The organism is Clostridium disporicum (assembly GCF_001405015.1).
Classification (GTDB): domain Bacteria; phylum Bacillota; class Clostridia; order Clostridiales; family Clostridiaceae; genus Clostridium; species Clostridium disporicum_B.
This window is the reverse complement of sequence record NZ_CYZX01000024.1, coordinates 1-57671: the sequence shown is the minus strand read 5'-3', so window position 1 is coordinate 57671 and position 57671 is coordinate 1. Positions and strand designations below refer to the sequence as shown.

General features: G+C 29.1%; 53 protein-coding genes, 1 tRNA gene, 1 pseudogene and 1 riboswitch (1 of these 56 running past the window's edge). Of the genes and pseudogenes, 13 read left to right on the top strand and 42 right to left on the bottom strand.

The annotated features are described in order from the left end of the window. The 5 genes from ARA56_RS14095 to ARA56_RS14075 all read right to left on the bottom strand — a co-directional run. Positions 1–988 carry the 5' portion of an ABC transporter ATP-binding protein gene (locus ARA56_RS14095; protein ID WP_055267778.1) on the bottom strand. Its footprint begins 95 nt before the window's first position, so the window shows 988 of its 1083 coding nt (coding positions 1–988); it begins with the start codon at positions 986–988; its stop codon lies off the left edge, out of view. Between the two features lie 17 nt (positions 989–1005). After that, entirely contained in the window at positions 1006–1932 is a 927-nt protein-coding gene (locus tag ARA56_RS14090; protein ID WP_055267776.1) for a sugar ABC transporter permease, read from the bottom strand. A gap of 12 nt (positions 1933–1944) precedes the next feature. Beyond that, a complete protein-coding gene (locus tag ARA56_RS14085) occupies positions 1945–4032 on the bottom strand; it encodes an ABC transporter permease subunit (protein ID WP_207642911.1) in 2088 nt (695 codons plus the stop codon). 43 nt (positions 4033–4075) lie between these two features. Then, complete coding sequence (locus ARA56_RS14080) at positions 4076–4537, bottom strand: hypothetical protein (RefSeq protein WP_055267774.1); 462 nt, start codon at positions 4535–4537, stop codon at positions 4076–4078. 222 nt (positions 4538–4759) lie between these two features. After that, positions 4760–6085: a sugar ABC transporter substrate-binding protein gene (locus ARA56_RS14075; protein WP_055267772.1), complete on the bottom strand. Its 1326-nt coding sequence runs from the start codon at positions 6083–6085 to the stop codon at positions 4760–4762. 446 nt (positions 6086–6531) lie between these two features. On the opposite strand from ARA56_RS14075, the gene ARA56_RS14070 reads away from it, so the two are divergent. Continuing rightward, positions 6532–7761: a helix-turn-helix transcriptional regulator gene (locus ARA56_RS14070; protein ID WP_055267770.1), complete on the top strand. Its 1230-nt coding sequence runs from the start codon at positions 6532–6534 to the stop codon at positions 7759–7761. Positions 7762–7887: 126 nt separating this feature from the next. Continuing rightward, positions 7888–8331 (top strand): pyridoxamine 5'-phosphate oxidase family protein, encoded by a 444-nt coding sequence (locus ARA56_RS14065; RefSeq protein WP_055267767.1) that lies wholly within the window; start codon positions 7888–7890, stop codon positions 8329–8331. Positions 8332–8441: 110 nt separating this feature from the next. On the opposite strand, the gene ARA56_RS14060 is transcribed toward ARA56_RS14065, so the two are convergent. Then, positions 8442–9227: a CAP domain-containing protein gene (locus tag ARA56_RS14060; RefSeq protein WP_055267765.1), complete on the bottom strand. Its 786-nt coding sequence runs from the start codon at positions 9225–9227 to the stop codon at positions 8442–8444. 365 nt (positions 9228–9592) lie between these two features. Here ARA56_RS14060 and ARA56_RS14055 point away from each other — a divergent pair. Both ARA56_RS14055 and ARA56_RS14050 read left to right on the top strand, forming a co-directional pair. Continuing rightward, positions 9593–9668: transfer RNA gene (locus ARA56_RS14055), tRNA-Met, on the top strand. 748 nt (positions 9669–10416) lie between these two features. Then, positions 10417–11013 (top strand): hypothetical protein, encoded by a 597-nt coding sequence (locus tag ARA56_RS14050; RefSeq protein WP_055267762.1) that lies wholly within the window; start codon positions 10417–10419, stop codon positions 11011–11013. Positions 11014–11190: 177 nt separating this feature from the next. On the opposite strand, the gene ARA56_RS14045 is transcribed toward ARA56_RS14050, so the two are convergent. The 4 genes from ARA56_RS14045 to ARA56_RS14030 all read right to left on the bottom strand — a co-directional run bounded on the left by ARA56_RS14045 (position 11191) and on the right by ARA56_RS14030 (position 16224). Further along, positions 11191–12471 (bottom strand): HAD hydrolase family protein, encoded by a 1281-nt coding sequence (locus ARA56_RS14045; RefSeq protein ID WP_055267760.1) that lies wholly within the window; start codon positions 12469–12471, stop codon positions 11191–11193. Positions 12472–12869: 398 nt separating this feature from the next. Beyond that, the gene (locus ARA56_RS14040) at positions 12870–14243 is read right to left on the bottom strand and encodes an MATE family efflux transporter (protein WP_055267758.1); all 1374 of its coding nucleotides are present in this window, start codon (positions 14241–14243) and stop codon (positions 12870–12872) included. Positions 14244–14457: 214 nt separating this feature from the next. Beyond that, positions 14458–15354, bottom strand: a complete 897-nt coding sequence (locus tag ARA56_RS14035; RefSeq protein ID WP_055267756.1) for a multicopper oxidase domain-containing protein — start codon at positions 15352–15354, stop codon at positions 14458–14460. Positions 15355–15429: 75 nt separating this feature from the next. Then, positions 15430–16224 (bottom strand): J domain-containing protein, encoded by a 795-nt coding sequence (locus ARA56_RS14030; RefSeq protein WP_055267754.1) that lies wholly within the window; start codon positions 16222–16224, stop codon positions 15430–15432. A gap of 298 nt (positions 16225–16522) precedes the next feature. Here ARA56_RS14030 and ARA56_RS17055 point away from each other — a divergent pair, with 298 nt between their 5' ends. Continuing rightward, the gene (locus ARA56_RS17055) at positions 16523–16651 is read left to right on the top strand and encodes a hypothetical protein (protein WP_269144370.1); all 129 of its coding nucleotides are present in this window, start codon (positions 16523–16525) and stop codon (positions 16649–16651) included. A 128-nt stretch (positions 16652–16779) separates the two neighbouring features. Here the strand turns inward: ARA56_RS17055 and ARA56_RS14025 are convergent. The 6 genes and pseudogenes from ARA56_RS14025 to ARA56_RS14000 form a co-directional block, all read right to left on the bottom strand. Then, a pseudogene (locus ARA56_RS14025) lies at positions 16780–17699 on the bottom strand (DUF2935 domain-containing protein). A gap of 142 nt (positions 17700–17841) precedes the next feature. Continuing rightward, positions 17842–19398: an ABC-F family ATP-binding cassette domain-containing protein gene (locus ARA56_RS14020; RefSeq protein WP_055267753.1), complete on the bottom strand. Its 1557-nt coding sequence runs from the start codon at positions 19396–19398 to the stop codon at positions 17842–17844. A 122-nt stretch (positions 19399–19520) separates the two neighbouring features. Then, positions 19521–20075, bottom strand: a complete 555-nt coding sequence (locus ARA56_RS14015) for a DUF3867 domain-containing protein (protein WP_055267751.1) — start codon at positions 20073–20075, stop codon at positions 19521–19523. 142 nt (positions 20076–20217) lie between these two features. Next, a complete protein-coding gene (locus ARA56_RS14010) occupies positions 20218–21273 on the bottom strand; it encodes an ABC transporter substrate-binding protein (protein ID WP_055267748.1) in 1056 nt (351 codons plus the stop codon). A 112-nt stretch (positions 21274–21385) separates the two neighbouring features. Further along, a complete protein-coding gene (locus ARA56_RS14005; RefSeq protein WP_055267746.1) occupies positions 21386–21913 on the bottom strand; it encodes a hypothetical protein in 528 nt (175 codons plus the stop codon). A gap of 95 nt (positions 21914–22008) precedes the next feature. Beyond that, entirely contained in the window at positions 22009–22386 is a 378-nt protein-coding gene (locus ARA56_RS14000) for a RidA family protein (RefSeq protein WP_055267743.1), read from the bottom strand. 257 nt (positions 22387–22643) lie between these two features. Between ARA56_RS14000 and ARA56_RS13995 the strand changes: the two genes are divergently transcribed. Further along, entirely contained in the window at positions 22644–23666 is a 1023-nt protein-coding gene (locus ARA56_RS13995) for a branched-chain amino acid aminotransferase (RefSeq protein ID WP_055267741.1), read from the top strand. Positions 23667–23708: 42 nt separating this feature from the next. Here ARA56_RS13995 and ARA56_RS13990 read toward each other — a convergent pair whose 3' ends face one another. From ARA56_RS13990 to ARA56_RS13975, 4 genes are all read right to left on the bottom strand, one after another. After that, a complete protein-coding gene (locus tag ARA56_RS13990; RefSeq protein WP_055267739.1) occupies positions 23709–26957 on the bottom strand; it encodes an ABC transporter permease in 3249 nt (1082 codons plus the stop codon). Positions 26958–26959: 2 nt separating this feature from the next. Next, positions 26960–27664 carry an ABC transporter ATP-binding protein gene (locus ARA56_RS13985; RefSeq protein ID WP_055267737.1) on the bottom strand — a complete coding sequence of 235 codons (705 nt, stop codon included), beginning with the start codon at positions 27662–27664 and terminating at the stop codon, positions 26960–26962. A 220-nt stretch (positions 27665–27884) separates the two neighbouring features. Next, complete coding sequence (locus ARA56_RS13980; RefSeq protein WP_055267735.1) at positions 27885–28058, bottom strand: (2Fe-2S)-binding protein; 174 nt, start codon at positions 28056–28058, stop codon at positions 27885–27887. 18 nt (positions 28059–28076) lie between these two features. Continuing rightward, positions 28077–28265 carry a ferredoxin gene (locus tag ARA56_RS13975; protein ID WP_055267734.1) on the bottom strand — a complete coding sequence of 63 codons (189 nt, stop codon included), beginning with the start codon at positions 28263–28265 and terminating at the stop codon, positions 28077–28079. 212 nt (positions 28266–28477) lie between these two features. Between ARA56_RS13975 and ARA56_RS13970 the strand changes: the two genes are divergently transcribed. Beyond that, positions 28478–29149, top strand: a complete 672-nt coding sequence (locus ARA56_RS13970; RefSeq protein WP_055267732.1) for a manganese catalase family protein — start codon at positions 28478–28480, stop codon at positions 29147–29149. 59 nt (positions 29150–29208) lie between these two features. On the opposite strand, the gene ARA56_RS13965 is transcribed toward ARA56_RS13970, so the two are convergent. Beyond that, complete coding sequence (locus ARA56_RS13965; protein WP_055267730.1) at positions 29209–29994, bottom strand: formate/nitrite transporter family protein; 786 nt, start codon at positions 29992–29994, stop codon at positions 29209–29211. A gap of 245 nt (positions 29995–30239) precedes the next feature. Further along, a riboswitch (purine riboswitch) is annotated at positions 30240–30341 on the top strand. 30 nt (positions 30342–30371) lie between these two features. Here ARA56_RS13965 and ade point away from each other — a divergent pair. Beyond that, positions 30372–32111: an adenine deaminase gene (gene ade, locus ARA56_RS13960; RefSeq protein WP_055267728.1), complete on the top strand. Its 1740-nt coding sequence runs from the start codon at positions 30372–30374 to the stop codon at positions 32109–32111. Positions 32112–32325: 214 nt separating this feature from the next. On the opposite strand, the gene ARA56_RS13955 is transcribed toward ade, so the two are convergent. Then, on the bottom strand, positions 32326–32727 hold the full coding sequence (locus tag ARA56_RS13955; protein WP_055267726.1) for a C-GCAxxG-C-C family protein: 402 nt from the start codon (positions 32725–32727) through the stop codon (positions 32326–32328). A 195-nt stretch (positions 32728–32922) separates the two neighbouring features. Between ARA56_RS13955 and dusA the strand changes: the two genes are divergently transcribed. Both dusA and ARA56_RS13945 read left to right on the top strand, forming a co-directional pair. Further along, complete coding sequence (gene dusA / locus ARA56_RS13950; RefSeq protein ID WP_055267724.1) at positions 32923–33957, top strand: tRNA dihydrouridine(20/20a) synthase DusA; 1035 nt, start codon at positions 32923–32925, stop codon at positions 33955–33957. A gap of 174 nt (positions 33958–34131) precedes the next feature. Continuing rightward, complete coding sequence (locus tag ARA56_RS13945; protein ID WP_055267722.1) at positions 34132–34599, top strand: LURP-one-related family protein; 468 nt, start codon at positions 34132–34134, stop codon at positions 34597–34599. Positions 34600–34711: 112 nt separating this feature from the next. Here the strand turns inward: ARA56_RS13945 and ARA56_RS13940 are convergent, their stop codons facing one another. The 12 genes from ARA56_RS13940 to ARA56_RS13885 all read right to left on the bottom strand — a co-directional run bounded on the left by ARA56_RS13940 (position 34712) and on the right by ARA56_RS13885 (position 47733). Continuing rightward, positions 34712–35719, bottom strand: a complete 1008-nt coding sequence (locus ARA56_RS13940; protein WP_055267720.1) for a DUF4179 domain-containing protein — start codon at positions 35717–35719, stop codon at positions 34712–34714. A gap of 3 nt (positions 35720–35722) precedes the next feature. After that, the gene (locus tag ARA56_RS13935) at positions 35723–36235 is read right to left on the bottom strand and encodes a sigma-70 family RNA polymerase sigma factor (RefSeq protein WP_055267719.1); all 513 of its coding nucleotides are present in this window, start codon (positions 36233–36235) and stop codon (positions 35723–35725) included. Positions 36236–36446: 211 nt separating this feature from the next. Beyond that, positions 36447–39656, bottom strand: coding sequence for a carbamoyl-phosphate synthase large subunit (carB, locus tag ARA56_RS13930; RefSeq protein WP_055267717.1), 3210 nt, complete (start codon positions 39654–39656; stop codon positions 36447–36449). Between the two features lie 13 nt (positions 39657–39669). After that, on the bottom strand, positions 39670–40719 hold the full coding sequence (locus tag ARA56_RS13925; protein WP_055267785.1) for a carbamoyl phosphate synthase small subunit: 1050 nt from the start codon (positions 40717–40719) through the stop codon (positions 39670–39672). Positions 40720–40974: 255 nt separating this feature from the next. Continuing rightward, a complete protein-coding gene (locus ARA56_RS13920; RefSeq protein ID WP_055267714.1) occupies positions 40975–41871 on the bottom strand; it encodes a dihydroorotate dehydrogenase in 897 nt (298 codons plus the stop codon). Positions 41872–41890: 19 nt separating this feature from the next. Beyond that, positions 41891–42628 (bottom strand): dihydroorotate dehydrogenase electron transfer subunit, encoded by a 738-nt coding sequence (locus ARA56_RS13915; RefSeq protein ID WP_055267712.1) that lies wholly within the window; start codon positions 42626–42628, stop codon positions 41891–41893. 14 nt (positions 42629–42642) lie between these two features. Further along, positions 42643–43515 carry an orotidine-5'-phosphate decarboxylase gene (gene pyrF, locus ARA56_RS13910; protein WP_055267710.1) on the bottom strand — a complete coding sequence of 291 codons (873 nt, stop codon included), beginning with the start codon at positions 43513–43515 and terminating at the stop codon, positions 42643–42645. Positions 43516–43531: 16 nt separating this feature from the next. Beyond that, a complete protein-coding gene (locus ARA56_RS13905; protein ID WP_055267708.1) occupies positions 43532–44731 on the bottom strand; it encodes a dihydroorotase in 1200 nt (399 codons plus the stop codon). A 2-nt stretch (positions 44732–44733) separates the two neighbouring features. After that, the gene (locus tag ARA56_RS13900; protein WP_055267706.1) at positions 44734–45165 is read right to left on the bottom strand and encodes an aspartate carbamoyltransferase regulatory subunit; all 432 of its coding nucleotides are present in this window, start codon (positions 45163–45165) and stop codon (positions 44734–44736) included. Continuing rightward, positions 45165–46085: an aspartate carbamoyltransferase gene (pyrB, locus tag ARA56_RS13895; protein ID WP_055267704.1), complete on the bottom strand. Its 921-nt coding sequence runs from the start codon at positions 46083–46085 to the stop codon at positions 45165–45167. Before pyrB ends, ARA56_RS13900 begins: the two co-directional genes overlap by 1 nt. 223 nt (positions 46086–46308) lie before the next feature. After that, the gene (gene pyrE, locus ARA56_RS13890; protein ID WP_055267702.1) at positions 46309–46980 is read right to left on the bottom strand and encodes an orotate phosphoribosyltransferase; all 672 of its coding nucleotides are present in this window, start codon (positions 46978–46980) and stop codon (positions 46309–46311) included. A 102-nt stretch (positions 46981–47082) separates the two neighbouring features. After that, positions 47083–47733 (bottom strand): TVP38/TMEM64 family protein, encoded by a 651-nt coding sequence (locus ARA56_RS13885; protein WP_055267700.1) that lies wholly within the window; start codon positions 47731–47733, stop codon positions 47083–47085. 589 nt (positions 47734–48322) lie between these two features. Between ARA56_RS13885 and ARA56_RS13880 the strand changes: the two genes are divergently transcribed. Then, positions 48323–48823: a DedA family protein gene (locus ARA56_RS13880; protein ID WP_055267698.1), complete on the top strand. Its 501-nt coding sequence runs from the start codon at positions 48323–48325 to the stop codon at positions 48821–48823. Between the two features lie 140 nt (positions 48824–48963). Here ARA56_RS13880 and ARA56_RS13875 read toward each other — a convergent pair whose 3' ends face one another. The 5 genes from ARA56_RS13875 to ARA56_RS13855 all read right to left on the bottom strand — a co-directional run bounded on the left by ARA56_RS13875 (position 48964) and on the right by ARA56_RS13855 (position 53675). Then, positions 48964–49620 carry a nitrite/sulfite reductase domain-containing protein gene (locus ARA56_RS13875; RefSeq protein WP_055267696.1) on the bottom strand — a complete coding sequence of 219 codons (657 nt, stop codon included), beginning with the start codon at positions 49618–49620 and terminating at the stop codon, positions 48964–48966. Positions 49621–49636: 16 nt separating this feature from the next. Beyond that, the gene (yidA, locus tag ARA56_RS13870; RefSeq protein ID WP_055267693.1) at positions 49637–50443 is read right to left on the bottom strand and encodes a sugar-phosphatase; all 807 of its coding nucleotides are present in this window, start codon (positions 50441–50443) and stop codon (positions 49637–49639) included. A gap of 176 nt (positions 50444–50619) precedes the next feature. Continuing rightward, positions 50620–50889, bottom strand: a complete 270-nt coding sequence (locus tag ARA56_RS13865) for an ATP cone domain-containing protein (RefSeq protein ID WP_055267691.1) — start codon at positions 50887–50889, stop codon at positions 50620–50622. Positions 50890–51364: 475 nt separating this feature from the next. Continuing rightward, entirely contained in the window at positions 51365–52969 is a 1605-nt protein-coding gene (locus tag ARA56_RS13860; RefSeq protein ID WP_055267689.1) for a putative ABC transporter permease subunit, read from the bottom strand. Then, the gene (locus ARA56_RS13855) at positions 52962–53675 is read right to left on the bottom strand and encodes an ABC transporter ATP-binding protein (protein ID WP_055267687.1); all 714 of its coding nucleotides are present in this window, start codon (positions 53673–53675) and stop codon (positions 52962–52964) included. Before ARA56_RS13855 ends, ARA56_RS13860 begins: the two co-directional genes overlap by 8 nt. Positions 53676–53815: 140 nt before the next feature. On the opposite strand from ARA56_RS13855, the gene ARA56_RS13850 reads away from it, so the two are divergent. Together ARA56_RS13850 and ARA56_RS13845 are read left to right on the top strand one after the other, a co-directional pair. Beyond that, positions 53816–54328 carry a L,D-transpeptidase gene (locus tag ARA56_RS13850; RefSeq protein WP_055267685.1) on the top strand — a complete coding sequence of 171 codons (513 nt, stop codon included), beginning with the start codon at positions 53816–53818 and terminating at the stop codon, positions 54326–54328. A gap of 38 nt (positions 54329–54366) precedes the next feature. Continuing rightward, positions 54367–54873 (top strand): L,D-transpeptidase, encoded by a 507-nt coding sequence (locus ARA56_RS13845; RefSeq protein ID WP_084759042.1) that lies wholly within the window; start codon positions 54367–54369, stop codon positions 54871–54873. Positions 54874–54925: 52 nt separating this feature from the next. On the opposite strand, the gene ARA56_RS13840 is transcribed toward ARA56_RS13845, so the two are convergent. The 3 genes from ARA56_RS13840 to ARA56_RS13830 all read right to left on the bottom strand — a co-directional run bounded on the left by ARA56_RS13840 (position 54926) and on the right by ARA56_RS13830 (position 57362). Then, complete coding sequence (locus ARA56_RS13840) at positions 54926–55228, bottom strand: PTS sugar transporter subunit IIB (RefSeq protein ID WP_055267683.1); 303 nt, start codon at positions 55226–55228, stop codon at positions 54926–54928. 331 nt (positions 55229–55559) lie between these two features. Then, positions 55560–56912 carry an MATE family efflux transporter gene (locus tag ARA56_RS13835; protein WP_055267681.1) on the bottom strand — a complete coding sequence of 451 codons (1353 nt, stop codon included), beginning with the start codon at positions 56910–56912 and terminating at the stop codon, positions 55560–55562. After that, the gene (locus tag ARA56_RS13830) at positions 56913–57362 is read right to left on the bottom strand and encodes a MarR family winged helix-turn-helix transcriptional regulator (RefSeq protein WP_055267679.1); all 450 of its coding nucleotides are present in this window, start codon (positions 57360–57362) and stop codon (positions 56913–56915) included. Between the last annotated feature and the right edge of the window lie 309 nt (positions 57363–57671).

Below are 57671 nucleotides of genomic sequence, written 5' to 3'. Positions count from 1 at the left end.
GTCCTGGAACTGTTATAACCATATCTTTTCCACTCTTTAATTTAACAAATAAAGTCTTTTCTTTTCCTAATACTTCTATTACATCTATTGTTCCTTCAAATTTATCTTTAGTCTCTCCGCTTACAAATCTTTCTGAACGAATTCCTAAATAAACTTCTTTACCTATATGGTTAGCTAAAGCTTTTAAATCCTTTTCTGATGGAGTTACAGATATAAGACCATCTTCTGAAATAAATTTCTTACCATCCATCTTACCTTTTATCATATTTATTGTTGGAGAACCAATAAATCTAGCTACAAACATATTTTGTGGCTTTTCATAGAATTCATATGGCTTACCAACTTGTTGAATCTTACCATCATTCATAAGAACTATCTTAGTTGCCATTGTCATAGCTTCAACTTGGTCATGAGTAACGTAGATACTTGTAGTTCCTAATTGCTTGTGAATTCTAACAAGCTCAATTCTCATATGCTCTCTTAACTTAGCATCTAAGTTAGAAAGAGGCTCGTCCATTAAGAATACGCTTGGTTTTCTAACTATAGCTCTTCCTAATGCAACTCTTTGTCTTTGACCACCAGATATATCGGAAGGCTTTGAATATAAATAATTTTCTATTTGTAATAATTTTGCCGCTTCCATAACACGTTCATTTATTACATTTTTTCTTTCTTTTCTCATTGATAAAGAAAATGCCATATTATCATAAACAGTCATGTGAGGATATAATGCATAGCTTTGGAAAACCATTGCTATATCTCTATCTTTAGATGCTAATTTATTAACTCTTTTTTCTCCAAATAAAAGATCTCCTTCTGTAATAGAGTTAAGTCCTGCAATCATTCTTAATAATGTAGTCTTACCACATCCTGATGGTCCTAAGATTACACAGAAATCCTTATCTTCAATTTCTAAATTTATATTTCTTAAAGTAAAATCTTCTCTACTTTCGTATTTTTTACCTATATTATTTAATGTTACCTTCATATCTACTCACTCCTATCCTATCCTTTTGTAGCACCATTTGAAAGACCTGATACTAGTTGTTTTTGTAATGCAATAAACAGTATTACTATTGGCACAGCCGCTAAAAGAGCTCCTGCTGCAAAGGCTGGTTGGTTAATTGTACGCTCATCGTTTACTAACGTATATAATCCTACTGACAATGTATAATCTGCAGGTGTAGTTAATAAAACTTTTGATAGTAGAACATCCATAAATGGTCCTATAAATGACCATAATGCAATAATTGCTAACATTGGTCTTGCTATAGGCATTATTATAAGTCTATATATTTTCATACTAGAACATCCATCAATTTTTGCTGCGTCATCTAATTCAGTTGAAATAGAATCTAGATATCCCTTTAAGATAATTGTATTCCCTGCAATCCCTGTACCTGCATATATAAGTATAAGCATCATCTGTCTAGTAAAGGCTGGAACCATATCAGATGCGATTGAGTACATAGTAAAATATGCCGTTATACCAACGAATTGTGGTATTGTTTGTATAAGCATTATTGTCATAAGAGATACTTTCTTACCCTTAAATCTATATCTTGAATAAGCGTATCCTGTAAATGAAACAATTAATACTACTAATATAGCAGTTACAACACTTATAAATATTGTATTACCCATCCATTTTAAATACATTGTATTTTCAAATAGATGTTGGAAGTGTTTTAGAGAAAAACTAAATCCAGCATTAAGATTTAACCTTTTTCCTTGCTCACCATTAAATGAAGATATTATAATTTGCAATATTGGCCATATTACAGCTAATGCCCAACCTATTAAGAATACGTAAGATATTCCTAGAGCAATTTTCCCTCCTAAAGTAAGAGGTTGTTTATCTGAAAGATAAAGATTGCTTTTCTTTTTCTTCTTTAATGAACTTTTCTGTTTAACATTGTTTGTTTCTAACATACCGTTACCCCCTTACTCCTTTTTAAATACTTCCGTATTTCTATATCCAATATAAGCTATTATTATAAGAGCTATAGAAACTATCATAGTTATAGCAGCACCTAAAGCTTGATATTGATTTTCTAAAGTCAGCTTATAGATGTATGAAATTAGAAGGTCTGTAGAACCTGCTAAGTTTCCATATACCGATGGATTAAATGGTCCACCATTATTAAATAACCATATGATTGAGAAGTTGTTAAAGTTAAATGTATATTGCCCAACTAAAAGTGGAGCTGTTTGGAATAATACTAATGGTATCGTAATCTTTGATAATTTCTTAAAGCTTGTAGCTCCATCTATATCAGCAGCCTCATAAAGTTCTTTATTTATAGATTGAAGAACTCCTGTTGATAATAAGAAAACATAAGCACTTCCAAGCCATGCTTGTATACAAATAAGTACTGACCTAGCTACAAATGTGTTATTTTTTATTGATAATCCTTCTCCAAAAATACTTTGTAGAGCCTGTGTTAATGCTCCATTTGGAGATGATAATATACTAAAGAATGTTATTGTTATAAATGCTGGTACAGCCCAAGGTAGTAGATATATTGTTCTAAATAATGTTTTACCTTTTATTCTATCATTGTTAAGAACTATAGCTAGAATAAATCCTAAAGCTATTGCTAATGTAGTAGCAACTAAAGTCCAAATTATTGTCCATCCAAGAATCTTCCAGAATACTGATCCTGCTAGTCCTTGTCCTAAAGCAATCATCTTATAGTTACTTAGACCTTCCCATCCAAATTTAGCTTGATGCTTTGGATCCATTCCTGTAAATGATAAAAGTATTGTAGTTGCTACTGGTATAAATACCATAAATATTGTAACAACTAATGCCGGTGCTGATACCATATATGGGAATCCATCTTCAAGTAAACTTTGCTTAGTTTCTATCCAAGTCCTTGTTCTTATTCCCCTTATTTCTTCTTTTTCAACTTTATTAACATCTTTAAAAGACAATAATAGTAATACTAATGCTAATACGATTAAAGTTATTGCAAGTATACCTTCAATCATAAAGATTATTGATCTATCAAGCTTTCCTGCACCTTCAGCTAATGTTATTAATCCTGCAATTCCCTCTCCTTTATAGTTACCATAACCTAATGCATATGGAATAGCCATTGTGTATATATAAATGCTACCTAAGAACATTATTATCGATTTTATATACTGCTTATTAAGTAATTGTCCCAATCCTGGGAATAAAATAGTTACATATGATTTCCATGGAATCTTCTTTTCTATCTCTATTGGATAAACTCTTCTAAGATCAGATACATTCACATTTACAGTATTAATTTTTTGTTTTAATGTTTTACTAAGTTCATATCTTTTATTTTTTATAACTTCTTCATTATAAGTTTTTTCACATTCAAAAGATTTTACCATAACAGATTCTCTATATTTTCTTTTAAGTTCCTTTATAGTATTTTCTTTTGCTTGTTTTGATATTAAACCTTCTTTTTGTTTTGCTTTTACCTCACTAATTCTATCATGTAAGTTTTTCTTTTCTTCAATTTTGAAATTCTTAAATTCTTTTTGAAATTTAGAATCTTTTTCTGAATTTATATTAGCTTTCTTAGCCTGAGCTTCAACTAACTCTTTATAAGTTTCTTTTGCAAAATCTAATATATGAGGTATTTGTGCAATCTCCATTTTATTTTGTTCGTATAAAAGTTCAGCATCATATGTTAAATCTACATACTTTTCATAAAAAGTAACCAATTGTTTAGCTTTAAATAATCTTACCTCTAAATTTTGTACTTTTTTTGGTAGAGAGCTATCTACCTTTCCTCTATATTCAGCAACTTTCTTATTAGTTTCTTCTAAGAAAGATTTTTCTCTACTTTTATATTCATTTAATTTTTTAATATATGGATGCTCCGCTTTTCCTTTTACTAACTCATTCAATTTCTTTTTTAATTCTTCTTTTTCATTACCCTTCGCACCTTCTATCTCATATTGAAGAGATGCAACTTCGTACAAGTATAAGTTTTTTCTATCATATTCACGGTCTAAATGATCATATAAATACATATCAAACTTTTTCAAGCTTTTTCCCCCTCCTTTAATGATTTCTCAATTACCTCTAATTTTAGAGTCTTCTTACGTTATAAATACATTTGCCTAAATAAATCATCATTAAAATTAAAGCAATATAGCCTATGCTACTTACTATAAAAAACATTGAATACCAAGATTCACCTATAATTGAGAATCCAAAGGATCCTATTAATAATACGGTCCATATTACTACATATAACTTATTTACCCTTAACTTTGTCAGTGTAATGTAACTATGTATAGCTAGTCCTATTGGAGTTATTATCTTAACAAAAAACGAAGACATACACATAGTTAAATATGTTTGATATAACTCTTCACTAGTTTCTCCTATCATAGCCGTATTTAAGTTTGGATTCGATAACCACATATCAAAAAATGCTGTGTCTTTTACTTTAAATATTGCTTCTAATGAGATTGAAAATATAATTAGTGCACATATTCCCACTAATGAATAAAATACACCCCTCGTCATCTCTATTTGATCTCTCATGTGGCCTCCTTTTTACAAGAAAAGGGGACTATGTCCCCTACACTTCTAGTTATTATTTATAATTATAAAATTTGATATCGCAAACTCCTTCTCATTTACGTTCGAATGAATGAGGTTCATGCTGGTAAATCACAGATTTAAAGACTTTCTTAAGGAAACTCCTCCTCACATCTGTTCGAATGAGTAAGTTCGATTAACTAAATCATAGATTTAGAATCTCACTTAGAAGCTTGACATCATTGCTTCGAATGAAGCTTTAACTTCGTTATATGCTGCTTCAGCATCTTTTGGTTGAGTTGATGACCATGATAATAAAGCATTTTGCCAAGAATCCCATACGCTACCCCATTCAGTGAATAGAGGTCTGTTTTCAGCTTTTTCATATCCAGCATAAGTTGCATCAATAACTTTCTTTTCTAATTCATCGATTCCTTCATAAGCAGAAGGTTCAACATTTTCTAATATCTTACCAGTATACTTGAATAATTCTTGAGCATTTGCAGGGTTAACTATTTCTTCAATAAATGCTTGAGCTACTGCCATCTTATCAGCATCTTCTTCAACTCTTGCATTTACACCAAGTCCCCATCCACCTTTCCAGTGAGTTAATGGATTTCCGTTAACAGTTATATTTGTTAGAGGAATAACTTCTAAGTTTGAAGCATCTCCAACTAAATCTTTAACACTTGTAGTTGCCCAAGGTCCATCGATTTTTATAACGTCAGTTCCACCAGTTTTGAATTGTTCTTCAATATATCCACCAGCTGCTTCTTTATCCCAAAGGTCAGTTTTATTTGTATCATGGAATTTCCAATAATCATATAAAGCTGTGAATAATTTTTGTTGATCTTCAGTTAATTCAGACCATTCTTTAGTAGCATCTGAATATAACTCACCAGCATCATTATGTCCTAATAATTCTAATTCAGCTGAGTTAGCAAAAGCAACTCCAAACCAGCAGTCATGTACAGTTGTTAATATTTGATCAGCTTCTACAGAAGTTAATTCTATAGATTTGCTAAAATCTATTCCAGCTGCTTCTGCATTGGCAACATTTACATATCCTATCAATGTTTCTATGTTATAAGGGAAAGCTAAATATTCTCCATCAACGTTGAAGTTTCCACCTAGTCCACCTTTGAAATCTTTAAATCCACCTACATTGTTAGCCATAGTTTCAGCATCTATAGCAGCTAAAGCGTTGTTGTTAGCTAGTCCATATAATCTATCTGCTGGTAAAGCAAATACGTCAGCAACGTCTGGGTTTGTTGGATCTGATTGGTCTAATACATCTAAGTGATCAAAAGATCCTGTTGTTATAAACTTAATATCAGCATTTGGATATTTTCCTATAACCGTTTCTTTAACTTGTTCATAGTAAGGTACCCATCCTTCTTCTACTTGAACAGTTAATTCAACTTTGGCATCGTTACCAGTAGTTTCGTTAGTTCCACCTTCTGATGTTTGTCCACCTTTATTACTTGAACCACATGCTACTAAATTTAATGTAGTAGCTGCTACAAGTAAAGTAACTAATAATTTCTTCATAATTAATTCTCCTCCACTTTTAATTACTAATTTATTTAAAGTTGTAAAACTTAAATACTTTTTTAACATTTACTAAATCGTTTTTAGAAATTAATACAAACGGCCTGTCCTATATTTAGTACCGTTAAAATTCACCCTAAAAATTTTACGGTACCGTTTCCATTTTTGTCGAAAAATAATATGTAACCTCAATGTAAACTTTATCATGTTTTTGGTTACACTTTTATTATATCAGCCTGGCAATTTTAGTCAATAGATTGTACAGATAATAATTGTGTAAAATTGTGGTTATTTTTTTTAGTTTAAGCAAACTTTTTCAACGTCAAATTTCACACTTTTTATGAAAATATATACTTTTTTTACATTTTAAACTCCTCTCTTCGCTTTAAATTTTTACCATTTTAATTTATAATTATTATACGACAACATATTAAAGGAGTTTTACTATGGACTTTTACAAATATAAAGATAATAAAAAAATAATTGGCTCTATAATTAAGCTTAATAGACTAAATCAAAATATAAGTCAAAAAACTTTATCAAAAGGAGTTTGTGTTGCTTCTTATTTAAGTCGTATAGAAAATGGTGATTTAATTCCAAGTGAAGAAGTAATATCTATTATATTTAATAGGCTTGGATTAACATTTAATGATTCCAAAGAATTTCTGGAAAAAGGGATTAATCGTTTAAAACTTTTTTTTGAAAGTCTTCATTTTAATGAATTTGATTTGACAAATGAGATTTTTAACGAATTAGAGTCTCAGGAAAATGATTATATTACATCCCCTCTTGTTATAGATTATTTTTTAGCTAAGCTTGCAAGATACTGTTCCACTCCAAATAGAGAAAAATTTGAAAGTTCAAAAGAGTTACTTCATTCATCCTTTGAATTACTGTCTCCACAACAAAAGTTTCTATATAACTTTTACGTAGGTGTAGATACTTTAAATCTTTCAGATAATAAATCTATTGGAAAAGAATTTATAGAAGAAGCTTTAACTTATAAAGATAATGGTCATTGTTATTACTGGCTATCTTATGCTTACAGAATAGAAAATAATCCAATAAAGTCATACGATTGCATAAAGAAAGCTTTAGACTTTTATGTAACAGAAGGAAACATTATAAGTATTATGTCTTGCTATGAAAAAATTGCTGAAGTTCATTTTATGCTAGATAACTATAGTGATGCCATTACTTACTTAAAAATATCATTAAGTATCGCTGAAAAGCTTAAGAATAGATATTTTATTGAACATTTAAATTCAATAATTTCATGGGCATACTATAGATTAAAAGAATACTCTACTTCATTAAATTATTTAAAAAATAATACTGGACTTGTTGACCATAGAATGTTAGTTCCTGATAGTATAACTAAATCTTTAATATATTTTTCATTAAATAATAAAACTTTATTAAAAGAATCAATCAATGAACTTCAAAATGCCCAATCCTTAGAACATATAAATAAGGATTTAGCTAATATAATATATAAATTATTCACTATATATATAGATGATGATAATTATTTAAAAAATCCTATGTGGGAAAATCTATTAATTTATATAATTGATAGTATGCATAAATTATTAGAACTAAAGAAAGTTTTTATTACCTTACTTAAGGAGTACTATATCTATAATAGAAAATATAAAGATGCTTTATTTTTATAATTTTAAAAGCAAGTAGTATAAAATTTCTTATATTACTTGCTTTTATTTACATAATTATTATACAATTTCAGCATTTCTTTCATATACTATAGCATATTATCTTAATAAAAAAGGAGCATTCCATGTATGGATATTTGTAATTATAAAAATCTTTCAACTAAAGATATTATTGCAATTTTAAACGAAGAGAAAATGTGCTATTTAGCTACAACTGATACAACAAATATCTCATCTGTACCTATGTGGTATGTTTTTGACTATTCAGATGATAATTTAATATTCTACTTTATAAGTAACAATACTAGTCAAAAAATTGATAATATTTATTATACTGGCATTGCAGGTATCACTTTATTACAACATCATCGCTGTAGAAAAGTAGAAAGTTATAAAACCATAATAGCAAATGGAACTACAACTGTTATTAATGATATTAAAGAAAAAATATCTATAATTGAAAAATTCAAAAATAAATATAATTGCATAACAAATTTTTCATGTATAGATACTTCTAATATAAAATTCTTTAAAGTTACCGTTTCTGAAATTACTGGTAGGTATTATTCTTAAAAAATATACTTTCTTAAAACAAAAAAATAGAGCCTATACTTAATATAGGCTCTATTTAAAAGTACATTTATGTTAAATTGGTATCTAGAACGCTTAATTAATTTAAAATATTATCTATAAAACTCTTGAGTTGCATAGACTTTATTTCCAATTTGATATACTCCTACTCCAATGCTTGTAAAGTCTGTAGATAGTATATTCTTTCTATGACCTGATGAATTCATCCAGTTAGTCATAAATTGGTTAGCTAATACTGTTGGATCAGTACCATCCCCCCCTAGGTATGCTATATTTTCACCCCATGAATTATATGAGACCCCATCAGCTTTCATTTGATCTGTTATATAATTACCATTTAAATCAGTATGACTGAAGTAATTATTATCTCCCATATCCTGAGATTTAATTCTTGCATATTTTTCCATTGTAGTGTTATAACTCAATGGTGCTACACCAGCCTTCACTCTTTCTTCATTAACTTTATTAAAGATAGCTTGTTCGACTTGTGCCATAAATTTATCAGATGCATTTGTATCATCTGTTACTGCATCTCCTTCATTTGTTGGAGGTGTAACTGTTGTATCATCTCCTGTTGTAGGTGGAGTAACTTCTGTATTCTCCTCTCCTGCTGGTGGTGTTACAACTGTATTGTCATCTGATGTTGGTGGCGTAACTGTAGTATCATCTCCTACTGTTGGTGGTGTTACTACATTATCATCTCCTGTTGATGGTTTTTCATCTTGCCTTGGCTTACAAGGTCTTTGATATTTATGCTTACAATGATGTCTATATGCTCCACCATTATTTGAGTCATAATATCTTGTAGCAGCACTTGCTGATACAGTTCCTAACATTGTAGCTCCAGCTATTACTAGCGCGATTATTTTAGATTTCATTTCCATTCCTCCTATAATTTGAACTATTATGTATAGTTCATTTTTAGTTCTAATGTACTTTTACGTCTTTACCAACTTGTCCACTTCATAATAACACATAAATTCTAAAATTATTATAGTGGACTACTTGTAATTAAGATTAAATTACCCTTGTAAATGAATCATTATCATATATGGAATATAGTGTGATGCAAACTTATATTTTCATAATAATATTATATTCTACCATTCTATCGTATTTTAGACTCTAAGGTATCTCTTGTCATCTTAAGGCTTAATACGCCATAATATCACTTTGACTTTAGTGCTTTGCTACATTATACTTAGGTCATAAGTTAATCAATGAAATGCATACAATTTAATATCGCGGGGTGGAGCAGTTGGCAGCTCGTTGGGCTCATAACCCAAAGGTCGTAGGTTCAAGTCCTGCCCCCGCAACCAAAAACAACCCTTATTCTTACTATAAGGGTTGTTTTATTTTTAGTTGATATAACTTATAAGCTTATATTAAATTGTAAAACCATTCTTTAGCAAATTACTTTTCCTAAATAACCATAATTATTATTCTTATTTTAAACTTATATAGACTATGGTTATTTATAGTATTATTATATGATTTACTATCATCATTACAAATATTAAAAATTACAAATATTAAAACGTTAATTTTTTATATAATTAAAAAGTGCGAAGCAAATTTGCAGCTTCGCATTTTCCCAATCGTTACTTTAACTTTTAATTAGCTAATTTTTGCTAAACCTGTCCTTTTATAAACTCAAATATAAGTTTTTTTAAAAAAACTTTTAATTTTATCTAATCATTTTTCTTGACTTTTTTATTATGTTTACATCCACAATTATTGGCTTTCTTTTCTTTTTCTTGTTGGCTTGCACATGAACAATCGTGTTTTTCACTCATATTAATTCCCTCCTAAAACCTGATGCCCTCTTGGTACAGTACTATTATCTACAAAGTCTAAGTATTAATACCATGAAAATAAATCCTTTTTTATGATTTTATTGAGATAATTATATTAATCCTAATTCTTAATATTTGATTATTACCTCTTTTTTATATGAACTTCAAAAGCTTGTTAATTGGTTACAATAAAATTCAAGGTATCATTTTTCTTGTTTAACACATAATAATAATAGATATTTTATCTAATACTATTTTTTAGGAGGTTAATATGAAAAAGCATAAGAGTGAAAAGATACACCAAGTAGTTCATGATAATGATAGAAAACTTAATTTACATGAAATAAAAGCTGAAACCGGAGCTGGTAATGGATTCAAATCTTCAGGCGAACAATCTAAAGTTCCTATACAAGATACTTATGAAGCAAGTAGTAAAAGCGAAAAAATTCAAGAAGCAATGTCTAATTCTGAAGGGAAAATTAATTTACATACTATAAAGGCTCAAACTGGTGCTGGTAATGGTTATAATAATACTGAACGTGCTTCTGAAATTTCACCAATTAAAGACACATTTGTTAACACTAATAAGTTTCATAAGATTCACCATGTTGTAAGTAATATCGAAGGTAAAGCAAACTTACATAAAATAAAGGCTCAAACTGGTGCTGGTAATGGTTATATTACCCAAGAAGATTTAAAAGATAATATAAATACTCCATCTTGCGATTCTAAAAATCCTGAACCCATTTACGGAACTACTCACAAGAGTAACCATATTCATGCAGTTATCCATGCTAATGATAGAAAATTAAATCTTCATCAAATCAAACAAAAAACTGGTGCTGGAAGTGGTTATAAGCATCAATAATTAATATTTTTAAGTAGGCATTCCTATGACAAAACATAAAAGCGAAAAGATTCATGAAGTAGTCCATAAACATGATAAGAAATTAAATCTTCATGAAATAAAAGAAGAAACTGGTGCAGGTAACGGTTATAAAAAATAATTATATAATTAATGGAGGCATAAATTTGCCTCCTTCTTTTAATACTTGTGCCAAAAATAAGGTCTATAAATTTTTCTTAGCTTTTTAACTACTTCATTAGGATCATTTTTACTTATATAATTTTGAAAAACTTCATTATCTTTTTCAAAGACTAGTGTACTTTTTGCATCTGTTAAGCTTTGAACATACTTAATCATATTTTCCTTAATAGCTTTTTTATTATAAATCTTAATATAAGTATATCCTGGATAATCATCAGAATCATATTTTAAAACTTTAAACTCTTTTGTATATCCTAACCTTTCTAATTCTTCATATAAAGATTCTATTTTTTCAGTCTCATCAATAAGCATTAAATAAACCGCTCCATATCTATCTGGTAATTCCTCTTTTATATAATTACGGTAAGGAGACGACCTTAAGTTATTATATATATCACTTTCCACCGGATTTTTAAAATCCCCATAATAAATCATAACAGAATCTTCTACTACTGTATTTATAAAGCAATGCATATTTCTAGCCTGAATTAAATCTACAAGTTTCTTAGTTTCTTCATGAGTCATTTCATACACTTTTAAGTATTTATTTTCTTTCATATCAAATAATATAGCTCCATCCATAGCTATAACAGGTAAATTTAATCTTATATCTTGTAATGATGTAACTAATGCTCCAGGAGTTTTCATAGTTGCAATTGTTAATTTAACTCCATCATCAAGCATTTTATTTAACTCAATCTTACTATATGAAGTTAAAGTTTCTTTCATATTTAATAATACTTTATCTAATTCGGCTACAAAAAGTAAATCATTCCTTCTTTTCCTCGGTAGCTCAAATGTATTTATGATAAGTGCTAAACCAATACCAATCATAGTATCCATCATTCTATTAAATACAAATAAATATGGATTTTTATCTTTAAGATGGTTAACTACTATACTTAAAAATACGACACAGGAAAAATACGAAGCATTTTTCTTATTAAATATAACTGTGGTATAAATAATTGGAATTATTAGTAATGATATTGTTATATATCTAAAAAGCTCATTATCAAATGGTATAACATATAACTCAACTAATATCATTATCAATCCATAAGCAGCTCCTATAAAAGTTCCTATAGTTCTTTGTATAGCGTTAGCCTTTGCATTGCTACTATAAGGTTGCATACACCACAATACAGACAATGCTGTATAAAAAGGTGTCCCTTGCTTCCCTCTTAAAAAATAAATAATGAATCCTAGCAATACTCCTATCGAAGATTTAATAATTCGCATTCCTATCGGAGGAAGTGCTATTTTTCTTTTGTTCATTTAAATATCCTCCATATATCTATTAGTTTTAACTTTTGTTTAAATATATTATAATTATATAAAAATTCTCTAAAAACCATAATAATTATAATTATAAAGTTAAAAAATTACTAGTTAATTTATTCCAAATATACAGAGATAATATTCATATTTAATAGCTTCTTATTAATATTACTCTTCTCTTTCGCATCCTTCTTACCTATAAATACTAAACTCATTAGGCATATAAATTATTAGTTCTAAGTGCTTATCTTTTATCAGTTAATTAGATTTTAAAATTAACATATCAATAAAATTATAAATTTGTGCATTTATCTCTCTTTTATTTAATTCTCTGTAATCAACAAAAAAGTGTAGATATCTCTATCTACACCTTATATTCTTAATTCTATAATTATTTATCTAACCTGTTCTAATGTATTTAATCCATTTTTATAACCTTGTATTAATGGATTCTTATAAAATGAATATGATAATTGTAATAACATAAAACACCAAATAATTGGTTCACAAATAATAACTCCAAGATATTTTAGGCTTGGTATAAATAATGCTACAAATAAACATTTTCCTAAAAACTCAATTATGCTAGATGCTAAAGGAACAACTTTTTTTCCTAATCCTTGAAGAGAATTTCTTAAATTTAAAAGCATACCTAATATCGCATAAAATGGTGCATTAATTATCAAGTATAAAGCTCCATTATTAATTACAGTTGGTTCAGTTGATCCTGATAACACTTTTACTAAAGTAGATGCACTAAATAATAAAGCTACAGTTATTATTGCACCCCAACAAATAGCCATTATATTTGCAACTTTTACACCTTTACGAATTCTTTCATATTTTTCTGCTCCTTTATTTTGAGAAACAAAAGTAGATAATGCTAAACTCATAGTCGCAACAGGCATAGTACAGAAGCTATTAAGCTTTCTTGCAGCAGTATGCCCTGCTATAGTTAAATATCCTAAACCATTAATTGCAGTTTGTAATATAACTGTTCCTGTTGATACAATAGATAACATTAATCCCATTGATAAACCTTGACCTGCTAACTCTTTATATAAATCTTTTTCAACTTTGAAACATTCTTTACTAGGAATAAGTATTGGACATTTCTTTATTATATAAATCAAACAAAGAATTGCTGATATACCTTGAGCAATAACTGTAGCCACTGCTGCTCCAGCAATCCCCATATTAAATTGAGTAATAAATATTAAATCTAAAACTACATTTATCACTGATGAAATAATTAAAAATACTAATGGCATTACGCTATTACCTATAGCTCTTAATAAACCTGCAAATAAGTTATATGCAAACATTACTCCAACAAATAAAGTAATAACTGAAATATATGAATATGATTCATTTATAATATTGGCTGGTGTATTCAATAACTCTAATAACGGATATAAAAATAATCCTGATATAATCATGATAACTACTGTTACAATAGCTCCAATAACTAAAGATCCTGCAACTGATTTTTTAAGTAACCTCTCATCCTTAGATCCATAAGATCTAGCGACTACTATACTTAATCCATTTCCAATTCCTAAAGCAAACCCTATAAGCAACTCATAAACTGCTCCACAAGCACCTATAGCTGCTAATGAAGTATCACCTAATACATTACCTATTATCATCGTATCCATTGTGTTATACATCTGTTGGAATACGTTAGAAATAAATATTGGAACTGCAAATAATACTAAAGCTTTCAATATATTTTTATCTCTAATTAAATCTACTTTAAATTTAAACATTAACCTCTCATCCCCCTCTTCATATACTCTTAATTACTTCTAATCAACCTTTCAAATTCTTCTATTCTTATCCATATTACTACTTAGGCTATACTCTAAGTCAATAGATTTTTAATTTTTGAAAATTAATCTTTAATACTCCTTAATAACATTAAACAATTAAATTTACATATAAAAATAGCTAGCCAATAAGCTAGCCATTATATTAAAAAATTTATTTTACATAGTTAACTGTGGTAAACATTCCTCCAACTCCTGGTGCTCCATTATTAGTAACGTGATGTGGCATATGGCAATGCATTGGCCATATACCAGGATTCTTAGCTATAAACTCAATATCCCATGTTTCACCTGATGCTACCAATATTGTATTTTTATAAATTTGTGTTTCTTTTCTTATAGGAAATCCATCTGCTCCTACTACTTTAAACTGATGTCCATGCAAATGTATCGGATGATGATGCATTTGTATATTTCCAAATCTGACTTTTACCGTATCTCCAAAATTTACAGGAAGAGGTTCGGTTAAAGGATAACACTTACCATTCATGGTAAAGAAATTAAATTCAGGCGCTTTAAAAGTTAAATTGTAAGTTCCTGGGTCAATATCAGCCCAAGGCAATTTATCCACCGCCCACTCCTGTAACAAAATTAAATAATCCTTATAATGCTTCTTTTTTAAATCTTTTGGATCATTAACAATAATTCCACCTAATAATCCTGCATTATCTTGAACCATTACATTAACATGAGAATGATACATATATGTTCCTGGTGGATTTGTAATCTTAAAATTATAATCAAAATATTCGTTAGGCTCAATAAAAGGTGATGGCTCTATTGGAGGTACTCCATCCATATCATTAGGTACATCTAATCCATGCCAATGTACGCTTGTCCTTTCTGGTAATTTATTTATTACCCTTATACATACATTATCTCCTTGATTTACTATTATAGTAGGACCTGGCACAGATCCATTATATCCCCATGCTTTTACATATAACCCTTTAATAAGTTCAAGTGTAACTTCTTCAGCAATTAAAGTAAAATGTTTAACTCCATCTACATACTCATAATCTAAGTTCTTAATCCCAGGTGTAATGACCATATTAACTCCAATTTTAAATTAATTCTTTCACTTTATTATATTAAACATCCAAATACATTATTAGTTATATTCTACCTAAAAAACAAACCTTTTTAATCTATTGTTTATTCCTTCTAAAACTCTTGGAAGAACTCTTAATATAGAAGGTAAAAATAAAGAAACTATAAAACCTATAGCACATAAAATAAATATCTTATACTGCACAGCATATCCAATGTAAATTTGATATCCATGAATAGAAGCACCTGCTATTGAAGCTATTATTATAGCCTTAGATGCAATCCAAGATATTAAGTTTAATATTTTACATAAGAATAAAATTATTGTTAATACAACTATTACTGGTATTGCTAATAGTTTAAATGGTAATTTAATTTCTTTAGCTATCGTAGACGATTCTTTTCTATTCTTAACTACTACCTTCTTATTAGCTTTTTTCATAGTTTTCTCATTCTCTACATCTTTAGTCTTTGACGACTTCTTATTATTACTTTTCCCCTTTTTTGCTGATGATATTTTTGAGTTTGATTTCCTTTTTTCTTTAGTTACTATACTTCTTTCTTCACTCTCATCAAATTCCTCCCCCTCAATACTACACTGAAAATTTTCTTCACTTTTATCTAAATCATCTTTTAACTCCTGTATTGAATCAGCCTCTTTAAAATCTATAATCATAGTTTGTTGATTCTGAATTTTTTCTCTTTCTAATTTTATTTCTTCATAAGCTTTATCAAATACTTCTATAAATTTCTTTGCTCTTCTTTCATCTTTAATCTCTTCTTTAAATTGCTTTACCTTATTATCATATGCCTCTTTTATTTCTTCCATAGTGGCATTTTCATCAACGCCTAAAATCTTATAATGTTCCATATTACCATCTCCATACTATAATTTATAATGTATCTTTTCAAATAGAAACAACTTATATCCTATCTTTTGTTTAGACATTATTATAACAACTTTTATAAATCATGTTAAAGGTAATTATCCCCTGTATTATTTACCCCTAATTTATATAACTATATAAAATTCAAATAGCTATTTTTCTCATAAATTAATTTATTTTATTTAATTATTATTTTTTATATTAAATAATCATATTTTCTTTCTAATAAACATAACTATAGATATATAAATAAAATGCTTAATTGTAAAGGAGAGTTTTTAAATGAGTATATATATTTTAGGTGATTTCATAAAAGTATGTAAAGCATTAGGGGTAGAGCCAACATGGGAAAGACTACATACATGGAGAAAAGAAATGTACAAATTTAATGATTATCCTATATATAAATAATAGCTAGCAAATTTGCTAGCTATTTCTTTATTAAATATATAATTATTATAAAATTCAAAATAATATAAAACTCTATATCTTTTGTCACCAAATGTGGTATAGCATATCATATTCCATAATGTAATTTGTTATTTTTTATAATTATTTAACAGTCTTATATAATGATTAGCTTCCCTTAATACATGGTCAGCAAGAAGTGGTAATATTATAGATTTTATTTTACAATCAAGTATTCCTCCTGCACCAGCTTCCTTGAACTCTTTTAACTTAGTTGTCTCTACTAATGTTTCATTTGTAATACTAGATATTGTCATATCACTCATATCACTTGCTTTTTTAATTAACTCACTATAATCATCTGCAAACTTTTCTGAAGTATCTATTAATTCATTTTCGCTAGGATCAAGTAATCCTCGAATAAATAAAGTATGTTCCATCATAATTTGATCCCAAATAATTCACTCTTTCTAACCTCTGAATTATTAAAATCCTCAATATCATCACCATTCTCAAGTAATTTTATATATGAACGATATAATTCAGCTTCACGTATTATATGTTCAATTAGTAAAGGATAATTTAATGTAAATAATTCACAACATAACATTCCATCTAAAATTCTCTTTTTTAAATCTATGAGCCCATCTAGCAATTTTATCCCTCTATTATTAAGTTGTTTCACATACTTAACTGTTTTATTATCAAAATCAATTTTATTTTTGCACTTTAACTCTTGTTCCATTGAGGTTATCTTAAAATTTATATTTATTGCCGTATAATACTGTGTCTTTTTTTCCGCACTTAAAGTATATTTAGTAAATATTTCTCCAGAATTTATTACGGATTCTATATTTACTCCTTGACTTACCTTAACTGTATCTAATAGTAACTTCTCAAACTTTATTTTGTACTCATCTGCTTCCTTAGAAAGTTTACTATTCTTAGGTGTAAATCCTGCCTCCAAGAAAATAGAATGCTCCTTCATTATTCGTGCAAAAAACAAATGTAATTCTAATGATAAAGTAATATATCTTTGACTACTTAACATATTTCTCTCCAATAAAAATTTTATTATATTATACTCCAAATCAGTAATTTTTGTTCATATAATGCAACTAAAAAACATCAATATACTTTATAAATTTTTATACTAAAAAAAGAGCCAATTAATTGACTCTTTTTTAGTTCTACTATACAACTTTTGTTGTCCACTCCTCACAGTTCCATATATCTGTTACAACATCTCTATAGAATTCTAGTTCGTGACATACTAGTAATATACTTCCTTTATATTCTCTTAAAGCTCTCTTTAATTCTTCTTTAGCTTCTACATCTAAATGGTTAGTAGGCTCGTCAAGGATTAGTATATTTGTTTCTTCATTTATAAGCTTACAAAGTCTAACCTTAGCTTGCTCTCCCCCACTTAATACACATACTTTACTTTCAATATGTTTAGTAGTTAATCCACACTTTGCAAGTGCTGATCTTATTTCGTATTGAGTTTTTGAAGGGAATTGTTCCCATACTTCTTCAATACATGTGTTATAGTTAGCTTCTTTAATTTCTTGCTCGAAGTAACCTATTTGTTGATAATCTCCTAAATGTACATCACCGCTTAATGCTGGTATTTTACCCATTAAGCTCTTAAGTAATGTTGTCTTACCAAGACCATTAGCTCCTACAAGAGCAATTTTTTGTCCTCTTTCCATATAAAGATTTAATGGCTTAGTTAATGGATCGTTATATCCAATTACTAAATCTTTAGTTTCGAAGATAACCTTTCCTGAAGTTCTTCCTTGTTTAAAGTTAAACTCTGGCTTTGGTTTTTCTGCTGCAAGCTCAATCATTTCCATCTTATCAAGTTTCTTTTGTCTAGCCTTAGCCATACCACTTGTTGCAACTCTTGCTTTATTTCTAGCAACGAAATCTTTAAGTTGAGCAACTTCTTGTTGTTGTCTTTCATATGCAGCTTCTAATTGAGCTTTGTTAGCTTCGTATATTCTTTGGAATTCATAGTAATCTCCAACATATCTAGTAAGCTTTCTGTTTTCCACATGATAAATTAAGTTAATTACTGAATTTAAGAATGGAATATCATGTGATATAAGGATAAATGCATTATCATAGTTTTGTAAAAATCTCTTTAACCATTCAATATGAGCTTCATCTAAGTAGTTTGTAGGCTCGTCAAGAAGTAATATATCCGGAGTTTCAAGTAATAATTTCCCTAATAATACTTTAGTTCTTTGACCACCACTAAGTTCAGTTACATCTCTATCTAAACCAACATCTAAAAGACCTAACCCCTTAGCAACTTCTTCAGCTTTGGCATCTATAACATAAAATCCATTATTATCTAACATATCTTGAATAACAGCTGTTCTTTCAAGAGCTTTATTCATTTCATCTTCATCCATTTCTCCCATTCTTCCATAAAGCTCATTCATTTCAGCTTCCATATCAAATAGGTATTGGAATGCACTTCTTAATACATCTCTTATTGTAAGTCCCTTTTCAAGCTCTGCATGTTGATCCATATAACCAACTCTAACTCTGTTACTCCAAATAACTTGTCCTTCATCTGGCATTAACTTACTTGTTATTATATTCATAAACGTAGATTTACCTTCTCCGTTTGCACCTATAAGTCCTACGTGCTCACCTTTAAGTAATCTAAATGATACATCTTCAAAAATAGCTCTGTCACCGAATCCATGACTTATATTTTTAACTGTTAAAACGCTCATCTTTCATCCCCCAGTATATTTAACTTATTCATCTCTAATTAAAAATAAGGAGTGATTTATAATCACACCTTATTTATTATACCTTAAATTATTTTAAAATAAATAGAAAGTTGTTGTAAGTTTTAGTAATCATATTCCTTTGTGTTTTCACAAATAGATATTTTTAAACTTCTTTCATCTACAACCTTTTTATATGAGCATAGGAATTCATTTAACTCAACATCAGTTAAATCAATTTTACCTTCACTTCTTATAATTACATCTACATCTTCAAGCCAAATATTTATATTATTTTTTTCATTTTTAATATAATATTCACTAGCAGCTCTAACTTTTATTCTTGATTTATACTTCTCTTGGAAGCTCATCATTCTTCTGCCTTTTTCATAATCATCAGGAGTAATATTATTTAATCCTAATGATTTCATTTGCTCTTCTAATGCTGCTGAATCAAAACCATATCTCTCCATAAGTTTCGCTTGTATCTTCATAAATTTATCTTGAGATATATTATTTTTCTCCATATAAGATGAAATCTCTCTATTGAAGTCAGCCATATTTATTTTACCTTCAGCCATTCTATAATATAAATCATAAATATAGCTTTCAAATTTATCTATATCTTTATCGTTAACTTTATTTTTTAATTCATTAAAATCAATTACCCTATCCATAATAACCTCCTTAGTGAATCAATTTTAATACATATTATATACTAAAATATTTATTTCTACTATATATATAACACTTTATTCACATTTATTATTATACTTTTTAAGAATAATTTCTATACTGACCTTTTCCCTTTGCTATAAGCAGTTAGTTTTTAACTTCCATCCACACATCTTGATATAATTTTAATTCATCTTGATTTAAATACTTATACCCTTCACATTTATCTAATATCTCTTGTGGCATATATGCATTTGGATTATTCTTAACTTCATCTGCTTGTTCATCAATAGCTTGCTTTTGTGGAGATGTATATCCAATTTCATCAGCAGTTCTAAATGCTATATCTTTATCACACATAAAGTTTATAAACTTTTCTGCACCTTCAACATTCTTTGCATCTTTTGGTATAGCCCATGAATCTAGCCAATAGTCTGCACCTTCAACTGGGATAACATATTTGAACTTTCCATCTTCAGCTTCTAAGTTTAATCCTTCACCTGACCATATCATAGCTATTTTCTTTTCACCACTTCTCATTAGGTCTAAAACTTCATCCGCCCCATAAATAGGATTTACTTCTTGCTTTTGCTTAATTAATAATTCCTTTGCTTCTTCTAATTGAGCAGGATCTGTTGAGTTTAATGAGTACCCTAAAGTCTTTAATGCAACTCCAATAGTATCTCTTATATTATCAAACATAAATATTTCATCCTTATATTTAGGATCAAATAATGATTTCCAACTAGTTATATCTTCATCAACAGTTTCAGTGTTATATATTAAACCTATTGTTCCATTCATATATGGTACTGTGTAATCATTATTAGGATCATATGGTTTACCCATATCCCCCTCATTCATATTTACTATGTTTGGAATATTATCTTTATTAATTTTTTGAAGCATATCTTCCTTTATCATTTTTTCAGCCATATCATCTGAAACTAATATTACATCATAGTTTACCTTACCACTAGACACCTCTTGATACATATACTGCATATCATCAAAAGTAGTTTCATTAACTTTTATACCAGTTTCTTTTTCAAACTCTTCAAATACACCTTCTGCTGCATTTGCTCCGTAGTTTAAAACATTTATTTCTTGCTTAGATCCTGAAGAGCCACATCCAGCAAATAGCCCTACTGAAAGTATAGCAGTAGCACAAATTGATAGTAATTTAATTTTTCTTTTCTTCATTTTTCTTCCCTTCCATTTGTATCTTATTTTTTAAAACTTATTAATATAATATTATACAACTTTATAATTTACTATATTTTTTAAAAATAAAAAAGCCTATACGGCTTTTTTATCAAAATTCATTATTTGCATCATTTTCTATGCTATTTAATGTAGCTTCACCTCTAGATATCTTTTTTGCTTTCTTATATAGCATTACCATTGGAACAATCATTACCGGTATTATAAAACACCCAACAATGAACCAAGCTGGACTTATTTCATACTTTTTACCTATAACTAAATAGCATTGTATAGATATAATAATTGATACTATACTTATAGCAAATGATATTAGGTTAAATATTACTCCTGTATCAAAAAAATTTCTGATAACAGTACTTGCCATTGATGCAATAAAAACAAATAAAAAGTTCATATTCTTTTCAGCTAATCTTAACATTATATAACTATTACCTACTGGTATCCAAGCTAACCAATTATTAGGTATATCCTCAACTTCAGCAGCTTTATAATAAGCTATACCCGTAAAAATATAAACTATTACTCCAAATAATAGGAATCCTAATAAAAATATGAAAACTATTCCTAAAAATATCCCTAAAGCATCTAAAGCACTGTAAATTTCTAATATGTCCATTTCTCCACCCCCTCTTAATTATTAATTAAACTCATCCTACAATATGAGAATGAGTTTATCATTTAAACCTTAACTATATAAATATAGCTTTTTTTTTATAAATGTGCTATTGCTTCTATTTCTATTAATGCATCCTTTGGAAGCTTTCCAACTTCTACGCAGCTTCTTGCTGGTGGATTTGCATTAAAGAATGTTGCATATACTTCATTTACTGCTGCAAAGTCATTTATATCCTTTAAAAATATAGTTGTCTTAATTATATTTTCTAAAGATGTACCAGCTTCTTCTAAAATAGCTTTAACATTATTCATTGATCTTTCAGTTGCTTTTTTAATATCTGTTTCCATTTCTCCTGTTGCAGGATTAACTGGTATTTGACCTGATGTATAAACTAGCTCACCAATTTTAACTCCTTGTGAGTAAGGTCCTATAGCAGATGGGGCTTTTGCTGTTGAAATAATTTCTCTCTTCATAAATTTTACCTCCATGATATAAATCATATTTACACTTATTATTGTACCATATTCTTCAATAAAATTCTCATATAGTTATTCTATTTCTCTATTCTTTATATACTAATATTAAACCCTTAATATTTTTTCAATTAATATAGTATTTTTTATCATATAGTCAGTATAATTTTGTATAAATAAATACTTTTATGTTAATATTTCGCTTATTCGTTATTAATGATAAAATGATGAATAAAATAAATAAAGGGGCGATTTAAATGAATAAAACTGTAAACATTGATTGGGGCAATCTTGGATTTAATTATATTAAAACTGACTATCGTTACATTTCATATTGGAAGGATGGAAAATGGGATGATGGCAATCTTATAGAAGATAATATGCTAACAATAAGCGAAGCATCAACTGCATTACACTATGGACAACAATGTTTTGAAGGACTAAAAGCCTATAAAACAAAATCAGGAAAAATACAATTGTTTAGACCTGATGAAAATGCTAAAAGAATGAATAACAGCTTAAGTAAGTTACTTATGCCTGAAATACCTGTAGATAAGTTTATAGATGCTTGTAAGCAAGTAGTAAAAGCAAATGAGCACTTTATACCACCTTATGGTACTGGTGGAACCTTATACTTAAGACCTTTCGTAATCGGAGTAGGTGATAATATAGGTGTTAAACCTGCAACGGAATATATATTCGTTGTATTCTGCTTACCTGTAGGTAATTATTTTAAGGGTGGTATGACTCCATGTAACTTTATGATTGCTGACTATGATAGAGCTGCTCCACATGGTACTGGAGCTAACAAAGTAGGTGGAAACTATGCTGCATCTCTTCAACCTCATAAAGTAGCTGTTGATAGAGGTTTTGCAGATTGTATATACCTAGACCCTGCAACTAGAAAAAATATTGATGAAGTTGGGGCTGCTAACTTCTTTGGAATAACCATAAACAACGAATTTGTTACTCCAAAGTCGTCTTCTATACTTCCAAGTATAACCAAGTATTCATTAATGCATATTGCTGAACATTATTTAGGCATGAAGGTTTATGAAAGAGACGTTCCAATAGATAATCTGGATGTATTTAAAGAAGCTGGGGCTTGTGGAACTGCTGCTGTAATAACTCCAATTGGTGGTATTGAATATAATGGTCACCTTCACGTATTCTATAGTGAAACAGAAGTTGGTCCTGTAATAAAAGAACTTTATAGAATCCTTTGTGGAATACAATTTGGTGATATTGAAGGACCGGAAGGCTGGATTTTTGAAGTTTAAAAATTAAAATAAAAAAGTTGCTATTAAAGCAACTTTTTTATTTTAGTCTACTGACTTTAATGATTCTACCATTTGTACCTTTTTAAGTTTAAAGTACATTGCCCAGTTTACTAATAATGCAAATCCTACTGTTAGTAATCCTGCATATACATAGCTAATTGTATTAATACTTCTACCAAACATTACATAATCCATTTCTACAGTAACCATAATAAATTGATGCAATACTACACCAAGTATTAGTCCTGCAAACATTCCAACTATTGTTAATAATACATTTTCTCTGAATATATAAGCTGCTACTTCTTTATCATAGAACCCTAAAACTTTTATTGTAGCTATTTCCCTAATACGCTCTGAAATATTAACATTTGTAAGATTATATAGAACTATAAATGATAATGCACCAGCAAATATAATCATTATTAATACAATAAAATCTAAAGATTCTATAGTGTTATTAAAATTGTCTCTTACTCCAGTATTACTTACAACTCCTGATACACCATCCTGATTTACTAATCCACTAGATACAGCATCAGCCACTTCACTAGTAGAGTTATTTAATATAATATAAACTTCATCTGGAGTAGCTTTTCTATCAAATACTTTTTCATAATAATCAGGAGTCATATAAATATAGTGTTGTATATAGTTTTCTACTATTGATGCTACCTTAGCAGTTCCTGTTACATCATTACTGTTAGTTATAGTTATTTTATCTCCAACTTTTACACCAAGCGTCTTTGCAATCTTTTCTGTAATAGCTATTCCATCATCATCTAACTCTATTGCTTCTCCAGAAGTTCTATTTTGAAGATGAACAAATTTATCAAATGCATTTATATCTTCTGGGACTATAACATCTAAATCTTTACTTACATCATTAGCTTCAATCTTACACATCTCACCTTTAACAAATAATAAATCTTTAATATCCTTTTGATTATTAATATAAGATGTTAAATCATTTTTCTTAAGAGTATTTATATTATTTTCTAAATTAACTGATATATCATACTTATTTATTACTCCAAATTGCTTTTCTACTACAGTTTTTATGGAATCTTTTAATCCAAGTCCTGCAAGTAATAAAGCTGTACTTCCTGCAATACCTATTACAGTCATCAAAAATCTCTTTTTATATCTAAATATATTTCTGATTGTAACCTTTCCAGTAAAATTAAATCTATTCCATATAAAAGGTATTCTTTCTAGTAATATTCTTTTTCCTTCCTTAGGAGCTTTTGGCCTCATAAGAACTGAAGGTGTCTCTCTAAGTTCAATCCTACATGCAGAATAAGTAACTAATGTAGTTAATCCAACTGCAACAACTGCTGTTATAATTGCTAGCGGAATATCTGTAAAGAAAGTCATAGGAGGCATTATATACATAATATTATACGCATCATATATTACTTTTGGTAAAAATGTAAAGCCTACTATGATACCTAAAACTGATCCTATTAAACTTGCTAATAAAGCATATACAATAAATTTCTTTGCTATATTTCCATTACTGTATCCAAGAGCTTTCATAGTACCAATATTTATTCTTTGTTCATCTACCATTCTTGTCATAGTAGTTAAACATACTAATGCAGCTACTACTAAAAAGAATACAGGAAATACATTTGATACCTTATCTATACTATTTGCACTATTTTCATAATCAACATATGAATAATGAGAATTTCTATCTAATATATAAAGACTTGGTTTTTCTATTTTATTTATTTGATTTTCTGCATCTTTAAGCTTTTCTTCTGCTTTTAAGAGTTCTTCGTCTGCAAGCGCTTTATTTTTCTCGTACTCAGCTTCACCCTCTGCCAATTGAACTTTACCATTTTCTACTTCTACTCTAGCATTTGATAGCTGGATTACACCTTCGCTCTTTGCACTTTGAAGTGTTGCTCTTGTTGCATCTAATGTAGCTCTTGCAGTATCTAACTGAATCTTTGCATCTGCTAATGCCTGTTCTTGATTATAAAACTCTGCCTTTTTACTTTCTAGCTCTGCTCTACCTGTATTTATTTTATCTAAAGAATTTGTAACAATAAGGTCTATAGCTGATAATGCAGTTTCTAACATTATTTTTTCTACTTCACTAATGTTAGGATCATTCAACTTATTCTCAATCTCAGATTTTTTTTCAACCAAAATCGCTATTTTATTTTCAGCTTCTACTAAAGCTGCTTCAGCTTGATTAAAGCCTTCTTCCGCTGTTGCTTTAGCATCATTGAATACTTTTAATCCAGCTTCATACTCCGCTTCTTTCTTAATTAATTCGTATTCTCCACTAGCTAATTGAGATTCACCATTAGCTATCATTGTATTTAACTCTTCCTCTTTATTATCTATTTCAGTTTCTGCATTTAATAATTGAATCTTTGTATCTTCAATTTGAGATTTAGCATCACTTAACTGCTTTTCTACTTCAGCCTTCTTTTCTTCATATTCTTTTTTACCTTTATTTAATTCTTCAATAGCTACATCTTTTATCTCGTTGTATCTTCTATCAACTATTACGTCTGATTTATCTTCAATAGCTTCTTTAACTTTATCTACTACATCAAAATATTCATCTTTATATGAATTAAGCTCCTTTGCATCTCTTACAGTGACGTATATATCTGTATATACCTCCATATTAAAATCTGATTCTGGAATATACATAAATGTACTAACACTTCCACTACCAATAGTTGTACTACCAATTTGGTCAGATAAATAATATGGTGTTTCTATAATACCTACTACTTTATACTCTTTGACATTTAAAGAATTAGTTATATCTTCTTCTTTTCCTGACTTTAAAGATAGCGTATCTCCAATATTAATTTTTCCATCTTTAAACTTTCCTTTAGCAACAACACACTCTCCAGATTTTTCTGGCAATCTTCCCTCAACTACATTTAATCTATTAATATAGTCATCATTACTATCACTTAAATTAGATATAGGCATACTTTGAACTCTAATAACAAATTCATCATTTCCTACCTTTGTTAAAGCATCCATTGTATATTCAGGATATGCTCCTAATACACCATCTATTTTCTTTATATCTTTTACATCTTCATCTGTTAATCCTAATGTTGATATTATTCTTAAATCCATTAAGTTATAATCATCATAATATTTGTCAGCAGATCCTTTCATATCTAATGGAGCTATCTTAACTCCTGTAAAAAGCATTACTCCTAATGCAATAATAGATACAATAGAAATAAATCTACCTTTAGTCTTCTTGATATCTCTAAATATATCTTTCCATAATGCATTTTTCATTTTTACCACTCAATCCTTTCCACTGGGACAGGATTTTCATTTATACTCATTCTTTTTACTTTACCACTCTTAATTTCGATGATTTTATCTCCCATCGGCGTTAAGGCTAAATTATGAGTAATTATAATAACCGTCATTCCTTGTTCTCTACAAGTATCTTGAAGAAGCTTTAATATCGCTTTTCCTGTATTGTAATCTAATGCTCCTGTTGGCTCATCACAAAGTAACAATTTAGGATTTTTAGCTAATGCTCTAGCTATAGCAACTCTTTGTTGTTCTCCACCAGATAGCTGAGATGGAAAGTTATTTTTTCTCTCACTTAATCCAACTGCATCTAGAACTTTATCTATATCAAGAGGGTTCTTACAAATTTGAATTGCAAGTTCAACATTTTCTCTTACAGTTAAATTTTGAACTAGATTATAAAATTGAAACACGAATCCTATATCATCTCTTCTATAAGTAACTAGTTCTTTTTGAGAATATTTACTTACCTCATTGTTATCTACTATTACCTTACCAGATGATACAGTATCCATTCCCCCTAAAATATTTAGTATAGTACTCTTACCAGCTCCACTAGCACCTGCAACTACAACAAATTCACCTTTATCAACGGAAAAGTTTACACCACTTAACGCTTCAATTTCAACCTCACCCATTTTATATACCTTTTTTACATCTTTAAATTCAATGTAATTACTCATAAGTTTCCCCTCCATGCATAACTTTATCATACGACATATTTAAGTATACAATACTTATTTTCCTTCTACAATGAAGTTAACTATTATTAATATCATATTCATAATTTATAAATATTTTGGAGAAATTATATCTTTTATATAATTAGTATCTTATCTATTCTTATAGAAAAAAGACTAATTTAACTTTCTTTAAAAGTTAAATTAGTCTTTATGTAAATTACTATTTATTATTTTCGATTATTAATTCAATCTTACCTTTACATCTTCCACCACGGCATCCACCAGCACCTGCACCAGTAGCTTCTTTAACTTCTTCAAAAGAAGTAGCTCCATTCTTTACCGCTTCAACGATTTGTTCTTCTGTTATTCCTCTACATAGACATACTTTTGACATTTATAATACCTCCAAATCTTATTCTTCTATTGATATAGCTTGTACAGGACATCCATCACAAGCTTCTCTAACTGAATCTTCTAATCCTGATTCTACTTCACCTTCTATAGCTACTGCAACTCCAGTATCTAGTGAGAATACATCACTGCATAATCCTTCACATAAACCACAGCTTATGCAAGTATTTTCATCTACAAATGCTCTCATTTTTTAAGTCCTCCTATTAAATTCTATTTTCATAATAATTATCTATTAATAATGATTATTTGTCAATATCAATCCATACTATTTTAGTCAACTTTATTTTTTATGAATCATTTTGCAGCTCATCTATTATGAGATGCTTCTACATAAAAATATTTCTTATGAGGATACTAATTATTGATATATAAAATATAAATTTAGGAGCTGATAATCTTATGTTTAAACATGAAAAAAAATTATTACATGAAGTAAAAATTGAAAAACCCAATCCTCAATATGCTGTTCTTATGCAAGAACAACTTGGTGGAGGTAATGGTGAGCTTAAAGCTGCTATGCAATATATATCTCAAAGCTTTAGAATTAAAGACCCTGCAATTAAAGATTTATTTTTAGACATCGGCGCAGAAGAGTTAAGTCACATGGAAATGGTTGCTCAAACTATCAATCTGCTAAACGGTCATGATGTTGATTATAAAAGAGTAGACGTTGGAGAAATTCAAACTCATGTTATGTTTGGTTTAACTCCAGGACTAGTTAATTCATCTGGAGCTCCTTGGACTGCAAACTACGTTACTGTAACTGGTGATTTAGTAGCTGATTTACTTTCTAATATTGCTTCTGAACAAAGAGCTAAAACAGTTTATGAGTACTTATATAGACAAATTTATGATAAACATGTAAGAGAAACTATAGACTTCCTTTTAAATAGAGAAGAAGCTCATAATGCTTTATTTAGAGAGGCATTAAATAAAGTTAAAGATACTGGATCTAACCATGATTTTGGTGTTACAGAAGATTCTAAATTATATTTTGATCTTTCATCTCCTGGAAGACATTTTGATAACCCTAATCCTACACCACCAAGCTTCGATAACACAAGAAGATAAATATAAAAGAAAATGACTGTTGCTTTTATTGCATACAGTCATTTTCTTTTATATTTATTTTATTTTTCTTTTTTCTTCATACTTATAAAGTAATATGGTAATCCTACAAACAATATTCCACCAACAAAGTTTCCAAGTGAAACCCAACCTATATTATGTATATATCCCATAATGTTAACATCAACTCCATGAGGTAACATTAACCCCATAGCTAGGAATCCCATATTAGCAACACTATGTTCAAATCCTGCTGTTATGAACGTAAATAAACACCAAAATATCATTAAAATCTTAGCAGTTTCCTCTTTTAACTTGTAACACATCCAAGTTGCAAGACATACTAAAACGTTACATAATAATCCTCTTAAAAATAATTGCATTCCTGGAGTTGCCATTTTAGCAGAAACATTGCTTACTATAAACTCTCCAATATATTCACTTTTCCCTGTAGCAAGACCAGCTTGTACATATAAGAATGCCCCCATAATCCCGCCTAAGAGATTACCAATCCAAACTGCAATCCATATTCTAACTGCATCTAACCATGTAACTTTCTTTTTTAAGGCTCCCACAGTCATAATCATTGCATTACTTGTAAAAAGATCTCCACCAGCCATGAATACAAGACTTAAAGCAACACCAAATGAAGCTCCCATTAATATCTTATAAGTTTCATTTCCTGCATGATGCATAATTCCACCTATAGAATAAATTAGCATAATTCCTAAGCTTACTAAGAAACTTCCCATCATTGCTGCTACTATGTACTTTAACTTACTGTCTTTATACAGTCCAATTTTCACTTCTGCAGAATGAGCTAAATTATCAATTTCCTTTGAATACATATCCGCACCTCTTACTAAATTTTATCTGTGCTATTTATATCCCCTATATTTTTTCGCACATATTTTATAATATAACTTTTATGATACTTTTTCAAAGTTAGACATTTCCTATTATTTTTCTTAATTTAAAATATTCTTTTAAGAAACCGTTTAACTTATTATATATTCACATTTTTTTGAATATATATTATTAATCGTGGATATTTTTTTTAAATTTTTCTTTGACATTAATTTCTTATCTGAATATAATGGTTAACAATAACCTTCGTATAAGCTTAATAATAAGGTTTAAGCGTCTCTACTATATCACCGTAAATGATATAACTATGAAGTCTCTGGATCCACGAAGGTTAAGAATAATTTACGAGGTGGATTTAATGAATAAAGATTTATTTGTAAAAACGATTGAGTCTTCAGCTAAAAGAAGACCTTGCGATTTAGTTATTAAAAATATTACTGTTGTAGATGTTTTTCAATGTTCTACTTTCATTTCTGATGTTGGAATATCTAATGGATATATAGTTGGATTAGGAGAATACTCTGGTACTACTGAGATTGATGGTACAGGTAAATATATATGTCCAAGCCTTATAGATAGTCATGCTCATATCGAATCATCACTACTTACTCCAAAGGAATATTATAAATGTGCATTACGTCATGGTATTACTTCTATGGTTATAGACCCTCATGAAATTGCAAATGTATTTGGCAAAAAAGGTATTGATTTTATGATTAACTCTAGCAAGGATATACCTTTTGACTTTTACTTTATGCTTTCATCCTGTGTACCAGCTACATCTTTTGAAAACTCTGGTGCTATATTAAATAGTTCAGATTTAAAGCCATACTATAAAAATAAAAACATTCTTGGATTAGCAGAAGTTATGAATTATCCTGCAGTTTTAAACTGTGAAGAAGATATGATTCAAAAGCTTTGGGATGCTAAGGAGAATAATGGTGTAATAGATGGTCACTGTGCTGGTTTTAATAATGACATGGTTAATATCTATGCTACTGCTAATATTAGAACTGACCACGAAAGTGTTACTTATGAGGAATTAATAGAAAAGGTTAGACGTGGAATGTACGTGCTTATAAGAGAAGGTACTGTTGCTAAAAATTTAAAGGACTTAGTTCACGGAGCTTCAATTTTTAATAGTAGACGTCTTTGCCTTTGCACTGATGATAAGCATATAGATGATTTAGTTATGAATGGAAGTATTGATAATTCAATAAAGCTTTGTGTAAACAATGGTTTAAAATCTGAAATAGCGATTCAAATGGCTACTCTAAATCCTTCAGAATGCTACAACTTAAGAAATAAAGGTGCTATAGCCCCTGGTTATGTTGCTGATTTCTTGATATTAGATAGCTTAGAAGATTTCTCAATAGAATCAGTTTATAAGAATGGAACTCTTGTTGTTAAAAACAACGAATTATTTAATATGCCTGATGAAATTGTTGAAGAAGTAAATCTTCCAACAGCAATGAATATAAAAGAGTTAACATCTGAAGACTTAAAAATAGATATAAGTAATAAAGACTTTATAAATGTAATAGAGCTAATTCCTAATAAATTAGAGAGCAATCATTTAAAGATTAAAATAGATAGTTTAAATTTAAAAGATGAGTTTACTCCGCTAGTAGATGAAAATGACCTATTAAAGGTTTCTGTAATGGAAAGACATAATAACACTGGAAATATTGGTCTAGGAGTATTAAAAGGCCTTAAATTAAACTCTGGAGCTATTGCAACAACTATTACTCATGACTCTCATAATTTAATAGTTGCTGGAACTAATGATTCAGATATGATCTTTGCAGTAGAAGAATTAAAGAAATTAGGTGGAGGAATAATTGTAGTTCAAAATGGGAATGTACTATCTTCTATAAAACTTGAAATTGGTGGAGTAATTACAGGCAGAAAAGCTGAAGAAGTTATTCAAGACTTAGCTAAGCTTCATGATGCTATAGACATAATCTCTCCAGATATAGATTTTAATCCATTTTTAACTTTATCATTCCTAGCACTTCCAGTAATTCCTTCACTAAAAATTACTGATAAAGGTATATTTGATGTTGAAAAATTCAAATTTATACCAGTAGCAGAATAAATAAATTGCATACTAAGTGCACAGTCCCAAAGTCGACTTCGTCGAGTCCAAGAGTGCCTACGGCAGTCCAAGAGATTTACTTCGTAAATATCCAATGGCTCCTTTAATTCTAAATTATTACTCATGGATATTGTAAATCTCTTGGCCATCACAAAGCGATATCTTGGACTTTGACGAAGTCAAACTTTTGTCCAAAGTGCTTCACACTTTATTTCTATTCTGCTAAAAGTTCTTCTAGTATTTCAGCTGCATCTTCTACACACCCTCTGCAAGAACGTAATACATTTCCTGTTGTAATACCCTTTAAGTCCTTGCACATTACAGAAGTATTTTTCTCCTTAAATCTTCTCTCAATCTCATGTAAAAGTTCCTCATCTTCTTTAATCCACTCTGCTGGATTATCAGGATTTATATTACCTTTTAAATAATTCACTATAACATAAGCTCCCATAACGGCTCCACATACCTTGTACGTCCCACCACTATACTTTCTAACTATACTTTTCATAGTTTCATCATCAACATCTACTAAATCACAAAAGGCACATGCTACAGCTTGTGAGCAAGTGTATCTATTGCTGTGTAATTCTATTGCTTTATTTTTTCTCTCACCCATATTAAGACTCCTTACCTTTCATTTTGTCACTTATAATTATATACACTAACTTTGATATTGTCACTTTGCTACTAATTATCCCTTTCTTTCAATATATATAATGGTAATTATTGCGAAAGCTTAATTTATTATTATGAATATTTTAATGTGCTATAATAAATCATAAATAATCTGATAAAAGAAAGGAAACAAAAGATGGAAAAATATACTTCAAATATACCTACCCCTAAAATTAGTATTGCTCCTATGGTTGATAAGTCTCATAGGCATTTTAGATATTTTTGCAGAATCATGAATAAAGAAGCTCTACTTTATACTGAAATGGTTACAGCTCAAGCAATAATAAATGGTGACTTAGATAAAATATTATATTTTAGAAAAGAAGAAGGTCCTGTAGCTTTACAAATAGCAGCATCTAATGCTGAAGATGCCTATAAAGCTTTAAAGCTTGCGGAAGGTTTTAATTATACTGAGATAAATTTAAATTGTGGCTGTCCATCTGATAGAGTTTCAGGAAACTTAATGGGTGCTGCTTTAATGTCTGACAAAAACTTAGTCTATGAAATTCTTTCTGCTATGAAGGAAGCAACAAATAAACCTGTAACTATTAAACACAGAATTGGTATTGATGGAACTGGAGTTATTACTGATAATAATAGCAAAATAATAATGGAAGGCTATGAAGATTTATTGGACTTCTTAGATACAGTTTCTAAAGCAAAACCAGACAGATATACAGTTCATGCTCGTTCTGCTATATTGAAAGGCTTAAGCCCAAAAGATAATAGAGAGATTCCTCCTCTAGATTATGAGATGGTATATAAACTTAAAAATGACTTTAATTATTTAAATATTGAAATTAACGGCGGCTTTAAGACATTAGATTCAATTAAAGATGCACTTACTAAGATTGATGGAGTTATGATAGGTAGGGCCTCATACGAAGATTGCTATCTTTTAGCTAACTTAAATAAACTTAATTATGAAAATATAAAGCCTATTTCTAGAGGTGATATAATTAAATCTTATATTCCTTATGTAGAAGAAGAGCTTGAAAGAGGAAGTAATGTTCACTCACTAGCTGCTCCACTTCAAAGCTTATTCCAAGGTCAACCTGGTAGTAGAAAATTTAAACAATTAATTTCTTCATCAAATGTAAAAAGAGAAACTTTAGTGCCTCTTTTAAATAATATCCTTGAAGTTATGCCTCAAGACATACTTTGGAAGTAAAAAAACATAATCGTAAGCAAGCTAACTAAATATTTTTTTAGTTAGCTCTTATTATATTATTATCTTTAATTTATTTCTAATCTTAATCCAATTTCCCAAGCCTTCTGTTCTATTAATATCTTGTAATGTATAAGATAGTATTATATCCAATTATTTAATAAAGGAGAATTTTAAATGATTAGAATCAACTTTAAAAATTTTAAAGGTTTTAATGATTCAAAAGTAACAGATGCTAACGGAAAAGAAATTATTAATTTTGAAAAAGTAAAAGCATTACCTACACGTGCATGCTATTCTATTGTTAACGCTAATCATGAAAAAATAGGAAGGATAGAAAAAAGGAGATATAATTTTGGGTTAGTTGATTTACCTCAAATAATTATATCTGTAAATAATGATAAAATTGAAATACAAAAAGATATGAAAGAATTGAAAGAATTTTATGAGATTAAAGGAAGTAATTTTTCGATTAGCGGTAATTGGGATGGTCCACAATTTAATATTTCCAAAAATGAAAAAGTATTGGCTTCGGTTAATGTGCAAAAAGAAGAATCAGGAGGTACTTATTTAGTTGATATTATCGACAAAGCAAATGAAAACCAAGTTCTATGTATATTATTCGCATTAAGCTGGATTAGATAAATAAAATTAAAGGTAGGCACTTGCCTACCCTTAATGCTACATAATATGTTAAATCTGTTCATGTAAATCTAATTTTCAAATTTATATTTATCATCAAATATCAAAACTAATATTATTTTATTATTATAGTAAATTCTTCCCCAGTTATTTTATAATCATGGCTCATTTTACCACTTTCTTTTGGGTATGCCACTGCATATGGAGTTAATGTTAATATTTTTGCCTCTGAAGAAATTTCTATTTGATTTTTCATCACACCACTAGTGATTTCTTCATAAGAACTATAAAACTCTACTTCACTTCCTAAGTCATCATGACCTTTTAATACCAAATCATATACATTATTCTTATCCTTATTTTCGATTGAGTAATAAATTTTTTGTCCTATATCATTACTTCTATATTCGTTAAGAGTTATCTTTTGTCCATTTTCTAAAACAAATGAATTACCTATTTTTATACTCTTACTATTCGCTGCTAAAGTATCTCCATTAGCTGTAAATTCAAATTTCCATGGTCCGTTAACCTTATTTTCTCTATCATTAATATATAAATATGCTGAATCATATTTTATTTCTATATCTAAATCACCAGCTTGTAGTTCCTTATCTAATTTATATGTTAAAACAACTTCTTCAGTATATTCATCAATTTGTTTACTTGAACCACCTGCTGCACTAGATATTCTATTGCCATTAATGTACACATTTCCATGTAAAGATATATGCCCATTATTATCTAGATTCTCATCTGACTTTATTGTTGTTGATACAATAATCTCATCCTTATCTAAAATAACTTCATTTAACTGAACTGTTACTCCCTCCTTACTTATTGCACTATTTACTACTGTTTTGTAATCATCTAAATTTCTATTAATACCTAAATAATTTCTAATATCAAACATTGCTAATTTAACTGTTGCACTTATCTCATTAGAGAAAACTGTTCCAACTATAGCTATACAAAAAGACGCAGCTATAGTTGCAGCTATTGCACTTTTTCTAATTCGTTTCGTATTTTTATATTTTATATCCTTATATCCTTCAGTTGCAGCATTTTTAATAACTTCATCTAATTTTGAAGAAACTTTTATATCATCAATATTTATATCTTTCATAATTTATACCTCCATATATATTTTTAACTTTTTTAAAGTTCTATTTAATCTACTTTTTACTGTTCCTAATGGTACATTAGTTTTATGTGATATGTCTTTTAATGATTTATCTTCTAAATACCTCATTACTATTAGTTCTCTTTCTTTTGGTGATAACTTATCTAAAGCAATTGCAATATCTTCCTCAAAATCACTTTTAGTATTTTCTATAATTAAATTATTTTCATAATCATTTATATTTACCAAAGTAACTTTACTATTTTTCTTTATATAATCCTTACAAACATTTATAGTGATTCTAGTAATCCAAGTATTAAAATATTGTGGCTCTTTTAAGTTTTTTAATGATTTTATAGCTTTTATGATTGCTTCGTGAATACAATCTAAAGCATCATTTTCATTTTTTAAATACATAAAAGATACTTTATATAAATTTTCTTTAATTGGTTCTATTAATTTAACAAAGCTCTCCATATCACCTTCAACTGCTTTTTTGAATAATAGTTCGTTAACCACTTATAACTCCCCTCTCCGAATCGATTCGTATAATAGACGATTATATATGTAAAAAGGTTCCATACTAACATCTAAAAAAATAAAATGATGCAATTACGCAGCCTTTTATTAATTATTATCATTAAATTCTATATAAAAATATTTGCTATACATCATTATAAATAACCTAAAAAGAGTGCAAACCATTCCTGATTTGCACTCTAAGTTTCAACTAAATATTAGCTATATCAAATACTTCTAAGTTTTTCTTATCTATTTCATTTACCTTAACATCAGCTATAGCTCTTAATGTATCTAGAGCTGTTATAACTCCTATATTTCTTTCTATAGCAGCTCTTCTAATTAAGAATCCATCTCTCTTAGAATCGTTACCCTTAGTTGGCGTATTTACAACTAAATCTACTTCTTTATTCTTAACTACATCTAATATGTTTGGTTCATCTTCATTAAGTCTTCTAACTATTTCACAGTCTATTCCTGCTTCTCTTAATAATTCACAAGTTCCTTCTGTAGCAATAAATTTATATCCTACTTTAGCTAAATCTTTTGCTATTGGTAAGAATTCAGCTTTATCGTGCTTATTGATTGTAGCTAATATCTTTCCTTTTTCCATTGAAGGATACATGCTTCCACCAACAAATCCTTTGTATAAAGCTTCTTTAACATCTCTACCTACACCTAAAACTTCTCCTGTAGATTTCATTTCAGGTCCTAAAGACACTTCAACTTTTGGTAACTTTTGAGTTGAGAATACTGGAACCTTAACTGAAACTAATTCTGGCTCTGGATATACATCCACCCCGTATCCTAAATCAACAAGCTTTTCTCCAAGCATAACCTTAGTAGCTAAATCAACTATTGGAACTCCACTTACCTTACTGATATATGGAACTGTTCTTGAAGCTCTTGGGTTAACTTCTATTACATAAAGGTTTCCTTCAAACTCAATGAACTGAATGTTTATCATTCCCTTTATTCCGATAGCTAATGCTAACTTCTTAGTGTAATCTAATACTTTAGCCTTAATTTCATCACATATGTTTTGGCTTGGGTACATAGTAACAGAGTCTCCTGAGTGAACTCCAGCTCTTTCTAAGTGTTCCATTATACCTGGGATTAATATGTTTTCTCCATCAGATATAGCATCAACTTCGATTTCTCTACCCATTAAGTATTTATCTATAAGTATTGGATTTTTCTTATCCTTCATAAATGCATTCTTTAAGTAGTATGTTAACTCTTCTTCATCATGAGTTATTTCCATACCTTGTCCTCCAAGAACGTATGACGGTCTCACAAGTACAGGGAATCTTAATCTTCTAGCTTCTTCTATACCTTCTTCTAAAGTCCAAACACCTTTCCCCTTAGGTCTAGCTATATCAAATTTTTCTAATAACTCTTCAAACTTTTCTCTATCTTCAGCCATATCAATTTGGTCTGCTGTAGTTCCTAAGGTCTTAATTCCTTTTTCCTTTAAGAAATTAGCAAGCTTGATTGCAGTTTGACCACCGAATTGAAGAATTACTCCATCTGGATTTTCTTTTTCTATTATGTTTAATACATCTTCTTCAGTTAATGGCTCAAAATAAAGCTTATCTGAAATATTGAAGTCTGTACTTACTGTTTCTGGGTTGTTGTTAACTATTATAGTTTCGATTCCCATCTTCTTTAATGCCATTACACAGTGAACTGAAGCATAGTCGAATTCAATACCTTGTCCTATTCTGATTGGACCTGAACCTATAACTATAACCTTCTTCTTGTCTGATACTTCTACTTCATCATATTGCTCATAAGTTGAGTAGTAGTATGGGGATAATGCTTCGAATTCTCCTCCACAAGTATCAACCATCTTATAAGCTGGCTTTATGTTCCATATGTCTCTTAATCTGTAGATATCGTCTGGCTTAACTTTTAACATATCAGCTATAGCCTTATCTGAGAAACCTTTCTTCTTAAGATTTAATAACCATTCTTTATCTAAATCATCTATCTTGCTTAATTTTAATCTTGTTTCTTCCTGAACTATCCACTTGAATTTTTCTAAGAAGAATATATCAATTCCAGTTATCTTAGCGATACTTTCAATTCTATAATCTCTTCTTATCATTTCTGTAAGAGCAAATAATCTTTCATCATCTGGCTTCATTACAGCTTCTTTTAATTCTTGTATACTCATTTCTTTAAACTTTGGGTGGTCTAAAGAATATTTTCCTATTTCTAAGCTTCTTATACCTTTTAATAATGCTGCTTCTAAGTTAGCACCTATAGCCATTATTTCTCCAGTTGCCATCATCTTTGTTCCTAAAGCTCTATCTGCTGTAAAGAACTTATCAAATGGCCATTTTGGAATTTTAACTACTACGTAGTCTAATGTGGGTTCAAAGCATGCATATGTCTTTTGAGTTACTGCATTTTTGATTTCATCTAATCCATATCCTAAAGCTATTTTAGCTGCAAGCTTAGCTATTGGGTATCCTGTAGCTTTTGATGCAAGTGCAGAAGATCTTGAAACTCTTGGGTTAATTTCGATAACTGCATATTCAAATGAGTTTGGATTTAAAGCAAATTGTACGTTACATCCACCTTCGATTCCTACAGCATTTATTATGTTTATAGCTGAAGTTCTAAGCATTTGGTATTCTTTATCTGATAATGTTTGAGATGGGGCTACAACTATACTATCTCCAGTATGAATACCAACTGGGTCAATGTTTTCCATGTTACATACAGTTATACAGTTTCCGTAAGAGTCCCTCATTACTTCGTACTCTATCTCTTTCCAACCTTTAACTGATTTTTCTAATAAAACTTGTCCAATTGTGCTTAATTGTAATCCTGATGCAAGAATAGTTCTTAACTCCTCTTCATTCTCAGCTATTCCACCACCAGTTCCTCCTAATGTATAAGCAGGTCTTACTATAACTGGATATCCTATCTTGTTAGCAAAAGATATTCCTGATTCCATATCAGTTATTATTTCAGATGTGATAACAGGCTCGTTTATTCTGTTCATCATATCTCTAAATAATTCTCTATCTTCCCCTTCTTTAATAGATGCTATTGAAGTACCTATAACTTTAACATTATATTTATCTAAAATTCCAGCATCAGCTAAATCTACCGCAAGGTTAAGTCCTGTTTGACCTCCCATACCTGTTAAAAGACTATCTGGTCTTTCTTTGGCTATTACCTTTTCAACAAACTCTACTGTTAATGGCTCTATGTAAATTTTATCTGCTACTTCTTTATCTGTCATTATAGTAGCTGGATTAGAGTTAACTAATACAACTTCTACACCTTCTTCTTTTAAAGCTTGACATGCTTGAGTTCCTGAATAATCAAACTCAGCCGCTTGTCCTATAATGATTGGTCCTGACCCTATAACTAAAACTTTTTTAATATCTTTATTTAATGGCATTCTCTAATTCCTCCTATAGTGCATATTCCATAAATCTATCAAATATATATTCGCTATCCTTTGGACCTGCTGCAGCCTCCGGATGGAATTGAACTGAGTATATCGGTAAAGTAGTATGTTTCATTCCCTCTATTGTTCCATCGTTTATATTTATATGAGTTGCAACTACACCTTCTGGTAATTCATGAACTACATATCCGTGGTTTTGAGAAGTTATGTGTACCTTATTTCTTTCTAAGTCTTTTACTGGATGGTTACATCCTCTGTGTCCGAACTTTAACTTAGTAGTTTTCCCACCTAGTGTTAACCCTAATAATTGATGTCCTAAACATATTCCAACTATCGGCTTAACTCCAACTATCTTCTTAATATTTTCTATTACGCTTCCTAAATCTTCTGGATCTCCAGGTCCATTTGATAAGAATACTAAGTCAGGGTTAACTGCTAATATTTCTTCTGCCCTTGTGTTCATTGGGAATACTGTAATTTTGCAACCTCTTTTTTTGAAATTTCTTATAATGTTTGTTTTTATTCCAAAGTCCATTATTGCAACGTGCTTACCAGTTCCTTCTATTGTATAAGGTTTTTCTGTTGAAACTATACTAACAGCTTCTTTATTTGAGAAAGCCTTAATCTTTCCTTCAACATCTTGTAATGTTTCTGCTTCTAAAGATATTATTCCTCTCATAGTTCCATTATTTCTTAATACCTTAGTTAAAGCTCTTGTATCTATTCCTTCTAACCCAATTATCTTGTTTTGCTTTAAGTAATCTTCTAATCCGATTTCACATCTGAAGTTATTCGGGAAGTTACACTTCTCTCTTACTATAAATCCTTTTACATTTGGAGTCTCAGATTCATTATCTTCTAAGTTGATTCCATAGTTCCCTATTAGTGGATATGTCATAGTTACTATTTGTCCGTAATAAGATGGATCTGTTAATACCTCTTGGTATCCTGTCATCCCAGTAGTGAATACTACTTCTCCTACACTATCTTTTAAGTGTCCAAATGCATTTCCTTCGAATATCATCCCATTTTCAAGTATAAGTCTTGCTTTCATATTTATGTTTCCTCCCATAAGCGAACCTCTAAATTTTAATTTAGCTAGGTGACGTTAAGTAAGATTCTAAGTCTCTAATTTTAGAAATCTAACCTATATATGTTTTACACCTACCAACATATGTTAGTAGGTGCTTCCTTACCCCTTATCCTAATTTAGTCAGATGTTTCTTTACTTTATTCACGTAAATAATACGCTTTAAGTAATCCTACTAAATTAACTTCAATAGGTGTACCATATTTCTCTATCTAATATTTATATAATTCCTATTATTTCATTTATATCTTTTATACCTTGTTCCTTACAGAACTGTTCCATTTGCTCTATAATCTCTTTACCTGCATTAGGATTAAAGAAATTAACTGTTCCTATTTGAACTGCACTTGCTCCAGCCATCATAAACTCTATAGCATCAATTCCTGAAACTATACCACCTAGCCCTATTACTGGTACGCTTACAGCCTTTGCTACTTCATGAACCATTCTAAGTGCTACTGGTTTAACTGCTGGCCCTGAAACCCCTGCATAAACATTATCAAATACTGGCTTTCTCTTATATGGATCTATTGCTAATCCTTTAAGTGTATTTATTAATGAAATTGAATCCGCTCCAGCTCTCTCACATTCTAATGCCATCTCTACTATATTTTCAGCATTAGGTGATAGCTTAACCATTAAAGGCTTATCTGCTATTTTCTTTATCTTTGATACAACATCATAAGCTACTTCTGATTTAATTCCAAAAGCCATCCCCCCTGACTTAACATTAGGGCAAGATATGTTAAGTTCTATCATATCTATATCTGTTCCTCTTAGCTTTTCAACTGCCGTTTCGTAATCTTCGATACAACCTCCACCAACATTAGCTATAACGTTAGTGTTTAACTTTCTCATCTTTGGAAGTTCTTCTGATATAAATCTTTCTATACCTGGGTTTTGAAGTCCAACTGAATTCATCATTCCTGATGGTGTTTCAAAAACTCTTATTCCATTATTACCATCCTTAGGATTTAAAGTTAATCCCTTTGATGATATTCCGCCTAAAACTCCCACATCGTAAAACTCATTGTATTCACTTCCGAAGCCAAATGTTCCAGATGCTGCTATTACAGGATTTTTAAAATCTACTCCATTTATATTAACCTTCAACATATCACGTACTCCTTAGTTCCTATAGTTCAACATAGTTTCCATCAAAAACTGGACCGTCTTTACATGTTCTTTTATTTCCATCTTTAGTTTTGCATGTACATACTAAACATGCTCCAACCCCACAAGCCATATGTTTTTCCATTGAAACATATACTTGAACTCCCTTTTCTTTACACATTTCAACTACTTTTTTCATCATAACTTCTGGCCCGCAGCATAATACTGTATCATATTTATCAACTTCTAATAAATCTGTTACAAATCCCTTATGACCATACTTTCCAGTATTAGTTGAAACATATCCATCATTTATGTACTTACATAATTCATCAGTTAAATATATGTCATCTCTAAATCCAGCATAAAGATCCATCTTCATACCTTTATTCTTTTCTCTTAATCTCTTGGCAAGTTCCACCATAGGTGCTATTCCAATACCTCCAGCAACTAAAGCAACATTACCATATTTCTTATCTATATCGAATCCATTTCCAAGAGGACCTGTTAATTCTATAGTTTCCCCTTCTCTAAGGTTCGCAAACTCTTTTGTACCTTTACCTACAGTAGCATATAAAAATGTTACTGTTCCTTCTTCCTTTTCAGAAACACTTATAGGTCTTGGAAGTAGTGTTGCACCTTGATGCTTTAACATATAAAATTGACCTGCATTTACTTTATTATGGTCTTCAACCGCCATTTTATATATTCCATCTACTATTTCTGTATTAGATAATATCTTTGCTTTCGTATACTTCATGATATTGTCCCCCATTACTTAGATTCTACAGCTCTTCTTATTTCATCTCTCATCTTTATAGCTTCTTCTCTTGCACAAGCAGCAAATTCCATTTCTCTATTTTCCTTTTTATACGCTAATAATATTCCTCTTGATGAATTTACTACTCCACCATTTCCATTGTTTAAGTAAAGAGCTACATCTTCAGCTTTTCCACCTTGTGCTCCATATCCTGGTATTAAGAAGAACATATCATTATATCTGCTTCTTATTTCCTTACCTTCTTCAACATGAGTACATCCTATTACTCCACCGATTTGAGTATATCCGTACTTACCTTTAACTTCTTGACCCATTTCAGTTAATCTATCACCAACAGCGTTGTATAACTTTTTGCCACCTACTATATCAAGATTTTCAAAATCTTCTGCACCTGGATTTGAAGTTCTAACTAGTACGAATACTCCCTTTATTCCTTCTTTCATGTAAGGTAGGTATGGTTCGATACTATCCATTCCCATGTATGGACTTAGAGTTATAAAATCCGCTTCAAAATCTCCTGTAAAGTGCGCCTTTGCATATTGTGAAGCTGTCGCAGCTATATCTCCTCTTTTTATATCTGCAATTATTATTGCATCTTTTTCTCTTAAATATTGAAGTGTATTTTTGTAAGCTATTAATCCTTCAATTCCTAAAGCTTCATAGTAAGCTATTTGAACTTTAAAGCAAGCTACAACATCTAAAGTTGCATCTATTATTTCCTTATTGAAGTGGAATAATGCTTCACTTAAAGTTCTTCCTTCTAATACGTGGCTTGGAAGATACTCAACAGCTGTATCTAACCCTAAACAAACTACTCCTCTTTCTTCTACTCTTTCATATAATTTATCTATTATTAATTTATCCATTTAAAATTCTCCTTACTTAAGCTTTATAAACTACATTTCCACCTTTTATTGTCATCTTAACTTCACCGTAATATTCTCTTCCGTGGAAAGGTGTATTCTTACCTCTTGATACAAATTTCTCTCTATCTACAGTAACCTTTTGATTTAAATCTACAAGTACCATATCTCCATCTTTTCCAACACTTATTAATCCTTTATTCATTCCTAAAATATTAGCTGAATTTCTAGACATTAATTCGCTTAATTTATTTAATGAGATATTATTTTCTTTAACTAGCGTCGTGTAGCATATTGAAAAAGCAGTTTCTAATCCAACCATTCCTGGCGCTCCATTTTTCTTATCTTCTTCAGTATGTGGAGCGTGGTCTGTTCCTATGCAATCTACAACACCTTTTCTTATAGCTCTTATTAAAGTTTCTACATCCTCTTTTTCTCTTATTGGAGGATTTACTCTATAATTACTTATGCTACTATCTAAAGCTAAGTGATGAGGTGTTACTTCACAAGTTACATTTACACCTTCTTCTTTAGCTCTCTCTATAGCATTTATTGATTCTACTGTACTTACATGAGCCATATGAAGATGTGCTTTAGTTACTTTTGCTAGATATAAATCTCTTATTGTCATTAAATCTTCTGCCATTCTCATATCTATCTTTGAGAATGTCTTATCTTCAGCATGTGACATAACTATCCAGTTATTTTCTCTAGCTACTTCCATAGCCTTCATCATTACGCTTGAATCCATAACTCCTACACCATCATCTGATATAGCTTTTACTTCTTTATCATCTTTAAACATATTTAAATGTTCTATATTGCTACCTTTGAAGTTTTCAGTTATTGAAACACATTGGTGTATATCTGTTAATCCAACTTCTTTTGCTCTATTTCTTACATGATTTAATACTTCATAGTTTGAACATACTGGCCAAGTATTAGCCATTAAACAAACTCCTGTATATCCACCTTTTACTGCTGCTTTAGATCCAGTTTCAATATCTTCCTTTTGAGTGAATCCTGGTTCTCTAAAGTGTGCATGAGTATCTATGAAGCTTGGCATTAAAGTTAGGCTGTTTCCATCTATAATTTCAACATTATCCTTTTTTATATCTTGTCCAACTTCCTTTATTATTCCGTTCTCTATATATACATCTCCATGGAAGTTTTGAAACGCATCTACTACATTAACGTTTTTTATCAATAAGTTGCTCATTTTTATACCTCACTTGGATTAATTATTGTATCGCAATACTGACATTTGTAAGATCCTTTATCTTCGTTAACAAGATCAAAAACATGCTCTAAGTATTTTTCATCACTTGTTATACATCTTGGATTGTTACATGTAATTATTCCTTTAATTTGCTTTGGTAATTCTGGTTTTATCTTTGCTATTATCTCTTCATTTTTAACTTGATTTATAGTTATTCCTGGCGATAATAACGCTAAAACTGTAAAATCTATTTCTGTAGCATTTTCTATCTTTATTATATCTTTTCTACCATTCTTTATACTTTTTGCATTTATTATTAATGCAACTTCATTTTCTCCATCTTCAAGTTTAAGATATTTAAATATCTTAACTCCTACCCCAGCTCTAATATGATCTAATACAAATCCATTTTTTATACTTGTAATCTCTAACATTACGCTACCCCCAATAACTTAGCCATTAAAGCCATTCTTACATACATACCAAACTCTGCTTGCTTAAAGTATGCTGCTCTTTTATCTTTATCAACTTCAACATCTATTTCATTTACTCTTGGAAGTGGATGCATTATTATCATATCTTCTTTAGCTAATTTCATCTTTTCTGCATCTAAAATGTAGCTATCTTTTAATCTCATATATTCATCTTCATTAAAAAATCTTTCTTTTTGAATTCTAGTCATATAAAGGATATCTAATTCTTCTATTACATCCTCTATCTTTTCTACTTCTCTGAATTCTATATTATTTTTATTTAAAACCTCTTCTCTTATATATTGAGGTATTCCTAATTCTTTTGGTGATATTAAAACAAACTTGATATTTTTATATCTTGACATGGCTGTTATTAAAGATTGAACTGTTCTACCATATTTTAAGTCTCCACAAATACCAATAACATGATTGTCTAATCTACCTTTTAAAGTCTTTATCGTTAAAAGGTCTGTTAGTGTTTGAGTTGGGTGTTGGTGCCCTCCATCCCCTGCATTTATAACAGGTACTGATGAGTACATACTTGCGACCTTAGCTGATCCTTCTTTAGGATGTCTCATTGCTATAATATCTGAGTATATAGATACCATTTTTATAGTGTCTGCTAAAGTTTCACCTTTTGCTGCTGAGCTTGAATTTGGTTCTGAAAACCCTAATATCTTTCCGCCCAATCTCATCATGGCAGCTTCGAAGCTAAATTTTGTTCTGGTACTTGGTTCATAAAACAGAGTAGCTAGTATTTTTCCTTCACATACGTGTGAATACTCTTCTGGATTTGATATAATTCGATGTGCTAATTCAAAGATTTCATTTAATTCTTCTATCGTAAAGTCCATTGGATTTATTAAATGTTTATTCATCATATAATTTTCCTCTCCTTCTTAACCTCTCAGGGCTAAATTTAAAGAAATAATAAAAAAATGTCTTCCTTTATCTAAAGGAAGACATAATAATCCCGTTGTCTAATAAAAATTACACTTCCTTTTAAATCTCTCTGGATTTCATTAAAGGTTCTTTATTTTAATCTAAGATACCATTTTTTTTTAATGCTGTCAATATTTTTAGAGAGTTTCGGTTGTAATTTTTTTATACACCATATTTTTCATAATATTTTTCTATTGCAACTTTGATTTTGTCGTCTATATATACTTTTCCGTTCAATTCTCTGTTATATAAGTACTCTACAACTTCTTTCATTGTAACTATTGAGTAAGTTTGAATTCCAAACACCTCTTTAATTTCTTCTTGAGCTGACTTTTCACCTCTACCTTTTTCCATTCTATCAACAGAAATTATTAATCCTTGTATTTGTGGATTTCCTTGCGCTTTTAATATTGGTGCAGTTTCATATATTGAAGTTCCAGCAGTCATTACATCTTCTACTATTACAACTTTCTTATCAGAGTCAATCTTAGCTCCTAGTAATATTCCACCTTCACCGTGATCCTTTACTTCTTTTCTATTTGAACAATATTGAACATTTGCTCCGTAAAGCTTATTCATTGATACTGCAGTAACTACTGTTAGTGGAATTCCTTTGTATGCAGGTCCAAATAAAACATCTACATCATTATTAAAATGTTTCTTTATAGCTTCAGCATAAAAATCACCAAGCTTACTTAATTGTTCCCCAGTAGTATAGTTTCCAGTGTTAATAAAGAAAGGGGTTTGTCTTCCACTCTTAGTAGTAAACTCTCCAAATCTTAATACATTACTTTCAATCATAAATTCAATAAACTGTTCTTTGTACTTATCCATTTTATAACATTCCTCTCTACAAAAATATTCTCTTGTATTGTAACACGATTAATTAATTAATCCAACATTTTATCTTTTATAGATTAATCTGGATATAAACTACTATCTTTTGACTAATTTCTTTGCGAAAATTATCCCAAAAATAATAATTATTAATGGCAATATAAACTTCACGGAAAATGGATTATTAAAGTTCATTCCTAAAATTACATAACAAAGTGTTTCAGGAGCTACCCCTAAAACTGATGCCCAAATAAAATCGCTATACTTTATTTTAGTTAATCCACAAGTATAACTTAATGCATCATATGGTAATATTGGAGGAAGTCTTAATAAAAATAGTATTTTAAATCCATTTTTCTCAAGGTTTTGGTCTAGCTTTACAAATCTACTTCCGATTAAATCTTCTACAAAACTTCTCCCTAAAAGCCTTGATAAAAAAAATGCCACAGTCCCAGAAATATAATATCCAATCATAGTTAGTATAAATCCCCAAAAAGCGCCAAATACTTTTCCAGCAGCTATAGCTATTATATTTGATGGAATTATAACAAAAAAAGGTTTTATCGCAAATATCAAAAGATATATCGAAGACGAAAAAACACCATTTTTTCTTATAAAATTAGCTATCACCACTATACTTAATTTACCATTAAGATACTTTACATTTAATATTAAAAGAGTCAGAGCTACAAATATTATTGTTAATAAAATATAAAATTTGCCTCTATTTATTCTATCCTTTTTATTCATCTAATCTTACCCTTAAACCTTCATATTTTCATAATAAATATTCATTCTAAACTTACCGTTTTTACTTATATATTTCTAAAAACAGAAAAAACCTTATATAAATACTAGCAAACAATTCATCTTTAATATTTATATGTAAAATTTCTTAGCTATACGCTTGATTTCAATATTTTACTATAAAAACATTTTGTATACAGTTTCTTAACAATTATCATTGTTATGATTAGATATAATAGTATTAAGTTATATTTTATCTAAGGCATTATATGAAAAATAAATCTATATGGTATTTATCCCAGTAAAAGATTTGCTTACATATTGTGTGAACTTTATAGCGAAGTTATAATATTAGAATAATTAGGTTAGAATGGATTTAAAATTTTATATTATATAAGTACTTTACCTGATGTTTATTCTACCTTATAACTCTATAACTTCTAATTGAAAATATCTATATTTCTCAAATAGCGGTCATAACTCGGTAGTATCTTATGAGGTAAGTAACTATGGACAACTTACCTTAATAAGAAAAAATATAAAGGTAGCTTCACCACTATATATTACATTTATCAAGTATAAGGAGAAACAAATGACAAATTTAATAGAAACTTTAAAAGCTAATACTTTAGTAATTATTTTTATAATTATGTTCTTAGAAGCATTAAATCTTACCGGTATTCCTGCAATCGTAATTATGCCAGCTGTAGGTGTTTTTATAAAAAGCAGTGGACATTCTTTTCTGATAGTTTTTGCTATTGCAACTTTAGGGTCAATTCTTGGAAGTATAACTTATTATTTAGTGTCTTCCAAATTTGGTGATATCATATATAACTTTTTTTATAATAAATTTCCGAGTACTCAAAAATCACTAAGAAAAGCTAAAGAAACAGCTGAAAAATATGGAGCTAAGATGTGTCTTATTGGTAGAATGCTTCCTACGATTAGAACTTTTATATCTCTAATGTCTGGGATTTTCAAAGTTAAATTCAAAGATTATATAATATATTCCTCTATTGGAATTTTTGTATGGAATCTTGTTTTAATGTCTTTTGGATACTTTGGATATATTTTATCAACTATGACATTTTAAAATTTAAGAATTAATAGTAACTATTCATAAAAAAAATCCAGCAGAATAATATTTATATTTTGCTGGATTTTAAAATATCCTCAAAGAAATTTTATCTTAGTTTAATGGTTAATTTTAAAGTATCAACTCTTAACTATTAATTATTTTGCTTTTTCTATTACATCTGCTTTAAATTTTTCTATTCCTAATCTTTCTATCATAAATCCTAGCTTTTCACCTAACTCAGCATTTTCTCTATAATAATCAAAGATAGAATCTATAAGTTTTAAAGTTTGCTGTTCATCTAAATCTTTTGCAATAATATCTGCAATTCTTGGATTAAACCCTGCTGAACCTCCAGCAACTACCATTAATCCTGTTACATCGGCTATTACTCCTACATCTTTAGCATAAACACTTCCACAAGAATTTCTACATCCAGCAACTCCTATTTTAGTTCTACAAGGCATATCCTTCTTGCCATACTTTTTAGTTAACTTCATTCCAATTCCTATAGTATTATACTTGCTTCTTTTGCAAAAGCCCGCTGGACATATTTCTACGTTCTTAACAGAATTAGCCTTTACAACAGCTGGTTCCATCCCTAAGTCATCCCAAATTTGTGGTAAATCCTCTTCCTTAAGATTTGTAATTAAAATTCTTTGACCTGATGTTATTTTTAATACACCATTATACTTCTTTGAAACTTTAGCTATTTTTTCTAATGTTTCTGCACTTACAAATCCACCAGGTATATCTGGAGTTATTGCATAAGTTCTTCTTCCATCTCTAATTTTTTGAAGGTTTCCATAATGCATAAAGATTTAATTCCTCCTAAGATAAAACAAATTTTTCTATAGCTGTTGCAACTCCATCTTCATTATTTGAATCGGTTATGTAATTAGCAGCTTTTTTAACTTCTTCAAAAGCATTTCCCATTGCAATTCCCATTCCTGCATATTCAATCATGTGTAAGTCATTTCCTGCATCACCCATAGTTATTACTTCTTCTCTCTTTACACCTAAATGCTTAGCTAAAAGCTCAACACCTACACCTTTATTAACTTCTTTATTTAAAAACTCTAAGAAGTAAGGAGTACTTCTAACAACTGTATACTTTTCAAAAACTTCCTTTGGTAAATTATCTACAGCATTTTGAAGTATTTCAGGCTCATCTATCATCATTACCTTTATGTAACTTTCATCATTTTTTATATTTTCAAAATTTATTTCTTGTATTGTTATGTTATTTATACTTGCTTCAACTTCAGTATACTTACTATTTTTAGGAGTAACTAGTCCATTTTCTTCAGAGAATGCGTGAATATTAACACCCAATTTTTTGCTTAAATCGTAAAGATAATGAACATCTTCCCCTATTAATCCCATCTTGCATACAACTTCTCTGCTCTTTGTCTTTAATACTAATCCCCCATTATAGCTTAAAACATAATCATTATCTGTGTACATATCTAACTCTTCTAAGTATCTAGTAACACCATCAATTGGTCTACCTGTTGCAAGAACAACTGTTACACCTTTATCTCTCGCCGCTTGTATTGCCTTTTTAGTTCTTTCTGTTACTATTTTTTCTTCATTTAATAAAGTTCCATCCATATCTAATGCTATTAATTTATACATATAATTCACCGATCCTTGCTTCAAAATATCGGTACTATTATAACACGAAAGAATGTTTTAGTCCTAATCAAAAGTTAATCTTTTACTTTTTGCTAGAGCAAAACCCTTCACTTTACCACAAAGCAATCTTTCATCTTTTGCTCTAGCAAAACATTTATCTCTTGCCCTTAGGCAAACTACTTACTATATTCTATATAAGATGAAATTACATCATCAAATCCATCTCTCTTTAATACCTCAACTACAACTCCTACAATTTCATAACTTGACGTATTACCATATTCAGATCTTAAATCCTCTATAATTTTAATTATATCTTTTACTATTATTTTAATATCTGACTCATTTAAAAGCGCCTTAGTTCCACTTGTTGCATTTAAAATACTAATCTTAATCTTATTAGCATCTAATTCTTGTAATCTACCATCTTTTTTTATTACTTGCATAAAACTACCTCCTTAAACTCTCTTCTTTCTTCTTTTTATAAAATAAATTTTTCTTCATTATATTAGGCTTTTCTAAAAATTTAATTATTGTTTTTTTATCGTCGATAATATCTAATTCCAACTTATTATTTACATATTTCATTTTTTTATTTATATACTAAGAGCTATACATTTATTATGCATAGCTCTTCTAGTTATATATTATTTTTTAATAATGTCTTTTCTGTACCATTCTTCATAGTCATATTTTTCTAAAAGTTCTTTTCATAACTCATATTTACATACGCATTCATCTTTTATCATACTATTCCCACTCGATAGTACTTAACTATTTTTTATTCATCATAACTTCCTAATATATTTTATGTTTCTATACACTTAATCGCTACTTAAATTAATAAAAAAAGTACCATTTTTTATTATGGTACTTTCAAAACTCTTTATTTTATTTATCAATATAAACTTTAACTTTACTTTATAATTTAATAAACTTCTTTATCCCAATTGTATTTAGAAGTCTATATGAAATTATTAATAAAATTACAAGTATACCTAACAATAATAATAAAAACATAGTTATATTTGTTATTTTAAATAAAAGGAATACTCCTATAGATAATCCAATAATCGCAAATACAAATAACATTTCTATCATTACTGCTGCACTTTGTTTTACAACTACAGTTGGTGATACCCAATCTAATTTAGGTAAATATAAGTTTATAAGTAAACCTACTATTGCTGTTAATAAAGAAAATACTATTGTAAATGCTAAATTCCATACTAAAGCTGCAAAACTAAACTTTAAGCCTATGGAAAATATTAAATTAGCTAGTATTCCTAATGGAATAGTAATAATTAAATTTAATAATATTTTGCCTCTAAATATATCTTTTTCTCTTATAGGTAATGACTTCATTATCCATAAATTCTTCCCTTCCAAAGATATTGAAGAGGTCGTTGTACACGATATTCCTATTCCAAAAGCTATTATTAACAAAACATTAAGTGGCATTAGTTCATCTACATATGGTATTTCCATATACATAGCCAAAGTTTGTCCATCAACAAATAGAGTCGCAATTGAAGCTACTAAAATTATAATCATTCCAATGCCTGTATTTAAAACATATATAGGTGTTGAGAAATACCTTCTTATCTCTTTTTGTAATAAAGCTTTAGCTATACTACTAGATTTAAGTGACTGTATTTTGTAATTTGCCTTTTTATAGTTTTCTCCTAGTCTAGCATTAATCTTCCCAAATAATCTACTAAATACAATTATGAATATTATAAAAGGAACTATTGATATAGCTATAAGCTTTACTAATTCTATTAAGTTTGTATCTCTTAATGCATTAGTAAAAAAAGTTACTGGAATATATATTTTACCTATACCTTCCATAATAGAAGCACTATTTATCATTAATGATTCAATAATAGAATTCATATTAAATGAACCTATAAGAATTAGTAATGTAACAATAGTCGCACCTAGTATAGTTACTAAATTCTTATGCTTAAACTTAGTAGCAAAATAACTTATAAATACAGCTAAAATTGAAGCTATTATAACTGGAATTAATGGCATAAATATAACTGATATTATTAATATTACGAAATAAAGCCATGATAATCCTGGAACTCTCATATAATATATAACTCCAGTTGGTATAAGCACAAAGGCTGTAAATATCCAATTGAACACTAATAAATTTATTATTTTACTAGTTAGAATTACACTATTTTTAATTGGCAATGACATTAACATATCATAATCTCTTGAAGTGAATAATGTTCCCTGAGCTTTATATATAGATGTAAAAAATACCATCATAACGCTCATCAATCCAGCCATCATTAATAGTAAATCTAAAAAACCTATACTTTCTAAAGCATCAGCCATAAGATAAGCGTACATAGTTACAGTAAATGCTATTGCCATTGCTCCAATAAGAAGCACTAAAGATGACATCATCATTTTTCTTTTTTCTTTTGTCCCAGAAACATTTTTTGAAAATCCATTTAATCCCCAATCATTAATAAATGTTGCTTTTAATACAACCCATAAATTATTCATTATCAATCAACCCCATAAATATATCTTCTAAAGAACTATTACCCCTTACTTCATCTGTATTTCCTTGTGCAACAATTTTTCCATCCTTTATTATAGCCACTCTATTACATAGTTTTTCAGCAACTTCTAATACATGCGTAGAAAAGAATATAGCGCTACCTTCTAAACATATTTCTTTCATTATCTCTTTTAATGTATGGGCAGCTTTTGGATCTAGCCCAACAAAAGGTTCATCTAATACTAATAATTTAGGCTTATGAATTAATGCAGAAATTACAGCTAACTTTTGCTTCATTCCATGCGAATATGATCCTATTAAATCACCTAAAAATCTAGTTAATTCAAGCTTGTCCGCATACTTTTTTATAAGCTCTTCTCTTTGTGATTTACTAACCCCATAAATATCTGATATAAAGCTTAAATATTGAATTCCTGTTAATGCTTCATATAAATCTGGATTATCTGGAATATATGCCATAATCCTTTTACATTCTATAGGTTTATCTTTAATTGATAATCCATCAATTAATATTTCTCCTTCAGTAAACTCTAATATACCTACTACAGATTTTATTGTAGTAGTTTTACCTGCTCCATTATGTCCAATAAATCCAAATATATCACCTGAATTTATTGTTAAAGATATATTATCTACTGCCTTTTTACCTTGTTTATATGCCTTTGAGAAATTTTTTATTTCTAACATATTATTACCCCCGATATATTTGTTATAGTTATAGTATAACAGTAAATCACAAAAATCAATATAATTATTTCGACAACCATCAACAAAGTGGGAGCATTTAAATAAAATAGAGTATAAGTAAATTTTAAGGAGTTTAAGTTATGTGGCTTATTAACAAAGTTAAAGGCTTATATAGATTTGGACGACTTAATGGTCGCCTATTAGTAAATTCATTTAGAACAAGTTCTTATTATTTAGATTCCGCAACGAAATTTGTAAATACTAACGGCTTCATTAGTAGTTCGCCATATTTTATTTGGGTTGATACTGAAAATTTTAAAACTAATATTTTTAGAGGTTCAAAAAATAACTGGACTCTTATTAATAGTTATCTATGCACAATAGGAAAGCCTAATAATCCAACTATAAAAGGAACTTACTTCGTTGGGGTAAAAGGATATTCTTTTGGAGAATCAAGAGGCTTTCGATGTCTTTATTACACTCAAATAAAAGGCGATTACCTATTTCACTCAATACCTTATTACTTAGATGGAACCATAAAAGACGATAGACTTGGAATGATGCTTACAGACGGGTGCGTTCGTTTATCAACACCTCATGCAAAATGGATTTATGAAAATATCCCTGGTGGAACAACTATATTTATTACCTAACTTTATATAATTATATAATTAGTGATTGGAGATATATTATGCTAATAAATATTTTAAAAAATATCTATCGTGCTACAAAGTTAAATACTACAGTTCTATCAGACTTTCTATTAGTTAATTCTCTTTCTAGTTATGGTGAATCCTTTGTTAATAATAGTAATTTATCTAGTACAACCAATTATCTGATCTGGGTTGATACTCAAAGTTTTAAAGTTAATATTTTTACAGGTAAAAAATCTAATTGGAAACTAATCAAAAGTTATTCTTGTTCCATAGGCAAACCTACTACCCCTACACCTAAAGGTACATTCTATATAGGAATTAAAGGTTATTCCTTTGGATATTCTCATGGATATGTTTGTTATTATTACTCTCAATTTAAAAATGACTACTTGTTTCATTCAATTCTGTATAATTTAGATGGAACCATTAAAGATGGTCGTTTAGGTATGAAAATTTCAAATGGTTGTATCCGTCTAGCTAAAGTTAATGCTAAATGGATATATGATAATGTTCCTGCTAAAACTACTGTGTTTATAAACTGAAATAAAAAAGGTGAATTCAAATTGATGAATTCACCTAATAATATACTATAAACTATTTAATTAATTCTAATGCTCTATCAAGAACAGCAGCACCGTTCATAGTTCCGTATAATCTCATATCGATTACTTCTACTGGAACTCTTCCTTTTACTAAAGCATCAACTTGTGGTTTTTGGAATCTAACTTGTGGCCCAAGTAAAACTATATCAACTGTATCAACAACGCTTGAACATTCTGAAACTGGTAAAGCGTTAATGTTTACTTCTATTCCTTTTGCTTTTGCAGCATCCTTCATCTTATTAACTAAAAGACTTGTAGACATTCCTGCAGCACATACTAATAAAATATTTTTCATGATAATTCCTCCTAAAACTAAAACATTATATTTAATATTTATTATATAAATTTTTATTTATAGCTTATAAATTTACTATTATATATTATGTTACAATACCTCTAAATAGAATTCAATAATTAAATTCCTATCAGGAAATGTTTTCAAAAACCGATTACATATTTCTGATATAATTAACTATATCATATTTTTTCAAAATATTCATTACTTTTTTACAACTTAATTCGGAAAATTTTCCGCAAATATTTTTCTTTTGATATTTAAGCTATTCTTTCTTCTGAAAAATATAGCTTAAATATCAATGTTATATATAGTAATTTTTCTATTAACTTTAGGCGACATTATACTTATCATTTGCTATATTAGAAAATTCTCTTTTAATCAATACTACACAAATTACCAGTGCTATAATATCACTTATAGGTTGAGCCATAAATATTCCGTTAATTCCTATAACTTTAGGCAATAAATATAAGAAAGGAACTAAAGCCACTACTTGTCTCAATAAACTAATTACAATTGATGGGTTAGGTCTACCAATTGATTGAAAGAATGTTGTGCATAGCATTACATATCCTAAAATAGGAGTAATTATAAAATTCCATCTTAGAGCAGCAATCCCTATAGACATTAACTCCTCTCCACCTCCAAATGCTCTAATAATAGAAGCTGGAAAGAACATTACTACAACCCATATTATTGATGTTACCCCTACCGAAAGCATCGATGCTTTATTTAAAGTTTCTTTAACTCTTAAAGTATTTTTACTACTGTAGTTATATGCTAAAATCGGTTGAATACCTTGACTTATTCCACTAGCTGGCATTATTACAAATGTCATTATACTTGAAATTACTGCATAAACACTAATAGCAATATCTCCACCATATTTTCCAAGTTGACCATTATAAATTAAACTTATAAATCCCATTGCCATTTGTGCTATCCAAAAAGCAAATCCACATCTAAATATTTCTTTTTGAAGCTTAAAGTCTAATTTGAAAGTATCTTTCTTTATCTTTACAAGTGTTTTACCACAAAATAATAAGTAAGCACCAAATAATACAGAAATAACTTGTCCTATTACTGTTGCAATAGCTGCTCCCTCTATCCCCCAATTTAAAACTGCAACAAATATAGCATCTAATACTATATTAGTTATAGCTCCAATAGCTGTGACACACATTCCCATTATAGGTTTTCCAGAAGCACGTACAAAATCACAAAAAACGAATGTCAATCCTTGAAAAACACAACCTAAAGACACTATAGTGTAATAAGTTTTAGCCATGTTATATGTTGTATCAGTAACTCCAAACACCTTTAAAAATATATCAGGAAATATTAATAAAATTGCTGTAAGTATTGCTTCAAATACAATAACCATTATAAATGCATTACCAAATGATAAATTCATTTTATCTTCTTCTTTATTACCACGAAATAAAGAAAATAAAGTGGAGCCACCAGCACTACATGTTAATCCAAAAGCTATCATCATAAATGATAACGGAAAACATATGGATAATGCTGCTAGAGCTGTATTACCAACAAAATTTCCTACAAATATTCTATCAATTATATTATAAATAGCAGTAATTAATAAAGAAATAGCCGCTGGTATGGAGAATTTTAAAATTATAGGTAATAACTTTCCTTTTGAAAAATCTATTTTATCACTCATCTAATTATCCTCCATAATATTATTTTTAATTAGACTATAAACCTCATCTGCAACTTTAATAAAAGTTTTAGCCTCTTCATCAGATATATTATTTAAAACTTTTGCTACCTTGCTATGATATTCCTCAACAAACACTTTATACAGTTCTTTACCATAAGTAGTTAATTCTAAATAAGTTATTCTTTTATCTTCCTTACATTCTATTTTTTCAACTACGTCTTTCTTCTCTAATTCTTTTATTAGTTTGGTTACACTTGGTGTAGTAATATTCAAAGCATTACTTATATCACTCACACATACTAATTCCTTATTTTTCTTACATGTATAAATAGCATCAATAACATGTATATGTCTCGGTTTCATATCTTTGGGAAGCTCTGGCATCATTTCAGTAACTTTCTTTGCTATAAAACATGCATCAAAAATTTCTTTTACTAATTTATCGTTCATAATATCCCCCTTTATATAATTACTAAAGATAATTACTAATAGTAATTATCTTTAGTAATTATATATCTGTATAAAATTTTAGTCAATTACCTATTCTTACAGAAAACTTCTTATTATCCTTCACTATATAATTTGATTTTTTACACGTTGATATTCTATTATAAAAGTTATTATCTAATTTAACCGACATCAAATCTAATTATTAACAAAAAGGGGCTGTATCAAAAAAAATTTGATATTTGCCGATAAAGAAAAGGAAGTTCGAATTTGAACTTCCTTTTTTGCGCATAGTAATAATATGAAAAACTT

Coding starts and splice junctions, on each gene's coding strand:
- ARA56_RS14090 (WP_055267776.1), bottom strand. CDS start 1,932: ATGTTAGAAACAAACAATGTTAAACAGAAAAGTTCATTAAAGAAGAAA.
- ARA56_RS14080 (WP_055267774.1), bottom strand. CDS start 4,537: ATGAGAGATCAAATAGAGATGACGAGGGGTGTATTTTATTCATTAGTG.
- ARA56_RS14075 (WP_055267772.1), bottom strand. CDS start 6,085: ATGAAGAAATTATTAGTTACTTTACTTGTAGCAGCTACTACATTAAAT.
- ARA56_RS14070 (WP_055267770.1), top strand. CDS start 6,532: ATGGACTTTTACAAATATAAAGATAATAAAAAAATAATTGGCTCTATA.
- ARA56_RS14065 (WP_055267767.1), top strand. CDS start 7,888: ATGGATATTTGTAATTATAAAAATCTTTCAACTAAAGATATTATTGCA.
- ARA56_RS14060 (WP_055267765.1), bottom strand. CDS start 9,227: ATGAAATCTAAAATAATCGCGCTAGTAATAGCTGGAGCTACAATGTTA.
- ARA56_RS14050 (WP_055267762.1), top strand. CDS start 10,417: ATGAAAAAGCATAAGAGTGAAAAGATACACCAAGTAGTTCATGATAAT.
- ARA56_RS14045 (WP_055267760.1), bottom strand. CDS start 12,471: ATGAACAAAAGAAAAATAGCACTTCCTCCGATAGGAATGCGAATTATT.
- ARA56_RS14040 (WP_055267758.1), bottom strand. CDS start 14,243: ATGTTTAAATTTAAAGTAGATTTAATTAGAGATAAAAATATATTGAAA.
- ARA56_RS14035 (WP_055267756.1), bottom strand. CDS start 15,354: ATGGTCATTACACCTGGGATTAAGAACTTAGATTATGAGTATGTAGAT.
- ARA56_RS14030 (WP_055267754.1), bottom strand. CDS start 16,224: ATGGAACATTATAAGATTTTAGGCGTTGATGAAAATGCCACTATGGAA.
- ARA56_RS17055 (WP_269144370.1), top strand. CDS start 16,523: ATGAGTATATATATTTTAGGTGATTTCATAAAAGTATGTAAAGCATTA.
- ARA56_RS14020 (WP_055267753.1), bottom strand. CDS start 19,398: ATGAGCGTTTTAACAGTTAAAAATATAAGTCATGGATTCGGTGACAGA.
- ARA56_RS14010 (WP_055267748.1), bottom strand. CDS start 21,273: ATGAAGAAAAGAAAAATTAAATTACTATCAATTTGTGCTACTGCTATA.
- ARA56_RS14005 (WP_055267746.1), bottom strand. CDS start 21,913: ATGGACATATTAGAAATTTACAGTGCTTTAGATGCTTTAGGGATATTT.
- ARA56_RS14000 (WP_055267743.1), bottom strand. CDS start 22,386: ATGAAGAGAGAAATTATTTCAACAGCAAAAGCCCCATCTGCTATAGGA.
- ARA56_RS13995 (WP_055267741.1), top strand. CDS start 22,644: ATGAATAAAACTGTAAACATTGATTGGGGCAATCTTGGATTTAATTAT.
- ARA56_RS13990 (WP_055267739.1), bottom strand. CDS start 26,957: ATGAAAAATGCATTATGGAAAGATATATTTAGAGATATCAAGAAGACT.
- ARA56_RS13985 (WP_055267737.1), bottom strand. CDS start 27,664: ATGAGTAATTACATTGAATTTAAAGATGTAAAAAAGGTATATAAAATG.
- ARA56_RS13980 (WP_055267735.1), bottom strand. CDS start 28,058: ATGTCAAAAGTATGTCTATGTAGAGGAATAACAGAAGAACAAATCGTT.
- ARA56_RS13975 (WP_055267734.1), bottom strand. CDS start 28,265: ATGAGAGCATTTGTAGATGAAAATACTTGCATAAGCTGTGGTTTATGT.
- ARA56_RS13970 (WP_055267732.1), top strand. CDS start 28,478: ATGTTTAAACATGAAAAAAAATTATTACATGAAGTAAAAATTGAAAAA.
- ARA56_RS13965 (WP_055267730.1), bottom strand. CDS start 29,994: ATGTATTCAAAGGAAATTGATAATTTAGCTCATTCTGCAGAAGTGAAA.
- ade (WP_055267728.1), top strand. CDS start 30,372: ATGAATAAAGATTTATTTGTAAAAACGATTGAGTCTTCAGCTAAAAGA.
- ARA56_RS13955 (WP_055267726.1), bottom strand. CDS start 32,727: ATGGGTGAGAGAAAAAATAAAGCAATAGAATTACACAGCAATAGATAC.
- dusA (WP_055267724.1), top strand. CDS start 32,923: ATGGAAAAATATACTTCAAATATACCTACCCCTAAAATTAGTATTGCT.
- ARA56_RS13945 (WP_055267722.1), top strand. CDS start 34,132: ATGATTAGAATCAACTTTAAAAATTTTAAAGGTTTTAATGATTCAAAA.
- ARA56_RS13940 (WP_055267720.1), bottom strand. CDS start 35,719: ATGAAAGATATAAATATTGATGATATAAAAGTTTCTTCAAAATTAGAT.
- carB (WP_055267717.1), bottom strand. CDS start 39,656: ATGCCATTAAATAAAGATATTAAAAAAGTTTTAGTTATAGGGTCAGGA.
- ARA56_RS13925 (WP_055267785.1), bottom strand. CDS start 40,719: ATGAAAGCAAGACTTATACTTGAAAATGGGATGATATTCGAAGGAAAT.
- ARA56_RS13920 (WP_055267714.1), bottom strand. CDS start 41,871: ATGTTGAAGGTTAATATAAATGGAGTAGATTTTAAAAATCCTGTAATA.
- ARA56_RS13915 (WP_055267712.1), bottom strand. CDS start 42,628: ATGAAGTATACGAAAGCAAAGATATTATCTAATACAGAAATAGTAGAT.
- pyrF (WP_055267710.1), bottom strand. CDS start 43,515: ATGGATAAATTAATAATAGATAAATTATATGAAAGAGTAGAAGAAAGA.
- ARA56_RS13905 (WP_055267708.1), bottom strand. CDS start 44,731: ATGAGCAACTTATTGATAAAAAACGTTAATGTAGTAGATGCGTTTCAA.
- ARA56_RS13900 (WP_055267706.1), bottom strand. CDS start 45,165: ATGTTAGAGATTACAAGTATAAAAAATGGATTTGTATTAGATCATATT.
- pyrB (WP_055267704.1), bottom strand. CDS start 46,085: ATGATGAATAAACATTTAATAAATCCAATGGACTTTACGATAGAAGAA.
- pyrE (WP_055267702.1), bottom strand. CDS start 46,980: ATGGATAAGTACAAAGAACAGTTTATTGAATTTATGATTGAAAGTAAT.
- ARA56_RS13885 (WP_055267700.1), bottom strand. CDS start 47,733: ATGAATAAAAAGGATAGAATAAATAGAGGCAAATTTTATATTTTATTA.
- ARA56_RS13880 (WP_055267698.1), top strand. CDS start 48,323: ATGACAAATTTAATAGAAACTTTAAAAGCTAATACTTTAGTAATTATT.
- ARA56_RS13875 (WP_055267696.1), bottom strand. CDS start 49,620: ATGCATTATGGAAACCTTCAAAAAATTAGAGATGGAAGAAGAACTTAT.
- yidA (WP_055267693.1), bottom strand. CDS start 50,443: ATGTATAAATTAATAGCATTAGATATGGATGGAACTTTATTAAATGAA.
- ARA56_RS13865 (WP_055267691.1), bottom strand. CDS start 50,889: ATGCAAGTAATAAAAAAAGATGGTAGATTACAAGAATTAGATGCTAAT.
- ARA56_RS13860 (WP_055267689.1), bottom strand. CDS start 52,969: ATGAATAATTTATGGGTTGTATTAAAAGCAACATTTATTAATGATTGG.
- ARA56_RS13855 (WP_055267687.1), bottom strand. CDS start 53,675: ATGTTAGAAATAAAAAATTTCTCAAAGGCATATAAACAAGGTAAAAAG.
- ARA56_RS13850 (WP_055267685.1), top strand. CDS start 53,816: ATGTGGCTTATTAACAAAGTTAAAGGCTTATATAGATTTGGACGACTT.
- ARA56_RS13845 (WP_084759042.1), top strand. CDS start 54,367: ATGCTAATAAATATTTTAAAAAATATCTATCGTGCTACAAAGTTAAAT.
- ARA56_RS13840 (WP_055267683.1), bottom strand. CDS start 55,228: ATGAAAAATATTTTATTAGTATGTGCTGCAGGAATGTCTACAAGTCTT.
- ARA56_RS13835 (WP_055267681.1), bottom strand. CDS start 56,912: ATGAGTGATAAAATAGATTTTTCAAAAGGAAAGTTATTACCTATAATT.
- ARA56_RS13830 (WP_055267679.1), bottom strand. CDS start 57,362: ATGAACGATAAATTAGTAAAAGAAATTTTTGATGCATGTTTTATAGCA.